The sequence below is a fragment of the Vineibacter terrae genome, from assembly GCF_008039615.1.
GTDB lineage: Bacteria > Pseudomonadota > Alphaproteobacteria > Reyranellales > Reyranellaceae > Vineibacter > Vineibacter terrae.
The window spans coordinates 1-57,280 of sequence record NZ_VDUZ01000046.1 but is presented as its reverse complement, the minus strand read 5'-3'; the positions used below and the strand labels follow the sequence as shown (position 1 = coordinate 57,280).

The window sequence follows — 57,280 nt, the reverse complement described above, 5'->3', positions numbered from 1 at the left end:
AGGCCTCGCGCGCAGTCTCCTCGACGCAGATCTGGGTCACGGTGCCGATGACGAAGAGCGAGACGACGCCCAGCGCCGCCAGCCGCGCGGCCAGCTCGGTGCCGTGGAAGGCACCGTAGCCATGCTTGTCGACCACGGCGTCGGACGCCTCGGGTTGCAGCTCGTCGATGACGGCGGCGCAATCGCGCGGCCCCTCGCAGTCGCCGTAGGACCGCCTATGGCCCTGCCAGCAGCACCTCACCGGCGGCCGGCACTGCGGCGACCAGTGCCACAGCAGCGTCTCGAAAGGCTGCGAGATGAACCGGGTGTAGAGCACCGGCCGGCCGGCGGCGCGGAACGCGGCGATCAGCTTGCGGTGCGCGGCGATCGTGTCGCGCGCTGCCGGCACCTCCAGCGGCGCGCCCACGCGCACGAAGTCGTTCTGCATGTCGACGATGAGCAGCGCCGGATCGCGCCCGCGATCCGCGACCGTCGCCTGCCCGCCGCCCTCTGGCATGGCACACCCTCCCCGTGCGGCCGCCAGTATTCGCCGCGTCCGCCGCCAGCGTCAACGGCGGGGTGTCCTAGGCCAGGAAGTCGACCATCGTCGGGTTGCGCCGGCCGAAGGTCTCCTCGAGGCCCCACCAGCGCCGCGCCACCGTGGCGTAGACGTCGCGGAAATCGACCGTGTGCTTGAGGTCGCCGTCCTGCAGGTCGGCCAGCGACGGGTAGGCGCCGTGCAGGCCGCCCTTCACGGCGCCGCCCATCATGAAGTGCGGCGCCGCCGCGCCGTGGTCGGTGCCGCCGCTGGCGTTGGGCTTCACGCGCCGGCCGAACTCGGAATAGGTCATCACCAGCACGTCCTGCCACAGCCCCGCGGCGATCAGGTTGCGGCGGAACATCGCCAGCCCGTCGCCGAGCTGGGCCAGCAGGCGGTCATGGATCTCGAGCTGGCGGGCATGCGTGTCGAAGCCGCCCAGCGCCACCTTGATCGCGACCACCGGCACCTTGGCAAGCAGGATGCGGGTGGCCAGCGCCAGCTGATGGCTGAACGGATCGGTGGCGAAGGCGTGCGCCGGCGCCGGCGCGCCGCGCATGCGCTCCGCCAGGCCCAGCGACGCGGCATGGATCTCGCCGCGCACCTTCATGACATGGGCCAGCGCCGGATTGGCGGGCGGCGGCGCGTTGCCGTCGCGCAGCGCGCGCGCCTGCTGGATGAAGCTCTCGGCGTCCTGCATCACGATCGTATGCAGGTCCCCGCCGGTGGCCGGCAGCGCGTTGGTGTCGACGACCACGGCGTCGATGGCGCGCCCGGCCGGCCGCTTCACGCCCTCGAAGGCCTGCGCGAGCCAGCCCTCGGTCAGCGTCTGGCTGCTGGCCGACGCCGTGTCCCAGATCTCGATCGAGCGGAAATGCGAGCGGTTGGGATAGGGATAGCCGATGCCCTGCACGATCGCGAGGTCGCGCCCCTGCCAGGACTCGACCAGGCCCTTCAGCGCCGGATGCAGGCCGACGCGCGGCGTGAGCTGCACGATGCGCTCGGGCGCGATCGCCAGCGGCCCGCGCAGCGGCGCATAGTGCGGGTCGGCGAACGGGATCACGGTGTTGAGCCCGTCATTGGCGCCCTTGAGCTCGACCACCACCAGGATGCGGTCCCACCGCGCCGGGCCGCCGGCAGCGGCCGATTCGGCGGCGCTCTGCGCCGCTTTCGCCGCCGGCGTGCCGCTCTGCGCCAGGGCGCCTGGCGTCGCCAGGGCGACGCTCAGCCCGGCCGAGACCTGCAGGAAATCGCGTCGCAACATGGGACACCTCGACGTCTTCGTCTTCGGGGTCAGCCCTATTTCAGCTGATAGCCGGGATCGAGCATCAGCGTCGCCACCACCTCGCCGGCCGGCAGGCCGGCCGCCAGCGGCATCTGCGGCGGCACCGGCAGCAGCGCCTGCTGCAGGGTCGCGGCGTCGAGGCCGGCCAGCGCCGGCCCCAGCCGGGCGGCATTGCCGGCCGAACGCAGGCTGCGCCCTTCGACCGGCGTGCGCTCCGGCGCCATCATGACCTCGTCGCCCATCGCCTCGCGGCGGTCGGCGCGGCGCCCCGGCCTGGGCGGCGCCATCGGCATCGTGCCGCCCATCGGCGCCACGGTCGTGGCCTCCACGAAGCGGCGCAGGATCTGCTGGCGCATCAGCAGGGTGTTGGTGGTGATCCACGCCTCGCCGCCCGGCCAGCCCTTGACGTTGGGCGGATCGAACGGCACCTGGCCGATCGCCTGCAGGGCGCGCACCAGGCGCGTCTTCTCCGGCACCGGCAGGCCCAGCAGGCGGATGGTGCCGACCACCAGCTCGACCGGCGACTTGATGAGGGCGCCGCGATTGGCCGGGTCGCGGAAGGCCGGCGACAGCAGCATCGCGCGCAGCAGCGGCTTCATCTCGTAGCGCGCCTCGCGGAAGATCGCCGCCAGCCGCTTCACCTCGGCCGGGTCGGGCGTCAGCGACACGAGCTCGCGCCACAGCTTGCCCACGATCCACTCCGAGACGCCCGGCTTGTCGAGGATCATCGACAGGATGTCGTCGCCGCCGAAGGCGCCGCTGCGGCCGAAGAAGGTCTTCTCGCCCTTGTCGTGCAGCGCCGGATAGGCGCGGAAGCCGCCGGTGTTGCGATCGATGCCCCAGCCGGTGAAGGCGCGCGCCGCCGCCTTGATGTCGGCCTCGGTGTAGTGCCCCTCGCCCAGGGTGAACAGCTCCAGCAGCTCGCGGGCGAAATTCTCGTTGGGCTGGCCGGCCTTGCTCTGGGCGCCGTCGAGGTACAGCAGCATCGCCGGGTCCTTGGCGACGGCGTGCAGCAGGGTCGCGAAGTTGCCCAGCGCGTGCCGGCGCAACAGCAGGTTCTGGCGGTAGATGGCGGGCGCGAAGCGCACCTTCTGCAGGCTCGACGTGAAATGGTTGTGCCAGAACAGCGTCATGCGCTCGACGAACGGCTGGTCGGTGACCAGCATCTCCTCGATCCACCAGTTGCGTAGCTCGCGCGCCCGCTCCTGGATCGGATTGGCGTTGGCCAGCGGCGGCGGCTTGTCCGGGCCGGGCGGCACCCTGCGCTTCTCGTCGCGCTGCTCGCGGAAGCGCTCGGCCTGCTCGCGCTGCTGCGGCGGCGTCAGGTTGATCCAGCCCGGCGGCGGCGTCAGCGGCTCGGGGCGCCACTTGCCCAGCACCCGCTCGACCGCCGCCGTGTAGTCCACGCCCTGCAGCGCGGCGATATCCGACGGCGTCGGCCCGAAGCCGGTGCGCGATAGCAGGTGGCGCGCTTCATCGGCGCCCATGGCGGCGGCCGCCGCCGGCCGCAGCACCGACGGCGCCAGCACACCGACGCCGGCCAGGGCCAGGGTCCGCGCCGCGCCGCCCAGCAGCGCGCGCCGCTCAAGCATCCGGTCGCAACCGCGGTCCAAGCCCATGAGCTGCCTCCAGGCAGAAGAAGGACTATTGCGGACGCTCGTCAGGCGGGCGGCGCTTGCCCGGCCGCCCCGGGAATGTCCGCGCGATCATCACGTCACGGAACTTCGCGCGCTGCTCCGGGCGCAGCGTGGCGGCCACCTGCTCGGCGGCGTGCAGGCCTTCCTTCTGGATATCCAGCCGCAAGGCCGAGACGCGTTCCAGCAACGGGTCGATGGCCGCGAAGTCGAGCTTGTCCTTGCCCATCTCGGCGGTCAGCTGCTCGCGCAGCTGCGCCAGCTCGCGCACCCGCGGCGCGTTGCGCTGGCGCATCTCGCGGAAGGCCTGGCGGAAGGTGCGCTGCTGGTCGGGATCCAGCCGCAGCTCGTCGGCCCATCTGGCATCGACCCGCTGCTGCCACGGCGCATGGCCGTGCGCCCAGGGCGAGCCGAAATGCTTGGCATACACGAAGCCGCCGACGAAGAAGATGTTGAGGACCAGGGACAGGCCGAGCAGGATCCAGGCCAGGTTCCGGCGGATCATCACTGGCCTCCCTGGTCGACGAAGAAGCCGATCTCGCTTGCGGTCAGCGGCGCCGGAATGAAATCGGCGACCTCGGCGGTATCGCTGGCGAAGGCCTCCTGCACGCCGCCGCCCAGCGAGAAGCCGGTGACGCAGACCACGGCGAACGCGCCGGCCACCACCGCGATCTCGAGCGAGCGGCGCCAGCGCGCCAGCCACGCGAGCGGGCCGGCCGGCGGCCGCGCCTTCTGCTGCTCGACGTCGAAGCCCACCAGGGCCTGCGCCCGCGCCACGAGGCGGTCCGGCGCCGGCACCGCCGCTTCCTGCACCGCGGCCGCGGCATCCAGCGCCAGGTCCAGCATGGCGGGGTCGGCCGCCAGCCGCGCCTCGACCCGGGCAGCGGCGTCGGGCGCCAGCCGACCGTCCAGCCACGCCGCCAGCTCCTCGTCGAACACCGGCGGCAGGCGCGCAGCACGGGTCGCCGGGGCGCCGGCCTTCAGCCGCGCCCACAGCGCCCGGTCTGCGTCTGTCCCTACGGGATCCCTGTCGCTCATGATCCCCTCCTGACCCTCATACGTCGCCGGACCATGCCGCATCCCCGCCCGATTGCGTCAACATTATGCTTCGATGCGAAAATGGTCGCGCAGCCGCAGCATGGCCTTGTGATGCGTGCTGCGCACCGTCTGGGCATCGACCTTGAGGAACGCCGCCGCCTCGGCCACGTCCATGTCGCGGTCGTAGAGCAGCCGCAGCACCAGCGCCTGGCGCTCCGTCAGCAGCCCGGGCGGGATGTTGAGGCGCTCGACATGCCGGTCCTCGAACGCGATGGCGCTTTCCGGCACCTCGTCGAGCGAGGCATGAGCCTGGCGCCGGCGCCGCAGGTGGTCGACGGCGCAGGACCGCGCCACCACCGCCAGCCAGGTGCCCAGCGAGGCGCGCGCCGGATCGTAGGTCTTGAGCAGGCGGCGGTCATCGGCGCACAGGCGCACGAAGACGTCCTGGGCGACGTCGACCGCCTCCTCCACCGGCACGCCATGGGCGGCCACGACCCGCCGCGCCACGGCATGGATCACCGGCGCGGCGGCGGCCACGAACCGATCCCAGTCGCGTTTCCCGCCCGCCACGAGCGCACGCAGGTCTATGTCGTCGAAAGACGCCACCGGGCCTCGAACCGCCCCCAACGGTCAATGGTACGGAGGATGTCGCCGGAACATCCCCCCTATGCCGCAACATCATGATCTTACACGGCTTTTCTGTGGCAGGGTGATATGCTCGGCAGCAGCCGTCCGCTGAGCGTCAAAACACGATCCACAGGAAGCCATTCCCGATGAGCGAGAATTTCAGTCGCCGCCAGCAGGTCACCAAGAAGGCGGTCCACGGGCGCGGCGCGGTCGTGGCCCAGAACACGCTGGCCGCCGAGGTCGGCGCCCGCACCCTGGCGCAGGGCGGCAACGCCATCGACGCCGCCGTGACCACGGCCATGGCGATCGGCTGCGTCGAGCCGTGGATGAGCGGCATCGGCGGCATCGGCTACATGGTGGTGTGGGTCGCCAAGGAGCGGCGTGCCTATGTCGTCGACTACGGCCCCATCGCTGCGCGCGGGCTCGACCTGAAGACCTACGCCTTGACCGGCGGCCAGGCGGCCGGTGACCTGTTCGGCTGGCCGCCGGTGGTCGAGGACCGCAACATCAAGGGCTATCACTCCGTCGCCGTGCCCGGCCAGGTCGACGGCATGGCCACCGCCCTGCAGCGCTTCGGCACCTGGTCCTGGCCGCAGGTGATGGCGCCGGCCATCGATCTCGCCGAGCGCGGCATGCTGTGCGACTGGTACGCCACCCTGATGATCGCCTCGGGCGCCGCCCAGCTGGCCGAGTTCGAGACCTCGCGCGCCACCTACCTGCCCAACGGCTTCCCGCCGGTCGTCGGCTGGGACGGCGCGCCGCCGCGCATCCGGCTGGGGCAGCTCGCCCGGACGCTGAAGCGGCTCAGCGACGCCGGCCCGCGCGACTACTATGAAGGCGAGATCGCGCGCAGGATCATCGCCGACCTCAACGCCGGCGGCTCGCCCATCGGCCGCGACGACCTTGCCGGCTACCATGCCCGTGTCGTCGACCCGGTGTCGTTCGAGCGCAACGGCGCCGTGATCCACACCGTGCCCTACCTGACCGCGGGCCCGACGATGAAGCGCGCCTTCGGCCTGATCGGCGAGCGCACCGTCGGCAACGGGCCACCCGATGCCGACGCCTTCGTCGCCGTCGCCGAGGCCCTGCACGTCGCCTACGAGGAGCGTCTGCGCACCATGGGCGATGCCCACACGCCCTCCTGCACGACGCACTTCAATGCCGTCGACGCCGAAGGCAACATGGTGGCGCTGACCCAGACGCTGCTGTCGCTGTTCGGCTCGCGCGTGATGCTGCCGCAGACCGGCATCCTGATGAACAACGGCATCATGTGGTTCGATCCGGAGCCCGGCCGCCCCAACTCGCTGGCGCCAGGCAAGCGGCCGTTGTGCAACATCTGCGCAACGGTGGTGTCGCGCGGCGGCGAAGGCTGGTTCGCCATCGGCGCGTCCGGCGGACGGCGCATCGTGCCGGCCATCACGCAGCTCACCATGATGCAGGTTGACCGCGGGCTTGACCTCGAGACCGCCTTCCACCTGCCGCGCATCGACGTGTCGGGCACCGGCCCGATCCGCGTGAGCTGGGACCTGCCCGCCGACATCAGGCGCGCGATCGCCGCCCGGCACCCGATCGAGGAGGTGCCGAACGTCGTCTATCCCCTGAACTTCGCCAACCCGAGCTGCATCCGCCGCGACCCGGCCACCGGCACCGTCACCGGCATGAACGAGATCATGTCCCCCTGGGCCGGCGGCGCCGCGGTGTGACACCCCTCGCCCCGCGAGAGCGGGGAGAGGGAGGGGCCCATTGCGCGCAGCGCAATGGGAGGGTGAGGGGTAAGAACGGCCGAATACCGTTCTCATGGCCGCAGACTCGATCGCGCTGCAGCGCTTGCTGTATGGTGATCCAGCTTTCCATCGGCCTTCCGAACAGATTCATCAGGCGGTGCTGCGGTTTGACCACTCGTACCCCTCACCCTCCCATTGCGCTGCGCGCAATGGGCCCCTCCCTCTCCCCGCTGCGCGGGGCGAGGGTTGATGGCATATCCCGCCGCCGCCTTGCCGGGCTCGGCGCCGCCGCGCTCGGCGCCGGCCTCGCCCTGCCGGCGATCGTGCGCGCGCAATCGCAGCCGGCGTTCCGGCTGCCGCTGCTGGTGCCGCTGACCGGCTTCGCGGCGCTGGAGGGCAAGAGCCAGCGCGACGGCGCCCTGCTGGCGGTGCGCGATGTCGGCGTGCGCTTCGTGGTCGACCTCATCGACACCGGCACCAGCCCGGAGGGCGCGGCGACCACCTGGCAGCGCGCCTTCCGCGACTCCTCGACCCGCGATGGCGTGCGCCCGCCGATCGCCGCGATCGGCCCGATCCTGGGCACCCAGATGCTGGCGCTGCTGCCGCTGGCGGCGGAGGCCAAGGTGCCGGTGCTGGCCGTGTCGGGCACCGCGCGCCTGTCCGAGATGGGCAGCCCCTGGTTCTTCCGCTTCTTCCCCAGCGACAGCGCGGTGAAGGTGGCGCATGCCCGGTACGTCGCCGACAAGACCGGCGCCCGCCGGCCAGCGGTGATCTACCAGACCACCGCCTACGGCCAGTCGGGCCGCGAGCAGCTGGCGCGCACGCTCACCGAGCTCGGCCTCAAGCCGGTGCTCGAGGAAGGCGTGGCCACGACGGTGAACGATTTCGCGCCCATGATCGCGCGCGCCCAGGCCGCCCAGGCCGACGTGCTGGTGCTGCACCTGCATTCGCAGTCGACGGCGCTGGCGATCCGCCAGGCGCGCACATCAGCGCCGTCGCTGCCCATCGTGGCCGGCTCGGCGATGGCGCAACCCGCCACGGCGGCCCTGCTGGAGCCGGCCGAGCTGAAGGGCGTCTGCGCCGAGACGGCGGCGATGCCGGCGGCGGCGACCGACAGCGCCGACATGCAACGCTTCGTCGCCGACTATCGCCGCGACTACGGCGCCGATCCCGATGCCTTCGCCGCCGCCCAGTACGACGCCGTGCGCATGCTGGGGCTGCTGGTCGAGGATATCGTCAAGGCCAAGGGCGCCGATGCCGTGACCGGCGAGACGGTGCGCGCCGCGCTGGCGCAGGCCCGCTGGCGCGGCTTGGCGACGGAGTACTTTTCCGACGGCAAGGGCAACATGGCGCACGAGGCCCTGATCGTCTGCTACGACGGCAGCGGCCGCGTGCCCGTGATCAAGCAGAAATACGTGCTGCCGCCGTAGCGGCGTGGACGTCATCCCGGACACTGTCATCCCGAGCGCAGCGAGGGATCTCCCGCGAATGGCGCACCGTGCGTCCTGCCGCAGGAGATCCCTTGCTGCGCTCGGGATGACGGTAAGGCGCTACTGGTGCTGCAGCCTGCGCCACTCGCCTGGCCCGGCATCGCGGTCCCTGGCGAGCGTCGACAGGACCGGGTCGTGGCGATCGGCGCGCAGGAACGCGGCGGCGACGCGCAGCGCCGCGTGGACGAGCCGGTTGCGGTGGCGGAAGAACAGCCAGTTCGGGTTCAGCTTGCTGCCCAGCCGCAGCTTCGGCCCGTAGGCCGCCTGGCCGCTCACGAACAGCTTGATGCCGTGCTCCAGGCAGAAGCGCACATTGGTCATCCAGCTCAGGAAGTACAGGTTGAAGCGCCGTCCCTGCTCGGCGTTCATGCAGAAGAACTTGTCGACCAGCCGCTTCTCGTCGTGCAGCACCAGATTGAAGGCCAGCAGCTCCGGGCCGTGCCAGTAGAGGAAGCAGCTCGCCCCCTCGCCCGCTCCCGACAGCACGCCCGTGAAATAGGCCGGCGGCAGGGTCTCGAACTGCAGGTCGCTGCGGGCCCGCGTGGCGGCATAGAGCTCGACCATGCGCGGCAGCACGTCGTCGACCGACGTGCGGCGCTCCACGACGATGGCGCCGGCGGCCTTCAGCTTGCGCCGCATGTCCTTGCGCGTGGCCGGGCTGAGCGACGCGAGATAGGCCTCGAAGCTGGGATAGGCCAGCTCCAGGCTGGCCATCGGCAGGCCCGGCAGCCGCTGGAATCCGGCCCGGCCGGCCGCTTCCGACAGCTCGGTGCTGATCTCGGGCAGGTCCTTGATGGCGATCAGGCCGGCGCGGCGGTCGCGCGACAATTGCCGCAGCGCCTGCAGCAGCAGGCTCAGCACCTGGCGCCGGCCGGCGGCATCGAGCTGCGGCGCCAGGCCGACGGCGCAGGTCTCGGCCGCGGGCGATCCCAGGCAGGTCATGCGCAGGCGCAGCAGCGACGGCATGATCCGCGCCACGGCCTGGGTGATGCGCTTCCACGGCCCCTGCAGCGTGGCATCGAGGCGGTACGACGTCACGAACGCGGGCGCGAAGCCGAGCACGCGTTCGCCGTCGCGGACCACGGCCCAGAGCAGCTCGAAGCCCTCCAGCCCGGCCGCCTCCACCGCGCGATGATAGGCGTAGCCCTCGATCTCGTCGGGCAGGCAGGCGCGCCACGTCGCGGCCCCGATCGCCGCGACCGAGGTGGCGAAGTCGACCCTGGTCATGTCGGGCAACCGCATATGGCGCCATGAAGGCAAACCACAGAGACACAGAGGCACAGAGGCGACACAGAGAACGAAGGGTTGCGCGCCTTCGGCGCGCGATGGCGTCTTCCTTTGTGTGATCTCTGTACTACTGACCTCAAGAGTCTTCGCAAGCTGCGGTGATTTGAGTAGCCTTCATGGTGAGCACAGGTGAATGCTTCGCATTCACCTGTGCTCACCATGAAGCGCTTCCTCCGTCCTTTGGGTTTGCGGCCAAGGCTGCGCTGTGTCTCTGTGCCTCCGTGGTTTGTCTTCTGACGGTTCGGCCGACAATGCCATATGCGATAGCCCTGCCTGGTCATGGCGCGCGCCCTGCGTCGTCGTCCTCGTCGCCGGCGACCAGCACGACGCCGGTGCAGATCACCGCCACGCCCAGCCAGCGCGTGAGATCGATGCTTTCTCCCAGCAGGACGATCGACGACAGCGGCACCGTCACGTACATCATGGCCGTCATCGGGTACGCCCGGCTGAGGTCGCTGTCGCGCAGCAAGGTGATCCAGGCCAGGAACGACAGGAAGTAGCAGACGAACCCGGCCAGCGCCGCCGGCGATGACAATACCGCCAGCGCCCACGCGCCGATGCCGTCGGCGCCCGCGAGATGATCGCTGCCGATCTTGAGGAGCAGCTGCGAGGCGGTCTCGGCCGCGACCAGCAACCCCCAGCCCAGCCACGGGTTGATGCCGGCGCGCGCGACGGGCATGTCGCTCACGCCGTGCTCCCCAGCGCCATGCCCGCGATCGGCGATGCCGCGGCTGCGGGCAACGGCAACGCGCTGAAGAAGCTGGCCGTCTGCCGCGCCACCTCCTCGCGCTGCTTGTCGATCGTGATCATGTGATAGCAGTCGTCGAGCAGCACCTGCCGCACCGGGCCCGCCAGGCGCCTGGCGAGATAGGCCGCATTGCGCGGCGACGTCATGTCATCGTCCCGCGCCTGCATGATCAGCGCCGGTGTCGTGATGCGCGGCAGGTCGCGCTTGACGTGGCTGATCAGGCGGCGCAGCTCGGCCAGGCTGGGGCCCGGCGTCGCCGCGAAGCCGGCGGCGTCGGCATCGCCGCTCGCCATGCGCGCCACCACGATGTCGCGCAGGCGCGCATCCTTGATGCCGAACGGAAACGACTCCACGAACCGGTAGCGGCGCCCGAACGGCGTCTTGAGGACGAGGGGCAGCAGGAAGTGCAGCCGCGGGATGCTCCAGCCGTCGTAGAACAGCGTCGGCGAGTAGAGCGCGATGCCGCAAACGAGGTCGCGGCATTCGTGGGCCAGGCGCAGCGACAGCAGCGCGCCCATCGACAGGCCGCCCACGAACACCCGGCGCGAGACGCCATGCAGGCTCACCAGCGCTTCCTCGACGCCGCCATACCAGTCGGGCCATCCGGTGCGGATCAGCTCCGCCTCGGTGCCGCAATGGCCGCGCAGCCGCGGCACCGACACGGTGAAGCCGCTGGCATTGAGCCGCCGCGCCACGAACCGCATCTCCTTGGGCGTGCCCGTCAGGCCATGGATCAGCAGCACGGCGTCAGGGCCGCCCTGCAGGTGGATGCCCTCGGTCGCGCCGAGCCTTGCATGCCCCGTCACGAAACGCCTCCCCAGGTCACGATGACGACGCCCAGCGTGATCGTGGCCGTCCCCAGCCACCGGCGCGGGCTGACGGCCTCCCCCAGCACCAGCCAGCCGGCGACCACGACGCCGCAGTAGCTGAGGCTGGCCAGCGGAAAGAGCAGGCTGAGCGGCGCATGCTCCAGCGCGGCCAGCCACAGCACCGCCTCCAGCCCGTAGGCCAGGACCCCGCCCACGATCGCGGGCGACAGCGCGATGGCGCCGAGGAAGCGCCATCCCTGCGCCGTCGGCGCCTGCAGCCGCAGCAGGCCGGTCTTGAACAGCAGCTGCCCGAGCACATCCAGCACCACCGTGGCGCTGAACAGGCAGATCGCCAGCGCGCTCATGACGGCACCGCCGTCAGCAGCGCCAGCAGGACGTCATTGGTGCGGGCGTTCACGGCGACCTCCCGGGGCTCGGCGTCCCGCGGCTGATCGGTCCAGGCTTCAAAGCGCTTGCGCAGGTTGCGGTGCCGCGGCGGCGCGTACTCGCCGCAAACGTCGACGCCCAGCACGCGCCGATGGCCGGCCAGCGTCTCGACCGCCCGCGTCAGCGCCGACAGCGGCATCGCGCCCTGGTCCCAGTTGGTGGTGGCGTCCTGTGGCCGCAGGACGTCCTTGTCGATGGTGATCCAGATCGCCTCGGTGGGGATCCGCGCCGCCAGCTCGTCGACGAAGGCGTTCCAGTCGTCGCCGACGCAGCGCCATTGGATCCGGCCGCCCGCGACCCGGTGCCCCGGGCCGTCGCCGAAGGCGCCCAGGATGCGCGACGGCGCATGCTGCCAGGGATAGAGCTCCAGCCGGCCGGCACTCAGCGCCGCCAGGTTGGCGCCCTTGAGCTGCGGCCAGGCCAGGTCCTCGCTGCACGGGCCGATGGTCACGACGCGTGCGACATGCGGCAGCTCCAGCGCCCGGTTCACCCATGATCCGCAATGCCATCGCGGCGCGAAGCGCACCCAGTCCGGATGGTTGTCGAAATGGATGAGGGTGAACGGCTGCGCCGCTGCCGCCATCAGCGGCACGGTCAGGTGATGGAAATCGCCCGAGCCCAGGAACGTCACGGCCGCGCCCGGCATGCCGCCGGCCGGCGCATCATGGAGCCGCTGGCCGAAGTCCCGCATCGTTGCGGCATCGGTCCACAGCCGCAGCCGCGACCCGAGGTCGGCGGCGTCGATCCAGCCGCCGTCGCGCCGCGCCGCCGCCACGATCGCCGGCTGCAGCGCCAGGCTGCCATCGAGGTCAATGGCCCGCACGCGCATCGCTGTCTCCACGCCGGCGCGGTTGCGTCAGGCCACCTCGGCCAGCCGGCCGATCAGCCGCGCGAACGCCAGGCGGGCCGCGGCAAAATCGGGAACGTCGACGGCCGGCCAGCCCTGCTCACGGGCTTTGCCCAGCAGCGCGCCGCGGGCGAAGAGGAGATCGGCCGACTCGCCGGGGCAGAAATCGGAACGGCCATTGCCGATCAGGAGCGTGCGGTCGTTCCGCCCTGCCAGCGCGGCCGCCCGATCGCATTTGCACACGCCGCTGCCGGCCATGCAGGCGTCGATCGCATGCGGCGCCGCCATGGCGTAGGTCCCGTCGCCGCCGGCAACCAGGTGGTTGGCAAAAACCGTGAGCCCGTCCATGCGGTGGCGCCCGAGGACCCTGTGGATGACGTAGTCCAGGCCGTCGCTGACCACCGCCAGGGGCACGCCGGCATGGCGGCAATCGGACGCGAACGCGGGGAAGTGCGGGTCGATGTCGATCGCATCGAGGAAGGCGTCGAGCTCGGCCTGCGTCGCACGGATCATCGCGACCTGGAGCGTCATGCACCGCCGGGCGCTGATCCGTCCGTGCTTCCACGCTTCCTCGACGAACTGCCAGGCGGGATCCGCGAACTGATCCAGCAACCGATCCGTGACGTCGAACGGCACGATCGTGCCGTCGAAATCACTAACGACCGTCCACATCGGAGGCTACTCCTTGCTGCGCCCGGGCATGGGCGCACACGGCGAATAGCCCTCACGTAGCCCTCACGCGTGATCCGCCCCTGACGGCAACGTGATGCCAACCTGACGATTCTGACGGCACGCCGATATCCAGTCTCAGAGAGCTTGCGTCCCGAAAAATAGGACCGTCATCCCGAGCGCCAGCGAGGGATCTCCTGCGAATGGCGCACCGTGCGTCTTTTGCGGGAGATCCTCGCTGGCGCTCGGGATGACAGTGAAGATGTGTGAATACCGTAGCCCCGCCCCCGCGGGACGAGGGGTAGATGCGGGAGATCCCTCGCTTGCGCCCGGAATGGCCCGCGCGCCATCCAAATGCACACCGACTTCAACAAAAATATTATATATCAATATATTGTGATATGAATTTGACCCTGCATTTGAGGCAGGACCCTCATCCTCTTCGCAGGACGCGACTTGCTACCGCGGGCGCCGGACGCTAGATAGCGTGCGCCTATTCGGGGGAGTATGGCGGGGAAGGCGTCATGGCGTCGAAGCAGAAGACAAAGAGCAAGGCAGGTTCGGCCAGGAAACCGTCGTCGCGGCCCCGGGTGGGCAAGCCGGCGGCCAAGGCCGTGCGTCGCGTGGCGGCAACGCCGTCGGCACCGCGTTCGGCGGTCAACGGCAAGGCGGGCACGACCGCTGCCGCCCGCGACACCGCGCGGCTGCTGCTGGACATCAAGGCGGTCCATTGCCGGCCGGACAACCCGTTCATCTTCACCTCGGGCCGGGCCAGCCCGGTCTATATCGACTGCCGCAAGATCATCTCCTTCCCGGACGCCCGCGCCCGCATCATGGCGCATGCCCACAAGGTGATCGGCAATGCGATCGGCTGGTCCAAGATCGACGTCGTTGCCGGCGGCGAGACGGCCGGCATCCCTTTTGCCGCCTTCATCGCCGCCACGGCGAAGAAGCCGATGATCTATGTGCGCAAGCAGCCCAAGGGCTTCGGGCGCATGGCTCAGATCGAAGGCGAGCTGAAGGCCGGCGACCGCGTGCTCCTGGTCGAGGATCTGGCGACCGACGGCGGCAGCAAGGTGATGTTCATCGATGCGCTGCGCAAGGCCGATGCCAAGGTCACCGACACGTTCGTGATCTTCCACTACGGGATCTTCCAGCAGAGCGTCGACGTGCTGGCGTCGATGGGCGTGAAGCTGCATGCCCTTGCAACATGGTGGGACGTGCTTGACGCCGCCGAGCGCTACAAGCTTTTCGACGAGCGCGGCCTGACCGAGACGCGCGCCTTCCTCAACGCCCCCGACAGCTGGTCGGCGGCGCATGGCGGACGCAACCCGGGCCACAGCGCCAGCCGGCCGACGCCGGCCATCGCCACCAACGGCCGGTAGCGCGATCCCCTTTCATAACCTCGCTGCTCATCTCCTCGTTGCCCGCAAAATAGCCCTTCCGTCATCCCGAGCGCAGCGAGGGATCTCCCGCGAATAGCGCACGGTGCGCCTTGCCGCAGGAGATCCCTCGCTACGCTCGGGATGACAGCAATGGCGATCGGATGACAGCCCGGCCACCTGACGTTTCCGTGGTTTGGCACCGCGGCTTCTGGCGCTACCATGCAGGTTCATGAACCTGCCCGGGAGCGCGTGTGACCATCATCCTCCGTCTTGCCGTTCTGCTGCTGGCCGGCGCCGTCGCTCTCGTCCGCCCTGCCGCGGCCAAGGACGAGCTCGTCATCGGCATGACGCAGTACCCGTCGTCGTTCAATCCCAACATCGGCTCGATGCTGGCCAAGTCGCTGGTCGAGGGCATGACCTTGCGGCCGGTCACGGCCTGGGATCCGGACTGGAAGCTCGTGTGCCTGCTGTGCACCGAGCTGCCGACCATCGAGAACGGCGGCGCCGTGATCGAGGAATACGCGCCGGGCAAGAAGGGCATCGCCGTCACCTACACGCTGCGGCCCGACCTGAAATGGGGCGACGGCACGCCGGTCTCCACCCGCGACGTCGCCTTCACCCTGGAGGTCGGCAAGCACCCGCAGTCCGGGGTCGCCGCCGCCGAGGGCTACCGCCGCATCCTCAAGCTCGACATCAAGGACGAGCGCACCTTCACCTTCCATACCGACCGGGTGACGTTCGACTACAATGCCATGGGGGATTTCCGCCTGCTGCCGGCGCATGTCGAGCGCCCGGTGTTCGAGGCCAATCCCGCCGAGTACCGCAACAGGTCCAGGTTCGAGACCGACACCACCAACGCGGCGCTGTGGTTCGGCCCCTATCGCATCGTCAAGACCGTGCCCGGCGCCTCGGTCGAGCTCGAGCGCAACCCGGCCTGGTCCGGCAAGGCGCCCTACTTCCGGCGCATCGTGTTCCGCATCATCGAGAACACCGCGGCCCTGGAAGCCAACCTGCTCTCGGGGTCGATCGACTACGTCATCGGCGAGCTGGGGCTGTCGCTGGATCAGGCGCTGTCCTTCGAGAAGCGGCACAAGGACCGCTTCGACGTCGTCTACAAGCCCGGCCTGGTCTACGAGCATATCGACATCAACCTGGACAACCCGCTGCTGGCCGACCGGCGCGTCCGCCACGCCCTGATGCTGGGCATCGACCGCGAGGCGATCTCGGCGCGGCTGTTCGAGGGCAAGCAGCCGGTGGCGCACAGCAACGTCAACCCGCTGGACCCGATGTACAGCCCCGGCGCCCGGCACTACGCCTATGACGCCGCCGCCGCGCGCCAGCTGCTCGACGCGGCCGGCTTCGCCGAGATCCGCGGCGGCGTGCGCCAGAACGCCAAGGGCGAGCGCCTGTCGATCGAATTGGCCACCACGGCCGGCAACCGCAACCGCGAGCTGATCCAGCAGGTGCTGCAGAGCCAGTGGAAGCAGATCGGCATCGACGTGCGGCTCAAGGTCGAGCCGCCGCGCGTCTTCTTCGGCGACACGGTCAACAAGCGCGCCTATAGCGGCCTGGCGATGTATGCCTGGGTGTCGGCGCCGCAAAGCGTGCCGCGCACCACCCTGCATTCGCAGGAGATCCCCAGCCAGGCCAACAACTGGAGCGGCCAGAACAGCGGCGGCTACAAGAACCCCGAGATGGATCGCCTGCTCGATGCCATGGAGGTCGAGCTCGACGTCGCCAGGCGCAAGGCGCTGTTCGGCGAGATGCAGCGCATCTACACCGAGGATCTGCCGGTGCTGCCGCTCTACTTCCGCTCCGACGTCTTCGTCCTGCCCAAGGCGCTCAAGGGCGTGCGCCCCACCGGCCATCTCAACGTGTCCACCCTGTGGGTCGAGGACTGGCGCTGGGCGGACCCGAACGAGAAATGACACGCCGCCGCGTGGCCACCTTCGTCATGCACCCGACTACGACCCGGAATCGCGGCTCGATCACACAGCTGTCATCCCGAGCGCCCCTTCGACAGGCTCAGGAGAGGGATCTCCCGCCAATGGCGTACCGTGCGTATTGCGCAGGAGACCCCTCTCCTGAGCCTGTCGAAGGGGCGCTCGGAGCTTGTGATTTTAATCTTCCCCCGGAGGGGGAAGGTGGCGCGAAGCGCCGGAAGGGGGATGTTGCAACGGATTCGATATGGCCATGGAACAGTGAATCGGTTCGAACATCCCCCATCCGCCTCTGGCGTTTCGACTCAAAGCGTCGAAACGTCAATTTGGGGCACCTTCCCCCTCCGGGGCAGGGCGATCGCATATGGCGCCATGAAAGCTGACCACAGAGACACAGCGCAGCCTTTGGCCGCAACCCAAAGGGCGGAGGAAGCGCTTCACGGTGAGCTTGTCGAACCATGAAGCACTCCTCCGCCATTTGGTTGCGGCCAAAGGCTGCGCTGTGTCTCTGTGGTTCGTCTTCTGACGGTTCGGCCGATAGTGCCATATCCGATAACCCTGCCGTCGGATGCTGCGGCTGGCCTCAGGCCCCGACATGGTTTACTTCCTGTTGCTGCTGCACGCGGGATCCGCCCGGCATCCGTTCCACTGCTTCTCCGGTTGGCCGAAGCCATGCCCATCGACGCCGTCACCCTCACCGGCCGCCATGTCGCGCTCGAGCCGCTGGTGGAAGCGCATCGCGAGCTGCTGCGGCCGGCGGCGCAGGATCCGCGCCTTTGGACGTTCACGGCTTCGGCGCTGGGCGCCGCGTTCGATCCCTGGTTCGACGGCGCGCTGCGCCAGGCCGAGGCAGGACACGAACGGCCCTTCATCGTGCGCCTGACACGCGACGGCAGTGTCGTGGGCAGCACGCGCTACATGAGCATCGATGCGCAGCACAAGCGCGTGGAGATCGGCACCACGTGGTACGCCCGCGCGGTGTGGGCCAGCAACGTCAACCCCGAGTGCAAGCTGCTGCTGATGCGCCACGTGTTCGAGGTGCTCAAATGGCACCGGGTCGAGTACAAGACCGACGCGCGCAACCAGCGCAGCCGCGACGCCATCGCCCGCCTGGGCGCGGTCCAGGAAGGCATCTTCCGCCGCCACATGATCATGGCCGACGGCCACGTCCGCGACTCGGTCTACTTCAGCGTCGTCGACAGCGACTGGCCGGCCGTGAAAGCCGCCCTGGAAAAGCGGCTGAAATACTGATGCTCGGGGGAATCCTTCCTCCTCCCCGCGCAGGCAGGGCACTCGCATTTGACCTCGCTGTCATCCCGAGCGCCAGCGAGGGATCTCCTGCGGCAAGGCGCACGGTGCGCAATTCGCGGGAGATCCCTCGCTACGCTCGGGATGACGGTAGGGGCATATGCGAATGCCCTGCCCGCGCAGGCGGGGAGAAGGGACGTTTCCGGACAGCCCTGCCGCGAGCGGGAAAGGTAGTCGAAGCCGACGCTTCCCCGGTCCCGCCTGCGCTGTCACGCGGCCTGGCCCACGCGCTTGGGCCACAGGCCGGCGACCAGGATCGCCACGGCGAGGACGGCAAATCCACCCGACAGCCAGCTGTGAAAGAAGATCATGGGGTCGCCGTCGGAGATCGCCAGCGCCTGGCGCACGGACCGTTCGAAGATCGGCCCCAGCACGTAGGCCAGGATGACGATGCCGAGATCGAAGCCGCTGCGCCGCAAGCCGTAGCCGACAAAGCCGAAGACCACCGCGAGCACGACGTCGGCCGGATTGCCGCTCGACGAATAGACGCCGATGAGGCACACGGCGAGGATCATGGGCGCGAGGAAGGCGCGCGGGACCTCGAGGATGCGCACGAACAGCCCGATCAGCGGCAGGTTCAGGATCAGCAGCATGACGTTGCCGATGTACATGCTGGCGACAACGCCCCAGAACACCTCCGGCTGCCGCTCGAGGATCGTCGGCCCCGGCGTGACGCCGTGGATCATGAAGGCGCCCAGCAGCAGCGCCGTGATGGCGTTGGCGGGAATGCCCATGCACAGCAGCGGCACGAAGGCGCCCGCCGTGCCGGCGTTGTTGGCCGATTCAGGCCCGGCGACGCCTTCGACCGCGCCGTGCCCGAATTCCTCGGGCCGTTTCGACAGCTTGCGCTCGATGGCATAGGACAGGAACGAGGCCAGCACCGCGCCGCCGCCCGGCAGCAGGCCGACGAGGAAGCCCAGCACGGTGCCGCGCCCCACGGGCGCGACCGAGCGGCGCGCTTCTTCCCGCGACGGCATGAAGCCGAGCAGGCGCGAAGGCGGCGGCAGGACCTTCAGGGCGTCGGGATCCTGGCGTGCCATGAACAGCACTTCCGACAGGCCGAACAGGCCGATGGCCAGCGGCACCAGGTTGATGCCGTCGCCCAGCGACAGGAGGTCGAAGGTGAGGCGCTGGGTCATGTTGATCGGATCGCTGCCGATGGTGCCGAGCAGCAGGCCGAAGGCCGCCATCAGCAGGGCGCGTGCGAGCGAGCCGCCCGACATGTAGGTGACCAGCGACAGGCCTGCCAGCATCAGCATCGCATACTCGGCCGGGCCGAACTTCACGACGAGCTGCGCCAGCGGCGGCGACAGAAAGGAGATCCCGATGACCCCGACCGTGCCGGCGACGAACGAGCCGATGCCGGCGACGCCCAGGGCGGCGCCGGCCCGCCCCTTGCGCGCCATCTCGTAGCCGTCGAGGCACGTGACCACCGACGACGCCTCGCCGGGAATGCGCATCAGCACCGACGTCACGGTGCCGCCGTAGGCGACCCCGTAGTAGATGCCCGACAGCATGATGATCGCCGACGTCACGTCCATCTTGAACGTGATCGGCAGCAGAATGGCGATGGTGGTCAGCGGGCCAAGGCCCGGCAATATGCCGACCACCGTGCCAAGCAGCACGCCGACGAAGCAGTAGGCCAGGTTCTCGATCGACAGGGTTACGGCGAAGCCGCCGAGCAGCGCTTCCATGATGAGACAATCCCACTCAGCGGACGAGCGCGTAGAAGGCGCGCTCGATGGCGCTTTCCGGCAGGTCGACCCGCAGCAGCCAGCCGAAGCACACCAGCCCGATGAGGGCGCAAGCCAGGCCATAGCCGATCGCGGCGAACCATGACCGCCCCTCGGCGAAGCGCACGATCAGGATGGCGACGGCGATGACGGTGAGGGCGAAGCCGGCATAGGCTGCGCCCAGTGCCAGCACCACGAACGAGGCGGCGTAGAGCGCGAAGGTGCGACGGCTCCTCGCCGCCACGGCTGCATCGGCCCGGTTGGTGTCTTCGGCGCCGGTGTCTTTGGCGTCGGCGTCTTCGGCGCCGGTGCCGTCGGCGTCCGTGTCGCCGGCTTCCGTTGCACCGGGACGACCCGGTGCAACGAGAACCACCAAGGCCAGCGCGATGCACAGGCCGGCCACGAGCTGCGGGAAGAACCCTGCCCCCGGTCCGTCGAAGCTCCAGCTCTCCAACCGCGTCGCCTGCCAGAAGCCGATCAGCGCCACCGCCAGCAGGCCGAGCGTCGCGGATCGTGCGCCCGTCATCCGGCTCATGCCGCCTTTTTCTTCGACATGCCGGTCTCGCGCAGGATCGGCACGAGCTCGCCTTCGATCTGCTTGAGGAAGGCGGCGTAGTCGGCGCCATTGCGATAGGTGGGCACGATGCCGAGGTTGGATATCTGCGTCTGCACCGCCTTGTCCGCCATGACGTCGGCCAACGCGCTTTCCATGCGCTGCTTGATCGCCGGATCGACGCCCGCCGGGAAGGCATAGCCGAAGGGACCATTGGTGACGGCGTCGAAGCCCAGCTCGCGCAACGTCTTCACATCGGGATAATCGGGCCAGCGTTCCGTCGCCGCCGACGCCAGGAAGCGCAGCTTGCCGGCTTCGATCTGGGGCTTCATCTCGGCGACGGTCTGGATGACGGCATCGACGTGGCCACCGATGGCGGCCGTGACCGACTCCACCCCGCCCTGGAAGACGACCCAGCGGAACTTCGCGCCCGACAGCTTGGCGAGCTGGAACATCGCCACCACGTTCGTGACATTGTTCGAGCTGTAGGTGAGCAGCTTCTGCTTGCCCTGCGCGATCAGCTCCTCGATCGACTTGATCGGCGACTCGGTGCGCACGCCGATGCCGTAGCGCAGCGACGCGACCTGGCCGAGGACGTCGAACGCCTTCCATGGATCGTACTTCACGTCCATCATGTTCGGCACGGTGATATGGCTGGAGATCGCGACCAGCCCCATCGTGTGGCCATCCGGAGTCGCCGCGGCCAGCGTCGACGGACCCAGCGCGCCGGCGCCGCCGACCACGTTCTTCACGATAACGGTCGCGTTGAGGCGCTTCTCCAGGGCCTGGGCGACGATGCGCGCGGTCAGGTCGGTCGAGGCGCCGGGCGCATTGGGATTGATCAGTGTGATCTCGCGGCTCGGCCACTTGCCCGATTGCGACAGGGCCGGTGCGGCATAAGCGGCCGCGGCGAGCGCGCCACCGGCACGAAGCATGGTTCTACGATACATTCTCGCTCTTCCCTCCTGGACATCACCCGTGGATGCGTCGTCTTGATTGATATCGAGCGTGCGGGACCGCACGGCGGCTGGTCAAGCTTGAGGCCTGCGACGTTTCGCACGCTGAGATTGGCCACCCTCCTTTCCCGTGCCGAAGCTTCGACGAGCAAGACTCCACGTCGCCATGCCCTGGATCATCGACCGGAAATCACCCAGAATGATGTGATGGCTGAGATGCGCGATGCGCGCGAGAGGCGGACATCGGCGTGTCGCCTGCTTGGCCAGGGTTACGGTAGCCCCGGGCCCATCCTGTCATCCCGAGCGTAGCGAGGGATCTCCTGCGAATGGCGCACCGTGCGCCTTTCGCAGGAGATCCCTCGCTACGCTCGGGATGACAGTGATTGTTCTTTCAGCGAGAATATAATATACTGGCCATCTGAATGCATGCCATGACGCCGACCACGCGGCCGTGCGGCGCCAGCCAACGGGGATCGACCGATGCGTTTTCGTAGTTTCCGACGTTTGCGTCACGGGTTTCACCGGGCATGATTCGGTAATCCTTTGTTATCGCTCACAATCCACTCGGGCTCCCGCGGCCGGCGCCGGCGCCTTATAGTGCCGGCATGACGCGATACCTCGTCGGCCGGATCGCCGAGATGCTGGTCGTGCTGCTGCTGATGAGCGCGGTGGTCTTCGCCCTGATCGGCCTGATGCCGGGTGACCCGGTGGACCTCATGATCTCCGGTGATCCCAAGATGACCACCGAGGACGCCGCCCGCCTGCGCGCGCTCTACGGGTTGGACCGGCCGATCTGGGACCGCTATCTGAGCTGGCTCGGCGCCGCGCTGGGCGGCGACCTCGGCTACTCCCGCTCCTTCACGCAGCCGGTGCTGGAGGTGCTGCTGCCGCGGCTGGGCGACACCTTGCTGCTGATGGGCCTGGCGCTGCTGATCTCGGCCGCGATCGCCCTGCCGGCCGGCATGTTCGCAGCGCGCCGGCCGCGCTCGGCCGCCGACTACGGCGTGAACCTGCTGTGCTTCGCGGGCATCTCGGTGCCGCCCTTCTGGCTGGCGCTGCTGCTGATCATTCTGTTCGCGGTGCTGCTGGGCTGGCTGCCCGCCAGCGGCGTCGGCGACGGCGTGCTGGAGCGCGCGCGGCACCTGGTGATGCCGCTGGCGGTGCTGGTGCTGACCAATGTCGGGCACTACACGCGCTTCGTGCGCGCCGCCACGATCGAGGTCCTGCGCCAGGACCATATCCGCACGGCGCGCGCCAAGGGACTGTCCGAACGCGACGTGATCCGCCGCCATGCGCTGCGCGGCGCGCTGGCGCCGACGCTGACCGTGCTGGCCCTGTCGTTCGGCGGCCTGTTCTCCGGCGCCCTGATCACCGAGACCATGTTCGCGCGGCCGGGCATGGGCAAGTCGATCTACGACGCCATCATGGGCAACGACTACAACCTCGCCCTGGTCGGCCTGCTGCTGGCCACCGCCGCCACCCTCGTCGGCAGCCTGCTGGCCGATCTCGGCTACGCCTGGCTCGATCCGCGCGTGCGGCTGGGGACCGGCACGTGACGGCGCGGGCCGACATCATCGCGATCGCCGGCGCCCGCACGCCCGCCGGCCGGGCCTGGCAGCGCTTCTGCAGCCACAGGCTGGCGCTGGCGTCGCTGGTGCTGCTGGGGCTGCTGGCGGCGCTGGCGCTGGCGGGCCCCTGGATCGCCCAGTGGCGCGGCATCGATCCCACCCTCACCGATCTGCTGGCCCGCTTCGAGCCGCCCTCGGCGCGCTACTGGCTGGGCACCGACGATGTCGGCCGCGACGTGTTCCAGCGCCTGCTCGACGGCGGGCGGATCTCGCTGCTGGTGGCCGTGGTCGCGGCGCTGCTGTCGGCGCTCATCGGCGCCCTGGTCGGCGTGCTGGCCGGCTTCATCGGCGGACGGCTCGATTCGATCCTGATGCGGCTGACCGACAGCGTCATCGCGCTGCCCCTGCTGCCGCTGCTGATCGTGCTGGCCGCCGTCGACGTGCGCAAGCTGGGCGTGTCGGAGAGCGTCGCCCAGTCCGACCTGCTGTCGCTCTACCGCATCATCATCATCGTGGCGCTGACCGGCTGGACGACGGTGGCGCGCCTGGTGCGGGCCGAGACCCTGTCGCTGAAGGCCCGCGACTTCGTGCGCGCGGCCACCGCGCTCGGCGCCTCGCCGCTGCGCCTGATGCTGCGCCATATCCTGCCCAACGCCGCCTCGCCGATCGTGGTGGCCACCACGCTGTCGGTCGGCAACATCGTGCTCTTCGAATCGGTGCTGAGCTTCCTGGGACTGGGCGTGCAGCCGCCGCATGCCAGCTGGGGCAACATGCTGACCGGCGCCCAGGAGCTGATCTGGAACGCGCCCCTGCTGGCGCTATGGCCGGGCCTGCTGATCTTCATCGCCGTGATCGCCTTCAACTTCGTGGGCGACGGGCTCCAGGACGCGCTCGATCCGCGCGCCGAACGGCGATGACTCAGGCGGCCGTCCCGGCAATGAGCAGAGGAGACTGACATATGCGGCGCTTCGTGGTCGGGCTGCTGGCCGTGATCGGCTTCTTCACGCTGCTGGGCATCGGCGGCTTGATCCTTCTGGCCTCGATGGCCGGCTCCGGGCGGCCGACGCCGCCGGAACGCATCGTGCTGCAGATCGACTGGCGCAAGCTGCCGCAGGAGACCGCCAGCAGCGGCGGGCTCGATCTGAAGCTGTTCGGCCGGCAGCAGCCGAGCCTGTCGCAGACCGTCGCCCTGCTGCAGCACGCCGCCAAGGATTCGCGAGTCGCCGGCCTGGTCGCGACCCTGGGCGACGACGGCCCCGGCATCGCCTCGGTGCAGGAGCTGCGCGATGCCATTGCCGCGTTCCGCGCTTCGGGCAAGTTCGCGATCGCCTTCGCCGAGACCTTCGACGAGGGGGCCGGCGGCCTGCAGAACTACTACCTCGCCACCGCCTTCGATAAGATCTGGGTGCAGCCGACCGGCGATTTCGGGGTCGTCGGCCTGGCCGCCCAGGTGCCGTTCCTGAAGGGGGCGCTGGACCGGGTCGGCGTGCGCTTCGAAGGCGGCCGCCGCCTGGAATACAAGACGGCACCCAACAGCTTCACCGAAGCCGCCATGACGGCGCCGCAGCGCGAGAACCTGCAGCAGCTCATGGACGGCCTGTACGGGCTGGTGACGGCCGACATCGCGACCGCGCGCAAGATCGCCGCGGGCGATGTGCGCAGCCTCATCGACCGCGCCCCGCTCTCGGCCCAGGAGGCGCTGCAGGCCAGGCTGATCGACAAGATCCTGTACGGCGACGAGGCCAAGGTGGAGGCCCTGCTGCAGGCCGGCACGAACGCCGACCTGTTCGCGATCGACGACTACGCCGCGCTCGAGAAGGCGGCGCCCGCGGGCGACACGATCGCCCTGATCGTCGCCTCGGGCACGATCGTCTCGGAGGCCCCCGACGACAACCCGCTGCAGGAAGGCTCCCTGCTCGCCGTCGACCGCATCGTGGCGGCGATCGCGGCGGCGGCGCGCGACAAGGACGTCAAGGCGCTGGTCGTGCGCATCGATTCGCCGGGCGGCGGCTATGTCGCATCCGACACGCTGCGCCGGGCGCTGGAGCGTGCCAAGGCAGGCGGCAAGCCCGTGATCGTCTCGGTCGGCGACGTGGCGGCGTCCGGCGGCTACTTCGCGGCCCTGCCGGCCGACGCGATCGTCGCCCATCCCGGCAGCATCACCGGGTCGATCGGCGTCTTCTCGATCAAGCCCGTGGTGAGCGATCTGCTCGACATGCTGGGCATCAAGGTCGAGACGCTGACGACCGGCGCCAACGCCACCATGAGCTCGCCGCTGCACGGCTTCACGCCGCAGCAGCAGGCCCTGCTCGAGCGCCAGCTCGACCGCATCTATGCCGACTTCACGGCCAAGGTGAGCGCCGCGCGCAAGCTCGAGCCGGCCCGCCTGGATCGCGCCGCGCGCGGCCGCGTCTTCACCGGCACGCAAGCCAAGGCCGCCGGCCTGGTCGACGAGATCGGCGGGCTGACCCGCGCCATCGAGCTGGCCAGGACGCGGGCCGGCATCGACGCTGCGCAGGAGGTGCAGATCCGCCGCTACCCGGCCGAGAAGGAGCCCATCGAGCGGCTGCTCGAGCTGGTGTTTGGCGGCGGCCGCAAGCCGCCCGAGATCATGGCCGCCACGGATGCCGGCGCCACGACGCGGGCGCTGGCGCGGCGACTGAACGCGCTCGGCCTGTACTGGCACGCCGACACCATGCGCCTGCCGCCGCTGCCGCCGCTATGGCGATAGTCAACCACGCCGCGAAAATTAATTGTCATATTCGTGCATGTTCTGGTACTTCAAGCATGCAACTGAATGTCGTCAACCAACCGCAGCGTCGTGCGATGCCGATCGAACCAGGCAGCTTTGTTGAGCTTCGAGGACGTCACTGGCTGGTCGAGTCGTTGAATGGTGAGCCGAACGATCTGCAGACCCTCAGCCTCTCCTGCATTTCCGATGACGCCCAGGGCGAGCGGCTGGAGGTGCTCTGGGACGCGGAGATCGGCAAGGCCGTGCTCGACGAGGACGGCTGGCGGCATGTCGGCCACGGCCTGCCCGATCGCGCCGAGGTCCTGGCGGCGCACCTGCGCGCGATCCGGTGGCGGTCGGCCACGGCCGCCGACCGCGATCTGCTGCAAGCGCCGTTCCGTGCCGGCATCCGGCTCGATGCCTACCAGCTCCTGCCGCTGCGCAAGGCATTGCGGCTGCCGCGGGTCAACTTGCTGATCGCCGATGATGTCGGCCTTGGCAAGACGATCGAGGCCGGGCTCGTCGCGCGCGAGCTGCTGCTGCGGCGGCGCATCGATTTCATTGTCATCGCCGCTCCGCCATCGATGACGGTCCAGTGGCGGGATGAGCTCGAAGCCAAGTTCGGCCTGTCGTTCGACATCATCGACAGGGAACGCATCGGCGAGCTGCGCCGTCTGCGCGGCTTCTCGGTGAACCCGTGGGCGACCGGGTCCCGGTTCATCGTCTCGCACCGCCTGCTGGCCGACGAGGTCTACGCTGCCGGGCTGCGCGATGCGCTGGGCGAGTTTCGCGCCCGGGCCCTGTTCATTCTCGACGAGGCCCACCACGCGGCACCCTCCGCGGGGGTGCGCTACGCCGTCTCCAGCCAGCTCACCAAGGCGGTGCGGGAGCTTGCCGAGCGCTTCGAGCATCGCCTCTTCCTGACGGCGACTCCGCACAACGGTCATTCCAACAGCTTCTCGGCCCTGCTGGAGATGCTCGACCCGCAGCGCTTCACCCGCGGCGTCGAGGTTCGGCCGCGCGACCTCGAGCCCGTCATGGTGCGGCGCCTGAAGGCGGATCTGCGGCGTCTCGGCGAGGCCTTTCCCGAGCGGATCGTCGAGCCGATCCCGATAGCCGGCCTGCCCGAGGATGCCCCCGAGCTGGATCTCGCGCGCCGGCTCGCCGATTATGGCGTGCTGCGCATGAAGCGCATCGCCGGCCTGCCCGCTCACAAGGCTTCGATGGCAAAGCTTGCCTTTGTCGGGCTTCAGCAGCGGCTTCTCTCATCCGTCGCGGCATTCGCGCGGACCTTGAAAGTTCACCGCGCCACCTTGCTACGGGTGATCGAAGGCGAGAACGCTGCCCGGGTTGCGGCTGCGGCGCAGGCCTTCGTGGAAGGGCCGACCAGCGACGACAGCGCCGAGCTCGGCCTGGAGGATCAGATTGCCGAGACCGCCATCGACGCCGACGACGACGCGACAGCCGAAGCGGCCACGGCGCTGGGCGTTGCCGATGCGGCCGCGGATGACCTGCGCGCCGAGTTGGCTGCTGTCGAGGCGATGCTGGCGCTGGCCGAGCGGCACGCCTCCCGACCGGATGCCCGGGTGGATTGGCTGGTGGCCTGGATCAAGGCGAACCTGCTGGCCGGATCGGCATGGAACCGTCGACGCCTCATCGTTTTCACCGAATACGAGGATACGCGGCGCTGGCTGGAGCGCCGCCTGCGCGAGGCCCTGGCCGATACCGACCGCGCCGACGATCGCATCGGCGTCTTCACCGGCGCGACCGGACCGGACCGGCGCGAGGAGGTCAAGCGCGCCTTCAATGCCGACCCCGACATCGAGCCTCTGCGCATCCTGATCTGCACGGACGCGGCGCGGGAAGGCATCAATCTCCAGGCCTGGTGCGCCGACCTCGTGCATCTGGACCTGCCGTGGAATCCCTCGCGCCTTGAGCAGCGCAACGGCCGTATCGACCGCAAGCTCCAGCCTGCGAAGCAGGTCTTCTGCCGCTATTTCCATTACGAGCAGCGCGAAGCCGACATCGTGCTGGAAGCGCTGGTGCGCAAAACGGAAACCATCCGCGAGCAGCTCGGATCCGCCGGCAAGGTGATCGAGGATCGCATCGCGAGGCGCCTGGCCGAGGGCGGGATCGGCCGTGGCCAGGGCGCGGCGATCGCGCGCGCGATATCTCAAGAGAACGATGCGGAGCGCCTGGCGCGTGCCCGCGCCGAGATGGATGACGAGGAGCGCGCCCGGCACGAACGGCTGCTGAAGGAGCAAGACGATTTGCGGCGCGCGCTCGAACGCTCGCGCGAGCGGGTCGGCGTCGATCCGGACGACCTGCAGCGCGTCGCCGCGGCTGCCCTGTCGCGCGTGGGGCTCGCCCTCGACAGCGCACGAGGTGACCCGGTGGGCAAGATCGAGACTTGGCGGCTCGACCCTGCCCATCCCGCTTTTGCCAGGGATGCCGGCTGGGGTGACACTTTCGATGACCTGCGGGTCCGTCCACGCAAGCGGGGCGAGCGCCTCGGCGACTGGCGACGCGATGCGCCCCTGCGCGCGATCGCCTTCGAGCCACCGGTCCTGGCCGATGGCCGTGATGCCACCGATGTGGTGCAAGTGCACCTCGAGCACCGGCTCATCCGGCGGCTGCTGTCACGGTTCCTGAGTCAGGGCTTCCAGTCGAAACTATCGCGCGTGTCTGTCATCGTCGGGCCGGGAGCGCAGCCGCGTGTCGTGCTGATGGGCCGCCTCGCCGTCTACGGCGCCGGCGCCGCACGCCTGCATGAGGAGGTGATCCCCGTCGCCGCGGTCTGGTCGGAGGCGGAGCGTGACCGCAAGCCGCTGCGACCGTTGGGCGACAGTGGCGAGGAAAAGACCCTGAATCAGCTTGAAGACGCGCTGCGCGAGGCCCGGGAAGCGCCGGGCGCCGCTGTCGCGCGCATCCAGGCCCTCGTTGTCCGGGATATTGCCGACCTTGTCCCCACGCTCGAGCGGATTGCCGCCGAGCGGCTCACGGCCGTCGGCGCCCAGCTCTCCAAGCGTGGCGAGGATGAGGCGCGATCCCTGTCCGATCTCCTCGAACGGCAGCGATCGCGGATCGCCAAGGCCGCCAAGGACTTCGATCCGGATCAGTACGCCCTCGATCTCGTGCCGGAAGAGCGGCGCGAGCGCGAGGCGGACCGGCGGCATTGGGAGGCACGCCTGGGCCGCCTGGACCGCGAGCTGCGCGACGAGCCGCGGCGTCTGCGCGACTCATACAAGGTGCGCGCCCATCGCCTGGAGCCGGTCGGGCTCGTCTATCTCTGGCCGGCTTCGGGATAATCGCCATGCCCCTCGACATGAATCGCGATCCTGACCTCGAATGGCTCGATCATGTCCAGCCGGTCGGGCTTGTCGCCGCGCCCGGCCTGCTCAAGGAGCTCGGCCTGTCGCCGCTGCGGCAGACGCCCATCGATACCGGCGCGGTCGCCGAGCTTCTCGATCCGGACACCTCCAAGCCGGCATTGCCCGACCCGTGGCAATTCGCGACCCAGGTGCTGGGCTGGGTGGCGCCCCATGTTGCCGGCGCGCCGGGCGGGCCGGCCATTCCCGCCGAGTTCTTCGTCTCCCTTCCCGAGCACGACACCACGTTAAAGCCGACCTGGGCTGTCGCCGAGCTCGGTGGCGGCGAGCAGCGCTGGCAGCTCCTGGTGCGGATCGAGGCGGTGGGCGTCGACCCGGATGCGCGTGGCGCGCTCAATGGCTGGGAGGCGACGCCGCATCAGCGCTTCGAGCGGCTGTTGCGCGACACTGGCGTGTTCGCCGGCCTGATGGTGACGGACAGGGCCATCAGGCTGATCTATGCGCCGCGCGGCGAGACCTCGGGCTATGTAACCTTTCCGCTCAGGCCGTTGGGCACGGTCGCCGGGCGCCCGATGCTGGGCGGCCTGAAGCTGCTGCTTGATTCCTTCCGCCTGTTCTCCGACGCCGACGACCGCCGCCTGCCGGCCCTGCTCAAGCGCAGCCGCGACGCTCAGGCTTCGGTATCGACGGCGCTGGCGGAACAGGTGCTGGGCGCCTTCCATGAGCTGCTGCGCGGCCTCAACGACGCCGAGCGGCCCGGCATGGACGAGCTGGCGGCAACCCGACCCGATCACCTCTACGAGGGCCTGCTCACGGTCCTGATGCGTCTGGTCTTCATCCTTTATGCCGAGGACCGCGATCTGCTGCCGTCGCGATCCGATGGCAGGGCGCGGGAGATCTACGAGACCAGCTATTCGGTGCGCGGCCTCTATGCCCGGCTGGCGGAGGATGCCGCGCTCAACCCCGACACCATGGACGAACGTCGCGGCGGCTGGGGCCGGCTGCTGGCCCTGTTCCGGCTGATCCATCAGGGCCACGCTAGCGGCTTCGTCCGCGCACGCGGCGGCAAGCTGTTCGATCCCGACGCATTCCCCTTCCTGGAAGGCCGCACAACCCGGGACGCGCCGGCCCGCATCCTGAACGTCTCGGACGGCTGCCTGCTGCGCATCCTCGAAGGGCTGATGACCGTGAAGCTGCGCGGCGCCGAGCGCGTGCGCCTCTCATACCGGACGCTGGATGTCGAGCAGATCGGCTCCGTCTACGAGACGGTGATGGGCTTCACGGTCGAGGCCGCGCCCGGCCGGGTTCTGGCGATCCGGGCCGGCAAGAACAACCGCACGCCGGTCTTCGTCGACCTCGATGATCTACGGGCGAAGAAGGGCAAGGACCGGATCAAGCACCTGAAGGAGACTGCCGGGCGCTCGCTGACAGCGAGCCAAGCCAAACCGGTCGAGAGCGCCGGGACGGTAGATGACCTCGCGGCCGCGCTCGACGGCATCGTCGACCAGCGCGGCTCGCCGCGCCATGAAACCGCGCCCGCCGGCACGCCCATCCTGCAGCCGACGGACGAGCGCCGGCGCACCGGCAGCCACTACACGCCGCGCAGCCTGACGGCACCGATCGTGAAGCACGCGCTGGAGCCGGCTTTTGCACGCCTGGGGCCGGACGCAACCCCGAAGCAGATTCTGGAGCTGAAGGTGTGCGACCCGGCCATGGGCTCGGGCGCCTTCCTGGTTGAGGCCTGCCGCGCGATCGGATCGATGTGCAAAGCTTCATCTGGGTCGTCGGCAACTACAACGAGGAGACGGAAAAGCCCAAGCCCTGATCGCGTCCCCGCAAACAGCCTTTCCTGGCGCCCACAAACCGCGCGCAAGAAAATCTTGCAAGTGTCTGTTTGCAAGATTATATAGACGCGAGAGGCTCAGACATGACCCCCAACCTGATCGGCACGCGGATCAAGGCGCTGCGCGAGGAGCGCGGCCTGTCGCAGGACGACGTCGCCGCCCTTTTCGGCTTCAAGGACCGCCAGACGGTATCGGCGATCGAGACGGGCGAACGGCGCGTCTCGGCGGAAGAGCTTCTCGTGGCCGTCGAGAAGCTCAAGGCCCCGCTCGACTTTTTCACCGATCCCTTCCTCCTGGTGGGCGAAGGCCGGTTTTCGTGGCGACAGACCGGCGTCGGAGCGGAGCGCCTGAGCGCCTATGAGCGCAGCGCCGGGCGCTGGGTGGCCGCCTTCCGCGCGATCGCGCCGCAGGTCGGGCGTGCGGCACCGCTGCTGCGCCGGGCGCTCGGGATTACGCGCCACCACCCGTTCGAGGACGCCATGGCGGCGGGCGAGCGCTTCGCAGCCGAATTCGATCTTGGCGACGTGCCGGCGCTGCGCTTGGCGGACGTCATGGAGCGCGAGCTCGGCATCCTGGTGCTGATGGTCGACGCGTTCCAGGGCATATCGGGCGCGGCCTGCCGCCTGCCCGAGCTGGACGTGGTGCTGATCAACCGGCACGAGGTCGCCGGCCGCCGGCATTTCGACCTCGCCCACGAGCTGTTCCACATCCTCACCTGGGATGTGATGCCGCCGGAGCACGCCGAGGAAGCCCGGGAGACCGGCGGCAACCGCGTGGAGCAGCTTGCCAACAGCTTTGCCTCGGCGGTGCTGATGCCGGCGCCGGTGCTTGAGCGGTTCGGCGGCTGGCCGGAGGGCGACAAAGCACTGATCGCGCGCCTGAAATCCGTGGCCGCCGACCTGCACGTCACGGCCTCGGCGCTGAAATGGCGCCTTGTCGCGCTCGACCGGCTGAAGCCTGCCAGGGCACGCGCGATTCCCGACAGCGCCCTTCGGATGGCGCGCGCGCCGGCCGGTTCGGTTCCGCCGCCCCTCTTCTCGCGATCCTTCATGGAGGTGCTTGCGCTTGCCATCGATGAGGGCCGCGTCTCGGCGCGGCGTGCCGCAGGCCTGCTGGATATGACCCTCGACGATCTTGCGGACCTGTTCATGACGCATGGGGTGAAGTCCCCGATCGAGCTGTGAGGGCCCCGTGGCGCGTCATCGCGGGCCCGTTCTCGTCGATACCAACGTGATCCTGGAGGCGTTCCGCGCCGGGGCCTGGGGTGCGCTGGCCGGCGGCTACAGGGTGGAGACTGTCGAGGATTGCGTGACCGAAACACAGACAGGCTTTCAGCGGCGGCGGCCGGAGCGCCAGATCGATGCCGCCGTGCTGCGTGCATCGCTGGCCGCGGTCCATCCGGTCAGCGATGCAGAACTTGCCGTGGTGGCGGTCCAGGCGCCTGACATCCCTCTCGACGTCGGCGAACGGTCCCTATGGGCGCATGCGCTGACCCGCAGCGATCGCTGGGTGCTGTGCGGGCCCGACAAGGCCAGCCTGCGCTTCGGCGTGCGGCTGGGTTTTCGCGAGCGCCTCGTCGCCCTGGAGACGCTGCTGGATGCCGCCGGGTTTCGGCCCAAGATTGCGCTCCCGCCAGCCTACACGGCGAAGTGGCTGAGCCAGACACTCGGCGCGCTTGTCGTGTCGGAAGGATCGAAAAGACCATGACCCAATCAGTCGAGATCCGCGCCGGCATCGTCGACCTGTTTCGCCGCGATCTGATCGGCCCGGGCCCGCAGGACTCCGATCTTGCGACCGAGCGGCTGAATGAGAGCCCCTCGCGCTGGTACCTGACCGGCTTTCTCGCGCCGGCGGATGATCCGATGGGCCTCGACGGAGCGCCCGACGACGATCCCTCGGCGCAAGAGGAGATGGAGATCGACGTCGAGGAACCGGACACCGATGGTGCCGGCGGCGCGGCCGGCGATGCCGACGAGCCTGAAACCCCGAACACGCGGCGACGCTTCCTGCCCTCGTCCATCGGACTGACGGTGCTGCTCGATCCCGATGTCACCGAGGTCGAGGCCCGTGTGTCGTGGGGAGATTACAGGACTGAACCGCCGCTGCCTGAGGCCATCCTCCTGCCCGAGCCGGAGGAGTCCGTCGAGGAGAGCAAGCCGGAACGCATCGAGCGCCCCGTGGTCGACTGGGTTCGCGCGCCCAGGGAGCAGCGCGTCCGCCTCCGGGTTCACGACGGCCGCAACGCACCCAGCGTCGTGCCGGAAAGCGCCGCCGAACAGGTCCGAGGCGGTGGCCTGGTCCTGGAAACGCACGCGCGCCTCTTCAGCTACGCGACGCCGGACGGCAGAACGGAGCGCGTGCGGGCGCTGACCGTATTTCTCGTCAACCGGCGGGCGAAGGTGCATCGCTACTATGCCGACGTGAGCTACGCGTTCCAGGCACGGCTCGGGCTCGTCTGCGAATCCGGTTTCCGGCCGCGCCATGACCTGTCCGGCTATGGCGCACGGGACTGGGATGTGCGGATCGCCGATCTGCACTATCGCGACGTGCGCGAATGGGCGATCGGCCGCAACGCCGCCGCCGGCTGGGACAGCGCAGCCGACGCGGCCGGGATCGTCACGCACGTGTGGACCGATCCCCTGCCATCGGCGGAAGTTGAACGCGTCGCACCGAACGAAGACGCCGATCTCAAGGCGCGTGTCACGTTCGGCATGGAGACGCTTGCAGCGTTGGCCGAGGGAGACGGCAAGGCGCTGGGTGACGCCCTGAGCGATCTGCCTGCGCTATACGGGCTCTGGATCGACGCGGAGCACGGCAAGCTGCAGCGGTTACCCGTCCGCCGACGCGAGACTGGTGAACGCCTGATCGCCTACATGAACGCCGCGAAGGGCCGGATCGCGGACGGCATTGCCGTCCTGGCCCGCGACGCCCGGGCGCGCATGGCATTCCGTTTCATGAACCTGGCGGTGGCGCGGGCGGCGCGGCGGCGCACCGCTGGCGCGAAGGGCAACCCCGACGCCATGGACGCACCGCAATGGCGGCCGTTCCAGCTCGCCTTCATCCTGCTCAACCTGGCGGGCCTGGCCGATCGCCGCCACGCCGATCGCGAGACCGCCGACCTGCTCTTCTTCCCGACCGGCGGTGGCAAGACGGAAGCCTATCTCGGACTCGCCGCCTTCGTGATCGCGTACCGCCGGCTGATGGGGCCCGGCGTGCTTGGCGCCGGTGTCGCCGTCATCATGCGCTACACCCTGCGCCTGCTCACCCTGGACCAGCTCGCGCGCGCCGCCGGCGTTGTCTGCGCGCTCGAGCTCATGCGCACTGATCCTGCCAACATCGATGACAAGGGACGGCGGCTGCTCGGCGACTGGTACATCGAGATCGGCCTGTGGGTTGGTTCCGACGCCTCTCCAAATCGTCTGGGCGGTCGGGGCGACTCCAATGAGGCGACGGCTGTCGGCCGCGTGCGGCGCTATCGTAACGGACGCGACAAGCGCGCGCCGGCGCCGCTCAAGGCGTGTCCTTGGTGCGGCACGCCCTTTACGGCTTCTTCCTTCGCCTGTATTCCCAACGAGCACACGCCCCGGAATCTTGAAATCCGCTGCGTCAATACGGCCTGCGACTTCAGCCGCAACCGGCCCCTGCCCGTGCTCACGGTCGATGAACCGATCTACCGGCGTCTTCCCGCGTTCCTGATCGCCACCGTCGACAAGTTCGCGAGCCTGCCTTGGGTCGGCGAGACGGGCGCCTTCTTCGGCCATGTCGATCGTTTCCAGGATGGTGTCGGCTTCTACGGCGCGGCCGAGCCGGGCGAGGGTCAGACGCTCGCCAACGGCTTCTCCCTCGATCCGCCGGATCTGATCATCCAGGATGAGCTGCACCTGATCGCAGGCCCGCTCGGCACTGTGGCAGGACTGTATGAGGCGGCCATCGACCAGCTTGCATCCCGGCCAGGGGGCGACAAGCCGGTCCGCCCCAAGATCGTTGCATCGACGGCGACCGTGCGCCGGGCAGCCGATCAGATTCGCGCCCTCTTCGATCGCCCGACGACCAGCATCTTTCCGCCGCCGGGCATCGACCGCACCGACAGCTTCTTCGCGCGCACGGTGCCGGCATCCCGGGACCCGGCCCGGCTCTATCTGGGCATCGCCGCGCAGGGCCGCGGCCCGAAGCTCGTGTTCCTGCGTGCGTTGACGACGCTGGTTGCGGCGGCGCAGGCAGCATACGAAGCACACGCGCCGGCGGAGGCACAAGGCAGCAGCCCAGCCGATCCCTACATGACGGCCCTGTGCTACTTCAACGCGCTGCGGGAGCTGGGCGGCGCGCGCCGGATCGTCGAGGACGAGGTGCGCGATCGCGCCGCGCGCTACGGCACACAGCGCCGACGCGTGCAGCCGGCGGACAGCCCGTTCGCCGATCGCAGCATCAGGGAACCGATGGAGCTTACCTCGCGTGTCTCCACCGACGAGGTGGCCAAGGCCAAGCAGCGGCTGGAAGCGGTCTTCGGCGGAGACGCCGACACCATCGATGTCGCGCTCGCCACCAACATGATCTCGGTCGGGCTCGATATCACGCGGCTCGGGCTCATGGTCGTCCAGGGGCAGCCGAAGACGGCGGCGGAGTACATCCAGGCGACCAGCCGCGTCGGCCGCGATCATCGGCGGCCCGGCCTCGTCGTCGCCGTGCTGAACCTGCACAAGCCGCGCGACCGGATGCACTTCGAGCAGTTCGCGCAATTCCACCGCACCTTCTATCGCGCGGTCGAAGCCACCAGCGTGACGCCATGGGCGGCGCGGGCGCTGGACCGCGCACTGGCAGCCGTCGTGGTCGCCGCGGCACGCCATGTCGATGCGGCCCTGACGCCCGAGGCCGCGGTGGCTCAATTGAAGGACCAGATCGGCACACGCGCCGCCGTGCGTGACGCCATCGTCGCCCGGGCACCGGAGCCGATGGTCGCGGGCGGCCGCTCTGCCCTCGCCGCCCTGATCGACGATCTGCTCGACGCCTGGATCCGCACGGCGGATGAGCAGGCGGCTGGCGGCAACGTCTTCGCCTATGCCAGAAGGAAGAGCCCCCATCGCCTGCTGCATATGCCGCTGGAGCCGGAGATCGCGAACCTGGCCGAGCCCCACAGGCACTTCGTCGCCGGCCGATCCATGCGCGACGTCGAGCCGAGCGTGACACTGAAGGTCAGGGATCCATACGGCAACACCATCGCGCACGCCGAGGACTTGGCATGACGAAGAACGCCCAGCGGCTGAGCCAGGTGATCTCGACCTTCGGGCCGGGCGCGATGGTCGACCTGCCGACGCGATCGGTCGTCGTCGGCGGCCTTGAGCATTGGGATATGCAGGGCAACGCCTTCACGACCATCGCCGAGCCCCGCCTCACGACCCGGCTGGAGCAGCTCCTGGCCGACCAGGGACGCCTGGCGCCGGGGACGCGCCTGTCGCTGCGCACCCCGCCGGTCTCGGCGAATGGCGCCGAGCGCATGCCCCGGGGCGTCACGGCGCCCGTGTTTCCGACCTGGTTCGTCTGCGAGCAGGTCGAGACCGGAACCACGAGCGGCAAGGCGACGCGTCGGCGGCGACTGGTGCGCTGGCAGGACCTGGATACCAGGGGCCGCCGGCGGTTCGTCTTCGACGACGGGCGCAAGAGCGAGGTCACGCCGATCCGCTTCGTCGCCGCCTGCGAGAAAGGACACCTGCAGGACATCGACTGGCGCTGGGTGGTCCACGGTTCCACGCCTTGCCAGGAGCCGATGTGGGTGGAGGAGGAAGGCACCAGCGCCGACCCGGCCGCCACGAGCATCGTGTGCGGCTGTGGCAGCCGCCTCTCGCTTCGGGACGCGTTCCTGCCCGGCCGCCTGGGCAAGTGCCGTGGCGAGCGGCCATGGCTGCTCGATCGCGATCCCGATGGCTGCGGCGACAAGCTGAAGCTGCTGACGCGCACCGCGACAAACACCCATTTCCCGCAGGTCTATACCGTCATATCGCTGCCGACCGAGGACGACGAGCTCACCCGGCTGGTCGAGGAGCTCTCTGCCGACCTGGCGGGCGTTCAATCCGTCGGTGACGTCGCGCAGGCGAAACGGTTCAACCCGAAGGTCTCCGCATCGCTCGGCCCCTACGCCGATGGCGATATCTTCGATCGCCTTCAGCGGATTCGCGACGGCGCCCGGATCGACGCAAGGCGCTCGCCCAAGCTGTCGGAGTTCACCGTCTTCGCGAGCGGCCGGCCGGAGATCGGGCACAACCATCCCACGGCGAAGCTCTACGCCCAGACACTGCCGCGCGACGCCTGGGCCGACCCGGACGCACGCATCGACCTGAGCGCGATCAGGAACGTCGTCGCCGTCCATCGGCTGCGGGAAGTGTCCTGCCTGTATGGCTTCACGCGCTTCGAGGCGGCACCGACAAGCGCCGACGGCGACATCGAGGATATCCAGCTTGCGGTTCGCGGTGCCCCGATCTCGCGGGACGCCGACTGGCTGCCGGCGATCGAGCAGTTCGGGGAAGGCATCTTCATCCACTTCGACGAGTCCGCGATCGCGCGGTGGCTGGAGCGGGAACAGACCCGGCCTCGCCATCAGAAGCTCCTTGCCGGGTATGGCCACTGGCAAAGGCGCTTCTCGCGCAACGCGCCTCAATACCCGGGCACGCCGTACGTGCTGCTGCACAGCATCTCGCACGCGCTGATGGCCGAGATCTGCCTGGATTGCGGCTATCCGGCAAGCTCGTTGAAGGAGCGCGTCTATGCGCTGGGCAGCTCGAGAGCCGGAGGCGATGCCGAGCATTGCGGCATCCTGATCTACACCGCGAGCGCCGGCGCGCAGGGGACGCTGGGTGGCCTCGTGGCAGCAGCGCCGCGGATCGCCTCGATCCTCCACAATGCGCTGGACCGGCTGAGGATCTGCTCCAACGATCCTGTGTGCGCCGACCATGAGCCCGACGACAAGAGCGGCGATCGGGCCACACACGGCGCCGCCTGCCATGGCTGCCTTCTCGTCGCGGAAACCAGTTGCGAGATAAGAAACCTGTTCCTCGATCGGACTCTTCTCATCCCGACGATGGCCGCCGAGGAATCCAGCTTCTTCAGCGCCATCTAGCACCGGCTATCGATGAAAGGTGAGTCGCGACTGTCATCCCGAGCGCAGCGAGGGATCTCCCGCGAATGACGCACCGTGCGTCCCGCGCAGGAGATCCCTCGCTACGCTCGGGATGACGGATGTATCAGCGACCAGTGATTCCAGGCGCCAGACCTCGAGCGCAATCATCTGACTCTTGCTCCTGAGCCCATTTTGCTTGACTTTTTGCGGTCCAATAGTTATTATTCTCGCATCGCCAACAAAGAGAAATCATTCGCGCAGGAGGCTGCATGCAGACTCCCCCTTTTCTCTGCCGTCCGGCTGGGGCCACGCATGGCTGGCGTTTGCACCCAGGGCCTGTAGCCCGTCCTGCGCCAGCCACGGGCGGCGGCTCAATCCGATTTTCTGGTCATTTCCGGCCAGTTTCTGGCCCAGGTTCAGACGCTCCTAAGCCGCTGAAAACGATATCGAATTCAATTTTTGGTATTTCTGGTATTTTTGGCGCAAGGCTTCGATCAATTTTTCGACCGGCAGCCGCAGAGCCATCCCGCGATCAGGAACTCGCGGTTGCCGTCGGCCCCCTCGATGGGGCTGTCGGCGATGCCCAGCACGCGCCAGCCGGGCTGGGCCGCCAGCCAGTCGCTTATGGTGGTGCAGACCTCCTGGTGCAGCGCCGGGTCGCGCACGATGCCGCCCTTGCCGACCCGGCCCTTGCCGACCTCGAACTGCGGCTTGATCAGGGCCACCAGGTGCGCCCCCGCCGCCGCGCGCGCCAGGGCGGCGGGCAGCGCCGTGCGCAGGCCGATGAAGCTCACGTCGCTCACGATCAGGTCGACCGCGTCAGGCACCTGCGCCGCGGTGACGTCGCGGATGTTGGTGCGCTCCAGCACCACCACGCGCGGATCCTGGCGCAGCTTCCATGCCAGCTGGCCATGGCCGACATCGACCGCATAGACCTTGGCGGCGCCCTGCTGCAGCAGCACGTCGGTGAAGCCGCCGGTCGAGGCGCCGACATCGAGCCCGATGCGGCCCGCCACCGGGATCGCGAAGGCCTCAAGCCCACGCGCCAGCTTCAGCCCGCCGCGGGAGACATAGGGATGCGGCTGGCCGCGCACCTCCAGCGGCGTGTCGGCAGCCACCGCCGTGCCCGGCTTGTCGATACGCTGCGCGCCGGCAAAGACCAGGCCGGCCATGACCAGCCGCTGCGCCGCGGCGCGCGACTCGGCCAGCCCGCGCTCGACCAGGGCGATATCGGCCCTGACCTTGGCCGGCGGCTTGGTGCGGGAGGGTCGGTCCTGGGGCATTCACGTTCTGTACACGAGGTGACGACGATGTCGCACCGGTCTCGACGCCGGGCCCGGCCATCGATAGGGTCCCGCACCGCGAAAGGCCAGCCCCCAAAAAGGCCGCAGTCGGCCGGCAGGATCGGAGCTGCGGACAAAAATGAATAAAAGCTCACATTTCTATTTGAGAAGAGCGTCCGATGACGTATTCTTCTTGCCAGGCCGTGTAATGTGACACCGCTTTACTTTCCAGCCCCATGATGATCCGGATCTCTCTTCTTCTGGCCGTTCTGTTCCTCTGGCCGGGCATGGGCGCGCAGGCGCAGCAGCCGGCCGGCGACATCGTGCTGGCGCACGGCGCCGTGCCGCTGTTCCCCTCGCCTTTCCTGCCGCGCAACAAGACGGCCGAGCAGCCGCCGGTGCCGGACAAGCTGGCGGTCACGGTCACCGGCGATTCGCTGGCGGACGGCATCTGGGGCGCGATCTACCGCAAGCTGGTGCGCGACAAGCGCTACGCCATCCGGCGCAACGCCAAGAACTCGACCGGATTCACCACCGAGGGCCTGATCGAGCAGATCGACGACGGCTTCAAGCCGACGCCGGCCGATGCCCTGATCATGATGGTGGGCGCCAACGACCGGCGCAGCTTCTTCGTCGACGGCAAGTCCAAGGCCCTCTTCGCCACGCCGCCGTGGCGCGACTTCTACGGCGATCGCGCCGCCGCCTTCATGGACCACCTCAAGGGCCGCGACGTGCCCGTGTTCTGGATCCTGCTGCCGGTGATGCGCGACGACGCCGCCGCGCGTGACGCCAAGCTGATCAACGACCTGGTGCTCAAGGCGGCGGCCGACCGGCCCTGGGTGCACACGGTCGAGACCTGGTCCTTGACCGCCGATGCCAGCGGCGCCTACCAGGCCTATTTCAAGGACCTCTCGGGCAAGGTGCGCCTGATGCGCGATAACGACGGCGTGCATTTCACACCGCCGGGCTACGAGCTGATCGCCGAATCGGTCCTCAGCCAATTGCGCGAAGCCTCTCCCAAATTCCGTCTTCTGCCGCGATAATGCACGTCGCCGGGGCCCCCTCCCCGGCCTACGAAACGCGTCACAAGAGTTGCCATGCCCCCTCTTCGCACCGCCGCCGCGCTCGCGCTCGCCGGCGTCCTCGCCCTTGTGACGGCCGCCTGCATCGGCCAGACGGCCGCCGAGGACAGCGCCGCCGGCGATCCGCAGCTCGCCGCCAATCCGCCCAACCCCGGCCAGCTCGCCAATTTCCACAAGGCGCTGGCCGATTTGCAGGCCCGGCGCACAAACCGCGTCACCATCGTGCAGATCGGTGATTCGCACACTGCCAATGATCATTTCAGCGGCCGCCTGCGCGACCTCTTCCAGCAGCGCTTCGGCGACGGCGGCCGCGGCATGCTGCCGCCGGGCTCGCCGTTCCCCTACTACCGTCCGTACCAGGTCGAGGCCAGCCAGTCCGGCCAGTGGCAGGTGCTGAGCAGCAACAGCAGCGCCAACGGCGATGCCGGCATCTACGGCCTGTCGGGCTTCGTCACGCGCGGCCGCTCGCCCAGCGACAGCATGTCGCTGATGGCCGGCGAAGGACGCCTGTTCGACCGGGTCGAGGTCGAGGTCATGCGCCAGCCCGGCGGCGGGTCGCTGGACGTGTTCATCGACGGCCGCAGCGCCGGGGTGATCGACACCAAGGGCAGCGTCTATGACCTGGCGCGCCGCAGCTTCGACTCGCCGGGCGCCACCTCGGTCGAGCTGCGGCCGCGCGGCAACGGCAGCGTCGACATCGCCGACTGGGCCGTCTACCGCCGCGGTCCCGGCGTGGTGCTGACCAGCCATGGCTTCAGCGGCGCGCAGGTGAAGCTGCTCGACCGCTGGAACTTCCAGATCGTGACCGAGCAGCTGCGCCATCTGCGGCCGGCCCTGATCATCCTCGCCTTCGGCACCAACGAAGGCTTCGCGCCGCAGGAGCGGCTGGGCGACTACGCGGCCGAATTCCGCAGCCGCCTGCAGGTGCTGCGCCAGGCCGCGCCCGGCGCCTCGATCGTGGTCGTCGGGCCGCCCGACGCCAACCGCCTGCCGTCCTATTGCGGGCGCATCAGGGGCGAGCGGCCCTGCGCGCCGCTGACCCGCGCCGAGGCCGCCAACTACTCGAGCATGCTGGCGGGCGGCGATCGCGGCCTGTGCCGCTGGCACACGCCCGCTGCGGTCGACTACGTGCGCCGCGCGCAGCAGCAGGTCGCGCGCCAGCTCAACGTCTATTTCTGGGACTGGTCGTCGGTCCAGGGCGGCGCCTGCGGCGCCGACCGGTGGGCCCGTCAGGACCTTGGCCATCGCGACCACGTGCACATGAAGCAGGACGGCTACTGGCAGTCGGCGGACGCCCTGTTCGAGAACCTGATGCGCGGCTACCGCGGCCGTTGAGCGGGTCCTACACACTGTCATCCCGAGCGCAGCGAGGGATCTTTCGGAGAGGGCGCAGCGTGCCTCGCAGCCACAAGATTCCTCGCTACGCTCGGAATGACGCAAGCTGCGCTCGGGATGACAGTCGGGGCGCTTGGGCATGATCTTCCCGACGCTCAACTTCCTGCTGTTCTACGTCGTGGTCTGGCCCACCGCCTGGCTCCTGGCGCGGGCCAGGCAGCACGTCCTGCACAAGCTCGCGATCATCGCCGCGAGCTACTTCTTCTATGCCTTCTGGAACTGGAAGCTGGCGTTCCTGCTGTTCGCCAGCGTGCTGCTGAACTACGCCGCCGGGCGCCTGATCGACCGCTGGCGCGGCACCGCCGCCGGCCTGTGGACGGTGCGGCTGGCGGTGGCGGCCAACCTCGCGCTGCTGGGCTTCTTCAAATACTATGGCTGGTTCATCGAGTCGCTCGACGACCTGCTGCGCTCGCTGTCGATGGCGCGCGAGCTGCCGTACCTGGAGATCGTGCTGCCGATCGGCATCTCGTTCTTCACCTTCCAGGGCATCTCCTACATCGTCGACCTGCACCGCCGCGACCTCGACCGCAGCCGGCCGCTGATCGACGTGATGTTCTTCATCTCGTTCTTCCCGCATCTGGTGGCCGGGCCGATCGTGCGCGCCGCCAGCTTCCTGCCGCAGCTCGAGACGCCACCCAACCCCAACCGGGTGTTCGTCGGCCTGGGCGTGATGCTGGTCATCTGGGGCGTCTTCAAGAAGGCGATCGTCGCCAACTACCTGGCGGTGCTGCTGGTCGACCCGGTGTTCCTGGCGCCGTCGAACTACGGCGCCGTCGACCTGCTGTTCGCCGTCTACGGCTACGCGATCCAGATCTACTGCGACTTCAGCGCCTACAGCGACATCGCCATCGGCGTCGCCGCCCTGCTCGGCTATCGCTTCCAGCGCAACTTCAACCAGCCCTACCGCGCCGAGTCGCTGCAGGACTTCTGGCGCCGCTGGCACATGTCGCTCTCGAGCTGGCTGCGCGACTATCTCTACATCCCGCTGGGCGGCAACCGCGGCGGCGCGGTGAAGACCTATCGCAACCTGCTGCTGACCATGGTGCTGGGCGGCGTCTGGCACGGCGCCGCCTGGAAGTTCGTGCTGTGGGGCGCCCTGCATGGCGGCGTGCTGGCCCTGGAGCGCTTCATCTACCGCGGGCATGATCCCGCTGCCCGCATCGGCCGGCCGCTATGGACGCGCGTGGTCTCGGTGCTGGTGATCTTCCACTTCGTCTGCCTGTGCTGGATCTTCTTCCGGGCCGAGGATCTGGCGCGCGCGATGGAGCTGCTGGGCGGGCTCGCGAACTGGTCCCAGCCGGTGGAGCTGCTGAACCTGTTCCTGCTGGCCTTGATCGCCTTCGGCATGGCGATCCAGTTCACGCCCGACGATACCCTGCAGCGCCTCGACCGCCTCTACCACCGCCTGCCCATCTGGGGTGTGGGCGTGGCCTGCGGCGTCGCCCTGCTGCTGATCGAAGCCGTCGGCGGCGATGGCGCCGCCCCCTTCATCTACTTCCAGTTCTGACGGAGGCTGCGATGGAAAGCCTGGGCACGCACGACCTGGAAGCCGGCATGCGGCCATCGCGCGCGAGCGCGTTCATACCGGTCATGGCCATCACTGTCGCCCTGCTGTTCGTCTTCAACTCGGCCGGGCTGGTGCGCTGGACCCAGAACCTGCCGCCCGGCCAGCTCGGCACGGCCCTGTCGGATGCCGCCAATGTCTGGCACGACGCCATGACCTGGGCCGGGCCGGCACGCCTGTTCGAGGTGCTGAAGGAGACGATCGGCGTCGAGCTGCGCTAGGCCGGCGCCGGCGCGAGCACGGTGCGGCGGCCGCTGCGGGCGGCGAAGCGCCATACCAGCAGGACCGCGACCAGGGTCAGGCCGAAGGCGAGGCCGGCCCAGACGCCTTCACCCTTCCACGTCGTGAACAGGCCCAGCCAGACCGCCGCCGGGAAGGCGGCGAGCCAGTAGCCGCCGGCGGCCAGCAGCATCGGCACGGTGGTATCGTGCAGGCCGCGCAGGCTGCCATTGGCGACGGCCTGGGCGCCGTCGACGACCTGGAACAGCGCCGCCCATGACAGGTAGGCCACGGCCAGGGCGTAAATCGGCGAGGCCGGCGACGGCACGAACACGGCGATCAGCCAGCCGCCCGCCAGCCAGAACATCAGGCCGGCGCAGGCCATGAAGCCGACACCCAAGGCGATAGCGATCCAGCCGGCGCGGCGCACGCCCGCCATGTCGTGGGCGCCGGCCGCCAGGCCGACGCGCACCGTCGCCGCCTGCGCGATGCCCATCGGCACCATGAAGGTGATGGCAGCCCACTGCAGCGCCACCTGGTGCGCCGCCACCTCGCTGGCGCCCAGCCGGCCCATCAGCAGGGCGGCGGCCGAGAACAGGCCGACCTCGGAGCCGAAGGTCAGCGCGATCGGCGCCGAGACGCGGCTGTAGTGGATCAGGCGCGACGCGGTGCTGCGCCACCAGCCCTGCGCCAGCCGGTAGGCCGCGAACTGGGTGTCGAAGCGGATGTAGAGGCCGAGCGCCACGAGGATCGCGATGTTGACCGTGCTCGAGCCGATGGCGGCGCCGAGCAGCTCCAGGCGCGGCAGGCCCAGGGCGCCGAAGACCAGGCCGTAGTTGAGCACCGCGTTGAGCAGCACGGCGATCGCCATCAGCACCATGGCCGGCCGCGGCCGCTCCAGCGCCGCGATGAAGCCGCGCAGTACGGCGAACCAGATCACCGAAAGGAAGCCGATGCTGAGGATGCGCAGGAACGGCACGGTCTGCGCCACCAGCTCCGGCGCCTGGCCGGACCACAGCAGCAGCGGGCCGCTGAACCACAGCGCCACCATCGCCACGGCCGATCCGATGCCGGTCACGATCAGGCCGTCATGCACGGCACGCCGCACCTTCTCGCGATCGGCACGATCGCGACCCAGCGCTTGCGCCGCCAGCGCCGGCGTGCCCATCGCCAGCCCCATGCACATGACCATGAAGAAGCCGTAGATCGACACGGCAAGCGCGCTCGCCGCCAGGGCGCGCTCCGACAGCCGCGCCAGCAGCAGCACGTCGGTGGTGTGGATCGCCATCTGCGCGAGCTGGGTGCCGACGATCGGCAATGCCAGGGCGACAGTGGCGCGCGCTTCCTTCAGAATCATGGGGGCGCTGTCATAGCGGCTCGCGCCCGGCACAACCAGCGCGTTCTGCGCCGATCGCGAGCAAGCGTGCCGCGCGTACGGATATGACCCGCACGCCGGTTCTTCAATCGCGGATGTGTCCGCTCCGAGGTCTTCTACGTAAGGAAAAGACCCCGGCGGAAGAGCGCTGCCGTCAGGCCCGCGCCGGGGCGTCGGCGACGCCGGTGCTCTTGCCCAGCGCCTGCAGCGCCGTGGCCACGATGTGCCGGGCATTGAGCCCTGCCCACTCATACTGACGGGCAGGCGCGGCATGGTCGATGAAGCGGTCCGGCAGGGTCATCGGACGGATCTTCAGGCCATGGTCGAAGGCGCCCGCGGTCGCCAGATGCTGCATCACCTGGGCGGCGAAGCCGCCGATGGCGCCCTCCTCGATCGTGATCAGCACCTCGTGCTCGCGCGCCAGCCGATCGACCAGCGCCGTGTCCAGCGGCTTGGCAAAGCGCGCATCGGCCACGGTGGTCGACAGGCCCTTGGCAGCCAGCTCGTCGGCCGCCTTCAGGCACTCCTGCAGGCGCGTCCCGAAGCTCAGGAGCGCGATCTTGCTGCCCTCGCGCACGATGCGGCCCTTGCCGATCTCCAGCGGCGTGCCCTTCGCCGGCAGCTCGATGCCGACACCCTCGCCGCGCGGGTAGCGGAAGGCCGAGGGGCGGTCGTCGATCGCCGCCGACGTCGCCACCATGTGCATTAGCTCGAGCTCGTCCGACGCCGCCATCACGACAAAGTCGGGCAGGCAGCACAGATAGGTGATGTCGTAGCTGCCGGCATGCGTGGCGCCATCGGCGCCGACCAGCCCGGCGCGGTCCATCGCGAAGCGCACCGGGAGCTTCTGGATCGCCACGTCGTGGACGACCTGATCGTAGGCCCGCTGCAGGAACGTCGAGTAGATCGCCGCGAACGGCTTGTAGCCCTCGCAGGTCAGGCCGGCGGCGAAGGTCACGGCATGCTGCTCGGCGATGCCGACATCGAAGGACCGCTGCGGGAAGCGCTTGGCGAACAGGTCGAGTCCCGTGCCGCTGGGCATCGCGGCCGTGATCGCCACGATCTTGGGGTCGGCTTCGGCCTCGCTGATCAGCGCCTTGGCGAAGACGGACTGGTAGTTCGGCGCGTTGCTCGCCGCCTTGGCCTGCTTGCCGGTGATGACGTCGAACTTGACCACGCCATGATACTTGTCGGCGCTGGCCTCGGCCGGTGGATAGCCCTTGCCCTTGCGGGTGACGGCATGGATCAGGATCGGCATGTCGACCTCGCTGTCGCGCGCGTTGCGCAGCACCGGCAGCAGGTGGTCGATGTTGTGGCCGTCGACCGGGCCGACATAGTAGAAGCCCAGCTCCTCGAACAGGGTGCCGCCCTGCACGAAGCCGCGCGCGAACTCCTCGGCGCGGCGGGCCGCGTTCTCGAGCGGCCGCGGCAGCGTCTCGGCAAAGGCCTTGCCGAGCTGGCGCAGCGAGAGATATGGCCGCGACGAGATCAGGCGCGACAGGTGCGCCGAGAGCGCGCCCGTCGGCGGCGCGATCGACATGTCGTTGTCGTTGAGGATCACGATCAGTCGGCTGCGCAGATGGCCGGCGTTGTTCATCGCCTCGTAGGCCATGCCGGCGCTCAGCGCGCCATCGCCGATCACGGCCACGACGTTGCGCCGCTTGCCGTCGAGATCGCGCGCCACGGCCATCCCGAGCCCGGCGGAGATCGATGTCGAGGAATGCGCCGCGCCGAAGGCGTCGTACTCGCTCTCGCTGCGACGCGTGAAGCCGGACAGTCCGCCTTCCGAGCGCAGCGTGCGGATGCGGTCACGGCGGCCGGTCAGGATCTTATGGGGATAAGCCTGATGGCCGACATCCCAGAGCAGCCGATCGTCGGGCGTGTTGAAGACGTAGTGCAGCGCCACGGTCAGCTCGACGACCCCCAGCCCGGCGCCGAGATGGCCGCCGGTGACCGATACGGCCGAAATCGTCTCCTGCCGCAATTCGTCGGCAAGTTGACGAAGCTGGTCCGGCCGCAGCCGGCGGAGCTCGGCCGGCACCGTCACCGTGTCAAGCAACGGCGTGGGTGGACGGATAGGGTCGTTGGGGTTGGCCATGCTGCCTCTTGTTGCGCCGATCAACGCCGACGCTCGACGACGTACCGCGCCGCTTGTATCAACAGTTCAGCCTTGTCGCCAAACATGTCAAGATGGCGACCTGCCTGGTCGGCCAAAAGCGACGCCTGGTCGCGGGCGCGCTCGAGGCCGAGCAATGAGACGAATGTCGCCTTGCCAGTGATGACATCCTTGCCGGACGTCTTGCCCGTTTCCTCGCATGTGCCGCCGACATCGAGCAGATCATCGGTGATCTGGAACGCCAGCCCGACGTCGTGGGCATAGGCGACCAACGCGTGCCGCGCCGGCTCCGACGCCTTGGCCAGGGTCGCGCCGGCGCTGCAGGCGAAGGAAATCAAGGCACCGGTCTTCAGGCGCTGCAGGCGTGTGACCTGCCCCATCGAGAGGTTCTTGCCCGCCGCCTCGATGTCGGCCACCTGGCCCGCCACCATGCCGTGCGGACCGATGGCCTGGGCCAGGCCGGCGACCAGCTGGATCCGCACCGCCGGATCGCCATGCGTGTCCTCGTGCGCCAGCACCTCGAAGGCCAGCGCCTGCAGCGCATCGCCGGCGAGGATCGCCGTGGCCTCGTCGAAACGCTTGTGGCAGCTCGGCTGGCCGCGCCGTATATCGTCGTTGTCCATCGCCGGCAGATCGTCGTGGATCAGCGAATAGGCATGGACAAACTCGACTGCCGCCGCCACGCGCTGCGCCGCCTGGGCCGAGACCCCGAACAGCGTCGCGCTCGCCATCACGAAGAACGCGCGCAGCCGCCTGCCACCCCCCAGCGTCGAATAGCGCATCGCTTCGAACAGCTTCGCTTCCGGGTCGTCGCCACGCGGCAGCAGACGATCCATCGTCCGCTCCACCGTCAACGCGGTAAAGTCGAGAGCGGATTGGATGTCGGGCGTATCGATCAACGGCATCGGTGTTGCAGCTCGGGTCGGCTGATCGGGAGAATGGACTGCCCTTGCCGTATTTGCATAGCGGCAAGCTGCGGCAAGGCGATGGCGCTTGTGTGCGAAAACCGTGCGCACCACCGGCCTGCCCCACCCGTCAGCCCATGCCGGCGCTCTCGGTGGCAACGCCACCACCCGCCACGAGCACGATCTTCTCCACCTTGGCCTTCGCTTCGGCCAGACGGGCCTCGCAATGCCGTTTCAGCAGCGCACCGCGCTCGTAGCAGGCGATCGCCTCGTCGAGCTTGACCTGTCCGCGCTCGAGCTGCTGCACGATGGCCTCCAGCTCGCGCAGCGCGTCCTCGAACGAGAGGGCTGCGACGTCCGCCGGCAACGTGTCCTTGCTCTCAGCCATGCGCCTTCCTTCCCACCAACATCACGCTGCCATCAAGGCCTTGACGTGCGCCGCCGTCGAGCGCGCCAGCGCCGTCAGGTTGTAGCCGCCTTCAAGCGCCGAGACGAGCCGGCCGCCGGCGCAGTCCCTCGCGACGCCCAGCAGCTCGTCGGTCACCCAGGCGTAGTCGGCCTCGCCCAGCTGCAGCTCGGCCAGCGGATCGTCACGATGCGCGTCAAAGCCGGCCGAGATGATCACCAGCTCCGGCCTGAACGCCCGCAACGCCGGCAGCACGTCGTCGTTCATGGCGGCCCGGAAGTCGTCCGAGCCGGCGCGCGGCGGCAGCGGAACGTTGACCACGTTGGGATGGCGCGGGTCGTTGCCCATGCCGGTGCCCGGATAGAGCGGGCTCTGGTGCGTCGAGGCATAGAACAGGCGCGGGTCGGCCAGGGCCTGGGTCTCGGTGCCGTTGCCGTGGTGCACATCGAAATCGACGATCGCCACCCGCGACAGGCCGTGCGCCCGCATCGCATGGCGGGCGCCCACCGCGACATTGTTGAACAGGCAGAAGCCCATGGCGCGGTCGGGCTCGGCGTGGTGGCCCGGCGGACGCACGGCGCAGAAGGCGTTGGCAACGGTGCCGGCCATCACGGCATCGACCGCGGCGAGCACGGCGCCGGCGGCACGCAGCGCCGCCTCGCGACTGCCGGGCGACACCAGCGTGTCGCCGTCCAGCATGTTCAGCCCTTCGGCCGGGATCGCATCGAGCACGGACTGAACATGACGCGCCGGGTGCGCCAGCATCAGATCCTCGACGCTGGCCAGCGGCGCCTCCTGACGCTGCAACGCAGCGAATTCCGCGCCCTCCAGCGTCGCCAGGATCGCCTGCAGGCGCGCCGGCCGCTCCGGATGACCTGGACCGGTGTCATGCTGGAGGCATGCCGGGTGTGTGATGAGCAGCGTCACCATAATGATCTGGTCATAGCGAGCGCACCCGCGGAAAGGAAGCGTGGCGTCGCATACATAACCACTTCAGCGGATTCGGCGTGATTTCTCATCTGCACATACAGAGCAATTATATTGCGCCCCTTACGCTTGTGCATAGCAGAAGATTATTCCTGACATGTTGCGCCGCCGCAATGACCGTGGCAGATACCCCTCGCTTCGCGAAACAACGTTCCGTAGGAAACCCCATGAGCCAGCAGATCGTCGGCGCCCGACGCGCCCCCGTCCCTGTTCCCCCCACCAGCCCGGTTGCGCGCATGCCCAAGGCGATCGCCCCCGCGGCGCACACACCGGCTCTGGAAGAGGATGGCAGCAAGGACCGTCAGTTCGTGACCGCGCTGGCCCGTGGCCTGGACATCCTGCGCGCCTTCCATGCCGGTGACGGCATGCTGGGCAACCAGGAGATCGCCGCCCGCACCGGCCTGCCCAAGCCCACCGTGGCGCGGCTCACCCATACGCTGACAGAGCTGGGCTATCTGATCTACATGCGCCGCTTCCGGAAGTACGAGCTGGGCCCCTCGGTGCTGGCGCTGGGCTACGCCTCGCTGGCCAACATGGATGTGCGCCACGTGGCGCGCGGGCCGATGCAGCAGATGGCTCAGGCGCTGAACTGCTCGGTGGCGCTGGGCGGCCGCGACCGCCATTCGATGATCTGGCTGGAGTCGCATCGCGGCCCATCCGCCGTCGGCGTCACCTTCGACGTCGGCTCGCGCATGCCGATCGCCTCGACGGCGATGGGGCGGGCCTATCTCGCCGTGCTGCCCGAGCCGGAGAAGAGCCGCCTGCTCGACTCGATCCGCCGCCGCTGGCGCGATGACTGGACCAAGACCAAGGCGGACATCGACAAGGCCGAGAAGGAGATCGCCGAGCGCGGCTTCTGCCTCTCCTGGGCCGACTGGGTGCCCGAGCTGTGCGGCGTCGGCGCGCCGCTGCGCAGCCCGGACGGCGAAACGTTCTTCGGCTTCGGCGTCTCGGCGCCGATCTACCAGGTATCGCGCGAGCGCCTCGAGCAGGAATGGGGACCACGGCTGGTGCGGCTGGCCCGCGAGGTGCGCAACGGCCTTGCCGGCCGCGCGTCCACGCCCAACGGCCCCCGCGCGGTCGGCCGCGGCTGATTGCGCGCACCACCAGCGCGGCGCCACGCCGCGCTGGCCTGCCGGGCCCGTCAGCCCACCTGTCCTTTTCGCACTCCCGGCTTGACCCGGCGCGCAGCGCGGCCGGACGTCATCGCCCCCGTTGGCGCGGGGCGCGTGGCGGTGTTCGCCCGATGCAGCTCGACGGCGGCCGCCACCGCCTTGTGGTCCCGCGCCACCAGTGCGGCGATGATCTGATCGTGCTCGCGGATCGTCCTATGGCGTGCCTCGGGCAGCGCCAGCTTCCCGGCGATATACACGTCAGTCATCGACCACAAGCGCTCCACTTCGCGCAGGATCAGCTGGTAGTGCGTCAGCCCGAACACCTTGAAGTGGAACTGGCGGTTGAGCGGGATCATGTCGGTCCAGTCGGGCCGATCCGCGAGCGCTGCCATCTGGCGGTTCAGCGCCCGAAGCTGGCTGATCTCGTCCTTTGACGGCCAGTCCATGGCCTTGACGAGCTCGCCCTCGAGCAGGTCCAGCATGCAGAAGAGCTGGTGAAGCTCCTCCGGCACGCGCTTGGCGACGAAGTAGCCGCGATTGTGGTGATGCTCCAGCATCCCCTGGTCGGCCAGGATCGTGAGCGCCTCGCGCAATGGGACCCGGCTGACGCCGAACTCCTCTGCCATCTCCTCCTGACGGATCTGTTCGCCCGGCAGCAGCAGCCCTCGCGCGATCCGTCCCCGCAGCTCCCGCTGCACCCGCTCGACAGCGCCGCCGTTTTGAACCGCTTCACGAGACTTCATCAGAGCCGTCCATCGCACCGCACGCGCATATTAGCACCAGTCGGCGGTCAATTCACACCGCAGCCTCAATCCGAAGCTGCATGTTGCGCCGCCGGCGCGCGGCCACCGGTTGCCGCCGCCGCGCCGGAGTCCGCATCGGCAAGCGGACGGCCGGCAACGGTGGTGCTCAGGCGCTGCACGAGGCGCACCAGCCGAGGGCCCCATTTCGTTTCGATGGCACGTCGGGTGAGCACGCTGTCGGGCGCGGTCATGTTGAAGGCCAGGATGTGCCGGCCGTCGGGGTGCAGGTAAGGAACGCCGACGGCATTCGATCCCGGGGACAACGCGCCCAGGGATATGCAGTAGCCATGCTTCCAGACATCGGCGATCGCCTGCTGGATGTTGCGCAGGATCTCGGCCGCCTGCTTCGGATAGGCCGCCTCGATCTTGCGCAAGGTCTCGGCGCGCTCGGCCAGGTTCATCGCCGCGATGCAGGACCATCCCATCGCCGTGAAGGCGATCGGCACACGGAACCCGACGGATGCGCGCCTTGCATGGGGGTGGTCGCCGAGCGCCGATTCGATGAAGACGACGTTCAGGCCATCAAGGATGCTGAGGCCGACGACGCAGTTCGATTCGCGCGCCAGCTCCTCCATGAACGGGCGGGCATGGGTGTGGACCTGCAGCTTCGACAGCAAAGAATAGCTCAGCGCCAGCACACGGGGGCCGATCTCATACTTGCCGATCCTGTCGTCATAGTTGAGATAGCCGAGCTCGGTCAGCGTGGCGGTGATCCGCGAAACCGTCGGCTTGGGGATGCCGGTCCGATGCGCGATCTCGGCGTTGCCCAGGAACTGGTCCCCGACCGTGAAGGCCGTCAGGATATCGAGGCCGCGGGCCGCCGACCGGTTGAACTCGGTGCGCTCGACCGGCGCGGACCGGCTGCCGCCGGCGCCGTCGTCGCCCTGTCGTCTCAACTGCCTGCGTGCCAAAGCCCGTCTCCCGCGGGGATCCATGCCGCAGCAGATTACGCGACAACGTCACCGATAGGAACAAACTCCCCGCCAAACGGATAGGGCTGTGGCATATGGCGCACGGGCGCGGCGCGGATCCTCTACCCGGCTGCCTCGCGCCGCATGTTCACCCGGCCGACCTGTCCTGCGGGCGACAGCCCGGCGTACCCTTCGACCCGGTCGAGATCGATGATCACCGCGACGCCCAGCTCGGCGAAGTCGTGGTCGCGCTCGACGTTGTGCGCCGCCTCATAGACCTGCCGCCGCTCGCGCGCGCCGGCTGCGACCCAGGCCCGGCCCTGGAACTGGTATGTCGCCTTCTTGTCCTCGTCGCGATACATCAGGGCGACCTTGGGATTGCGCGCGATCGACCGGACCAGGCCGCCACCATCGTTACGCACCCAGATCGCAAGCTGCACGTCGCTGAACACCTGCGTCGATCCGCGAAACGACACCACCGGCTGGCCGGTTTCATCCACGTAAGCCAGGAGCATCGGATGCCGCGCCGCCAGGGCGTCGTTCACCAGCGCCTTCAGCTCGGGTGTCAGGCGCAGCGCCGTGGCCGGCGCCGGCCGCGCCGGCAGGATGGATTGCTGCTGGATGCCCGCGACCAGCCCGTCCCGGAAGCGCAGCAGCAGGATGTAGCCGGCCTGCGGCGCCGAGTCAGGCATCCTGGCCGTGATCCGCACCGCCTCACCATGGCGGACCGCATCCGTCCACGCCGCTTCCCTGTAGACATGACCGGTGTCCTTGCCGGTCAGCCGCTGCAGCACCGCATCGCGGCCGCTCAACGTGACGTTGAGCGCCATGAAGGTCGCGTCCGCGGCCAGCAGCGCCGGCAGGTCGCGGCCGCCCGTCGTCAGCGACTGGCCAAACTGCTTGGCCAATCCGATCTCGTCCGTCATGGTTCCTCCAAAGCCTTGCAAGTTCACTTGATAGTATTCAAAATTGAATGCAATTCTAGATGACCTGAAAGCGCAGCTCGACAAGGTGGAACATGATCATCGATTGCCACGGTCACTACACGACGGCGCCGCGCGAGCTGGACGCCTTCCGCAAGCAGCAGGTCGACGCCGCCGCCAGCGGCGCGCACGGCCCGGCCCGCACGGCCCTGCGGATCAGCGACGACCAGATTCGTGAAAGCATCGAGACCGGCCAGCTCAAGCTGCAGCGCGAGCGCGGCACGCAGCTCACGATCTTCTCGCCGCGGGCCGCCGGCATGGGGCACCACATCGGCAACGAAGCCATCAGCCTGGAATGGTCGCAGGCCTGCAATGAGCTGATCCATCGCGTCTGCAGCCTCTACCCCCAGAACTTCGTCGGTGTCTGCCAGCTGCCGCAATCGCCGGGTGTCACCCCCGCCAACTGCGTCGCCGAGCTGGAACGGTGCGTCAATGAGTTCGGGTTCATCGGCTGCAATCTGAACCCCGATCCGTCGGGCGGACACTGGAACGGACCGCCGCTGAGCGACCACGCCTGGTATCCGCTGTACGAGAAGATGGTCGAGCTCGACGTGCCGGCGATGATCCATGTCAGCATGTCGTGCAACCCGCATTTCCACACCACCGGTGCGCACTACATCAACGGCGACACCACCGCCTTCATGCAGTTCATCACATCGGACCTGTTCAAGGACTTCCCGACCCTGAAGTTCATCATCCCGCACGGTGGCGGCGCCATCCCCTACCATTGGGGCCGCTACCGCGGCCTGGCGCAGGACATGAAGCGGCCCCCCCTGTCCGAGCTGCTGAAGAACGTCTATTTCGACACCTGCGTCTATCATCAGGCCGGGATCGATCTGCTGACGCGGGTCATTCCAGCCGACAACATCCTGTTCGCCTCCGAGATGATCGGCGCCGTCCGCGGCATCGATCCCGAGACCGGGCACCATTTCGACGACACCAAGCGCTACATCGACGCGACGCCGAACCTCAGCGCCGCGGATCGCCAGAAGATCTTCGAGGGCAACGCCCACAGGGTTTATGGCCGGCTGTCGAAGAAGCTTGCGGCCACGCCGGGCCGCTGACCCTGCAGGGGTGCGTCGCCATCGACGCACCCCCGACGCCGAGGATGCTCAGACGCCCGCATCCTCCACCTTGTCGACATAGGTCAGGCCGAGCGCCTTCAGCTTCTCGCGCATGCCGCCAAGATCGAGGCTGAGCGCGCCTTCGGCCAGCTTCTTGCGCGACCCGGCCTCCTTCGCCTCACGCGCCCGGCCCGCCTCCAGCACACCAGCGGCGGCAGCGACCGGCACCACGACGACACCATCGTCGTCAGCCACGATCACGTCGCCGGCATGCACGAGCATGCCGGCGCACACGACGGGCAGGTTCACGTTGCCCAGGGTCGCCTTCACGGTGCCCTTGGCGGAAACCGCGCGTGACCAGACCGGAAACTTCATCTCGGTCAGATGCCGCACGTCGCGGACGCCGGCATCGATCACCAGCCCGCGCACGCCGCGTGCCACCAGCGCGGTCGCCAGCAGCTCGCCGAACATGCCGTCCTCGTTCTCCGAGCTGACGCCCACCACCATGATGTCACCGGGCTGGCATTGCTCGACGGCCACGTGGATGGTCCAGTTGTCGCCGGGATGGACCAGCACGGTCACGGCCGAGCCTGCGATCGCCGCGCCCGGATAGATCGGCCGCAGATAGGGCCGCATCAATCCATTGCGTCCGAACGCCTCGTGCGCCGTCGACACGCCAAGCGCGCCGAGCCCATCGATCACATCCTTCCCCGCACGGGCGAACGATCGCACCACTGTCGGTTTCATCATGCTCCTCCCCGTTGCCGATCACAGGATCAGCGGCACATCGGCCGCCGACGGCTGGTCCGGATTGACGCGCCGCGCCGGCGCGCTGAGAGCCTTCCAATCGGCGCCGGCAGGATAGCGCAGCGATGCCGACCGCACCCTGTCGAGCTCGACGTTGTCGACATTGGCCGGCACCTTGCCCTCGTCACGCAGCCGCGTCGCCGCGTTGATGAGCTGCCGCCGCACTGCCACGATCATGGCATCCGATGATCCCAGATGCTCCTTGGTGCGATCGTAGATGGCCTCGCCGCGCTCATTCGTCATCAGCTCCGTCATGGCGCGGTCCTGCAGATTGCCGACGAAAGGGATGCCGCAGAACATCGTCTCGGCCTGGGCCTTGAGGTCCCGGCCGTAGTCGTTGCGCTTGTTGGCCTTGGTCAGGAAGTAGGTGCGCGGATCGTTGGTGCGCTCCACGAAGCCGCCGACCTCGTCGAACATGGTGCCATGCGCGTTCATCGCCTCGTTCGAAAGGCGCTGGGTGGGATGCCCGGTCTGCGATATCAGCATCGCGTGCTCGTCGTCGACGGGCACGAAGGAGCGCAGGTTCACCGTGCCGTCGCCGACCGTGATCATGGTGTGGAACGGGAAGATGTACTGATTGATCCGGTGCCATTCGTCACCGTCCTTCAGCACGCGGCGCGCGGAATAGAACACGCCGTAGTCGGTCGGCGCGACGTCGAGCACCGGCGGCCGGCCGGTCGGGTTCCAGAAGCCGCGAATGCCCTTCTCCGGCTTCGGGCTCTCCTCGGTCAGACGCCGGTGCACCCAATCCAGATGCGCCGAATCGAGATCGCCCTCCATGTTCTGCAGCCAGTTCGCCTCCTCCATCATGATCCGCGGGTGGCCGACATGATCGGCCGGAAGCGTGTTGATCTCGAAGGCGGGGAACGGCGGCGGCTCCTTGCGCGGACCCATGTACACCCACACCATGTGGTTCACCTCGTGGCAGGGATAGGCTCGGGCCTTGATGTTGGCGCAGAAGCGCTCCCGCCGCTCCGGCTGCTCGGAGGGCGCATCGAGGCAGGCGCCCGTGATGTCGAACTTCCATCCGTGATAGGAGCAGCGCAGACCGCCGTCCTCGTTGCGACCGAAGTAGAGGCTGGCGCCGCGGTGCGGGCAGTATTCCTCGAGCGCGCCCATGCGGCCCTTGCTGTCGCGGAACATCACGAGATTCTCGCCCAGCAGACGCATGCGCTTGGGCAGGCGGTCGGGCCCGGAAAACTCGTTCGACGGCAGGGCCGGCACCCAGTACTGCCGCATCAGATTGCCCATCGGCGTTCCCGGCCCGACCCGGCAGATCAGCTCGTTGTTTTCCTTCGATAGCATCCGTCTCTCTCCCTGGCTGCCAATTGAGGTTGCTGAAGAAAGGCTCGGCTGGAGCCGCCGGCGGAGCCGGCTTGACGTCATTCCAAAAACGGAATTATATTCCGTTAATTGACAAACTGTATACCCTGCCCTGAACGCCCGCCATCATTTTTTGATGCGGGCGGACCGGGCCGGTTGAACGGAAGGCGACGCCCCTGTGAGCAATCGAATTGAAGTCCGCGTCACCACGATCACATGGGAGACGGACGCCATCCGCCGCCTCGAGATGCGGGCGCTCGGCGGCGCACTGCCGCCGTTCACAGCCGGCGCCCATATCGACGTGCACCTGCCGACCGGCCTGAGCCGCAGCTATTCCCTGCTGAACGCGCCCGAGGAGCGTCATCGCTACGTGATCGGCGTCGCCCGCGAACCGGACAGCCGCGGCGGCTCGCGCTATCTGCATGAAAGCGTGCTGCCGGGCGAGCGGCTGGTCATCTCCGCGCCGCGCAACCTCTTCGCCCTCGACGAGGCGGCGGCGCACTCGGTGCTGATCGCAGGCGGCATCGGCGTGACGCCGATGCTGTCGATGGCCAAGCGCCTCGACCGGCTGGGGAAGTCCTGGCAACTGCACTATTGCTGCCGCACGCGCAGCATGGCTGCCTTCCTGGACGACATCGCAGCCCATGGCGACCGGGTCGACCTGCGCGTCGACGACGAGCACGCCGGCTTCCTCGACATCGCCGCGCTGATCCGCTCGACCGCCGATGCGCATTTCTACTGCTGCGGCCCCAAGCCGATGCTGGCCGCCTTCAACAGCGCCGTCGCCGCGACCGGGCTGCCACCCGCGCGCGCTCATGTCGAATACTTCCAACCCGTGGACGACGGCCCGCCGCCGGGCGGCTTCCTGATCGAGCTGGCCCGGAGCGGCCGGGTCCTGACAGTTCCGCCCGGGAAATCCATTCTCGAGACCGTGCAGGCGGCAGGCATAGCGGCAACCTCTTCCTGCGAAGCCGGGATCTGCGGCGAGTGCCAGGTGACGGTGCTTGGCGGCACCCCCGACCACCGCGACCTGGTGCTCAGCGACGCCGAGCGGGCAGCGAACACCGCGATGATGATCTGCTGCTCGGGCGCCAAGTCGGAGAAGCTGGTGCTCGACCTGTGATCCGCAAAGCGGCGCGCGCATGGGCATATCGCGCGACGCCGCGCTTCCGCCCCACCTGTCATCCCGAGCGCAGCGAGGGATCTCCTGCGGCAAGACACACGGTGCGCTATTCGCAGGAGATCCCTGTACCAGTTGAAGCGCAAGAGGCCCGGTCTAGAGTGACCGGGTCGGGCCGCCTGCCGGGAGCCACCCATTGATCCAGTGCCCAGAGCACCAAGCGAGGATCCGTGCCCCGGCAGAGT

At 68.8% G+C, this 57,280-nt stretch carries 47 protein-coding genes (1 of these 47 cut by a window edge); 21 read left to right on the top strand and 26 right to left on the bottom strand.

The window, feature by feature from the left end:
• The 6 genes from FHP25_RS31080 to FHP25_RS31055 all read right to left on the bottom strand — a co-directional run.
• A protein-coding gene (locus tag FHP25_RS31080) for a cysteine hydrolase family protein (RefSeq protein ID WP_147850875.1) crosses the window boundary here: on the bottom strand, positions 1 to 496 show its 5' portion. Its footprint begins 158 nt before the window's first position; the window shows 496 of its 654 coding nt (coding positions 1–496); it begins with the start codon at positions 494 to 496; its stop codon lies beyond the left edge, outside the window.
• 67 nt (positions 497 to 563) lie between these two features.
• Complete coding sequence (locus FHP25_RS31075) at positions 564 to 1,781, bottom strand: DUF1501 domain-containing protein (RefSeq protein ID WP_147850874.1); 1,218 nt, start codon at positions 1,779 to 1,781, stop codon at positions 564 to 566.
• A gap of 35 nt (positions 1,782 to 1,816) precedes the next feature.
• A complete protein-coding gene (locus tag FHP25_RS31070) occupies positions 1,817 to 3,421 on the bottom strand; it encodes a DUF1800 domain-containing protein (RefSeq protein ID WP_147850873.1) in 1,605 nt (534 codons plus the stop codon).
• 25 nt (positions 3,422 to 3,446) lie between these two features.
• Positions 3,447 to 3,941, bottom strand: a complete 495-nt coding sequence (locus FHP25_RS31065; RefSeq protein WP_147850872.1) for a Spy/CpxP family protein refolding chaperone — start codon at positions 3,939 to 3,941, stop codon at positions 3,447 to 3,449.
• Positions 3,941 to 4,474: a hypothetical protein gene (locus FHP25_RS31060; RefSeq protein ID WP_147850871.1), complete on the bottom strand. Its 534-nt coding sequence runs from the start codon at positions 4,472 to 4,474 to the stop codon at positions 3,941 to 3,943. Before FHP25_RS31060 ends, FHP25_RS31065 begins: the two co-directional genes overlap by 1 nt.
• Positions 4,475 to 4,537: 63 nt before the next feature.
• The gene (locus FHP25_RS31055) at positions 4,538 to 5,080 is read right to left on the bottom strand and encodes an RNA polymerase sigma factor (protein WP_178133913.1); all 543 of its coding nucleotides are present in this window, start codon (positions 5,078 to 5,080) and stop codon (positions 4,538 to 4,540) included.
• A 167-nt stretch (positions 5,081 to 5,247) separates the two neighbouring features.
• Between FHP25_RS31055 and FHP25_RS31050 the strand changes: the two genes are divergently transcribed.
• Together FHP25_RS31050 and FHP25_RS31045 are read left to right on the top strand one after the other, a co-directional pair.
• Positions 5,248 to 6,804 carry a gamma-glutamyltransferase family protein gene (locus FHP25_RS31050; RefSeq protein WP_147850869.1) on the top strand — a complete coding sequence of 519 codons (1,557 nt, stop codon included), beginning with the start codon at positions 5,248 to 5,250 and terminating at the stop codon, positions 6,802 to 6,804.
• A gap of 230 nt (positions 6,805 to 7,034) precedes the next feature.
• Positions 7,035 to 8,255: an ABC transporter substrate-binding protein gene (locus FHP25_RS31045; RefSeq protein ID WP_147850868.1), complete on the top strand. Its 1,221-nt coding sequence runs from the start codon at positions 7,035 to 7,037 to the stop codon at positions 8,253 to 8,255.
• Between the two features lie 120 nt (positions 8,256 to 8,375).
• On the opposite strand, the gene FHP25_RS31040 is transcribed toward FHP25_RS31045, so the two are convergent.
• From FHP25_RS31040 to FHP25_RS31015, 6 genes are all read right to left on the bottom strand, one after another.
• On the bottom strand, positions 8,376 to 9,542 hold the full coding sequence (locus tag FHP25_RS31040) for a GNAT family N-acetyltransferase (RefSeq protein ID WP_147850867.1): 1,167 nt from the start codon (positions 9,540 to 9,542) through the stop codon (positions 8,376 to 8,378).
• A 337-nt stretch (positions 9,543 to 9,879) separates the two neighbouring features.
• Entirely contained in the window at positions 9,880 to 10,281 is a 402-nt protein-coding gene (locus FHP25_RS31035) for an EamA family transporter (RefSeq protein WP_231712546.1), read from the bottom strand.
• Between the two features lie 5 nt (positions 10,282 to 10,286).
• Positions 10,287 to 11,156, bottom strand: a complete 870-nt coding sequence (locus FHP25_RS31030; RefSeq protein ID WP_218578734.1) for an alpha/beta hydrolase — start codon at positions 11,154 to 11,156, stop codon at positions 10,287 to 10,289.
• Entirely contained in the window at positions 11,153 to 11,524 is a 372-nt protein-coding gene (locus tag FHP25_RS31025; protein ID WP_147850865.1) for an EamA family transporter, read from the bottom strand. Before FHP25_RS31025 ends, FHP25_RS31030 begins: the two co-directional genes overlap by 4 nt.
• Positions 11,521 to 12,435, bottom strand: a complete 915-nt coding sequence (locus FHP25_RS31020) for an arginase family protein (RefSeq protein ID WP_218578733.1) — start codon at positions 12,433 to 12,435, stop codon at positions 11,521 to 11,523. The genes FHP25_RS31025 and FHP25_RS31020 overlap by 4 nt, the downstream gene beginning before the upstream one ends.
• A 27-nt stretch (positions 12,436 to 12,462) precedes the next feature.
• On the bottom strand, positions 12,463 to 13,125 hold the full coding sequence (locus tag FHP25_RS31015; protein ID WP_147850864.1) for an MtnX-like HAD-IB family phosphatase: 663 nt from the start codon (positions 13,123 to 13,125) through the stop codon (positions 12,463 to 12,465).
• Between the two features lie 521 nt (positions 13,126 to 13,646).
• On the opposite strand from FHP25_RS31015, the gene FHP25_RS31010 reads away from it, so the two are divergent.
• The 3 genes from FHP25_RS31010 to FHP25_RS31000 all read left to right on the top strand — a co-directional run bounded on the left by FHP25_RS31010 (position 13,647) and on the right by FHP25_RS31000 (position 17,698).
• On the top strand, positions 13,647 to 14,507 hold the full coding sequence (locus FHP25_RS31010) for an orotate phosphoribosyltransferase (RefSeq protein ID WP_218578732.1): 861 nt from the start codon (positions 13,647 to 13,649) through the stop codon (positions 14,505 to 14,507).
• 251 nt (positions 14,508 to 14,758) lie between these two features.
• Positions 14,759 to 16,435, top strand: a complete 1,677-nt coding sequence (locus tag FHP25_RS31005) for a peptide ABC transporter substrate-binding protein (protein ID WP_231712545.1) — start codon at positions 14,759 to 14,761, stop codon at positions 16,433 to 16,435.
• A gap of 684 nt (positions 16,436 to 17,119) precedes the next feature.
• Positions 17,120 to 17,698 carry a GNAT family N-acetyltransferase gene (locus FHP25_RS31000; RefSeq protein WP_147850863.1) on the top strand — a complete coding sequence of 193 codons (579 nt, stop codon included), beginning with the start codon at positions 17,120 to 17,122 and terminating at the stop codon, positions 17,696 to 17,698.
• Positions 17,699 to 17,964: 266 nt separating this feature from the next.
• Here the strand turns inward: FHP25_RS31000 and FHP25_RS30995 are convergent, their stop codons facing one another.
• The 3 genes from FHP25_RS30995 to FHP25_RS30985 are packed head-to-tail and all read right to left on the bottom strand — an operon-like array spanning position 17,965 to position 20,991.
• On the bottom strand, positions 17,965 to 19,449 hold the full coding sequence (locus FHP25_RS30995; RefSeq protein ID WP_147850862.1) for a tripartite tricarboxylate transporter permease: 1,485 nt from the start codon (positions 19,447 to 19,449) through the stop codon (positions 17,965 to 17,967).
• Positions 19,450 to 19,465: 16 nt separating this feature from the next.
• Entirely contained in the window at positions 19,466 to 20,023 is a 558-nt protein-coding gene (locus FHP25_RS30990) for a tripartite tricarboxylate transporter TctB family protein (RefSeq protein WP_147850861.1), read from the bottom strand.
• A complete protein-coding gene (locus FHP25_RS30985; protein ID WP_147850860.1) occupies positions 20,020 to 20,991 on the bottom strand; it encodes a tripartite tricarboxylate transporter substrate binding protein in 972 nt (323 codons plus the stop codon). The genes FHP25_RS30990 and FHP25_RS30985 overlap by 4 nt, the downstream gene beginning before the upstream one ends.
• Before the next feature lie 611 nt (positions 20,992 to 21,602).
• On the opposite strand from FHP25_RS30985, the gene FHP25_RS30980 reads away from it, so the two are divergent.
• The 9 genes from FHP25_RS30980 to drmB all read left to right on the top strand — a co-directional run bounded on the left by FHP25_RS30980 (position 21,603) and on the right by drmB (position 37,577).
• Positions 21,603 to 22,553, top strand: coding sequence for an ABC transporter permease (locus tag FHP25_RS30980; protein WP_147850859.1), 951 nt, complete (start codon positions 21,603 to 21,605; stop codon positions 22,551 to 22,553).
• Positions 22,550 to 23,482 carry an ABC transporter permease gene (locus FHP25_RS30975; protein ID WP_231712544.1) on the top strand — a complete coding sequence of 311 codons (933 nt, stop codon included), beginning with the start codon at positions 22,550 to 22,552 and terminating at the stop codon, positions 23,480 to 23,482. The genes FHP25_RS30980 and FHP25_RS30975 overlap by 4 nt, the downstream gene beginning before the upstream one ends.
• Positions 23,483 to 23,523: 41 nt before the next feature.
• Positions 23,524 to 25,296 carry a signal peptide peptidase SppA gene (sppA, locus tag FHP25_RS30970; RefSeq protein WP_147850858.1) on the top strand — a complete coding sequence of 591 codons (1,773 nt, stop codon included), beginning with the start codon at positions 23,524 to 23,526 and terminating at the stop codon, positions 25,294 to 25,296.
• Between the two features lie 95 nt (positions 25,297 to 25,391).
• Positions 25,392 to 28,604 (top strand): DISARM system SNF2-like helicase DrmD, encoded by a 3,213-nt coding sequence (drmD, locus tag FHP25_RS30965; protein ID WP_147850857.1) that lies wholly within the window; start codon positions 25,392 to 25,394, stop codon positions 28,602 to 28,604.
• A gap of 5 nt (positions 28,605 to 28,609) precedes the next feature.
• On the top strand, positions 28,610 to 30,535 hold the full coding sequence (locus FHP25_RS30960; protein ID WP_178133912.1) for an N-6 DNA methylase: 1,926 nt from the start codon (positions 28,610 to 28,612) through the stop codon (positions 30,533 to 30,535).
• Positions 30,536 to 30,552: 17 nt separating this feature from the next.
• Complete coding sequence (locus FHP25_RS30955; protein ID WP_147850856.1) at positions 30,553 to 31,653, top strand: helix-turn-helix domain-containing protein; 1,101 nt, start codon at positions 30,553 to 30,555, stop codon at positions 31,651 to 31,653.
• A 7-nt stretch (positions 31,654 to 31,660) separates the two neighbouring features.
• Positions 31,661 to 32,176 carry a hypothetical protein gene (locus FHP25_RS30950; RefSeq protein ID WP_147850855.1) on the top strand — a complete coding sequence of 172 codons (516 nt, stop codon included), beginning with the start codon at positions 31,661 to 31,663 and terminating at the stop codon, positions 32,174 to 32,176.
• Complete coding sequence (drmA, locus tag FHP25_RS30945; protein WP_218578731.1) at positions 32,119 to 35,709, top strand: DISARM system helicase DrmA; 3,591 nt, start codon at positions 32,119 to 32,121, stop codon at positions 35,707 to 35,709. Before FHP25_RS30950 ends, drmA begins: the two co-directional genes overlap by 58 nt.
• The gene (gene drmB / locus FHP25_RS30940; protein WP_147850854.1) at positions 35,706 to 37,577 is read left to right on the top strand and encodes a DUF1998 domain-containing protein; all 1,872 of its coding nucleotides are present in this window, start codon (positions 35,706 to 35,708) and stop codon (positions 37,575 to 37,577) included. The genes drmA and drmB overlap by 4 nt, the downstream gene beginning before the upstream one ends.
• Positions 37,578 to 38,071: 494 nt before the next feature.
• Here drmB and FHP25_RS30935 read toward each other — a convergent pair whose 3' ends face one another.
• Complete coding sequence (locus FHP25_RS30935; protein WP_147850853.1) at positions 38,072 to 38,860, bottom strand: TlyA family RNA methyltransferase; 789 nt, start codon at positions 38,858 to 38,860, stop codon at positions 38,072 to 38,074.
• 236 nt (positions 38,861 to 39,096) lie between these two features.
• Between FHP25_RS30935 and FHP25_RS30930 the strand changes: the two genes are divergently transcribed.
• The 4 genes from FHP25_RS30930 to FHP25_RS30915 all read left to right on the top strand — a co-directional run bounded on the left by FHP25_RS30930 (position 39,097) and on the right by FHP25_RS30915 (position 43,122).
• The gene (locus tag FHP25_RS30930) at positions 39,097 to 39,903 is read left to right on the top strand and encodes a DUF459 domain-containing protein (protein ID WP_147850852.1); all 807 of its coding nucleotides are present in this window, start codon (positions 39,097 to 39,099) and stop codon (positions 39,901 to 39,903) included.
• A 54-nt stretch (positions 39,904 to 39,957) separates the two neighbouring features.
• Positions 39,958 to 41,277 carry a GDSL-type esterase/lipase family protein gene (locus tag FHP25_RS30925; protein WP_147850851.1) on the top strand — a complete coding sequence of 440 codons (1,320 nt, stop codon included), beginning with the start codon at positions 39,958 to 39,960 and terminating at the stop codon, positions 41,275 to 41,277.
• A 139-nt stretch (positions 41,278 to 41,416) separates the two neighbouring features.
• Positions 41,417 to 42,844, top strand: coding sequence for an MBOAT family O-acyltransferase (locus FHP25_RS30920; protein WP_147850850.1), 1,428 nt, complete (start codon positions 41,417 to 41,419; stop codon positions 42,842 to 42,844).
• An 11-nt stretch (positions 42,845 to 42,855) separates the two neighbouring features.
• A complete protein-coding gene (locus tag FHP25_RS30915; protein WP_147850849.1) occupies positions 42,856 to 43,122 on the top strand; it encodes a hypothetical protein in 267 nt (88 codons plus the stop codon).
• Here FHP25_RS30915 and FHP25_RS30910 read toward each other — a convergent pair.
• From FHP25_RS30910 to FHP25_RS30890, 5 genes are all read right to left on the bottom strand, one after another.
• Positions 43,119 to 44,477, bottom strand: a complete 1,359-nt coding sequence (locus FHP25_RS30910; protein ID WP_178133911.1) for an MATE family efflux transporter — start codon at positions 44,475 to 44,477, stop codon at positions 43,119 to 43,121. The genes FHP25_RS30915 and FHP25_RS30910 overlap by 4 nt on opposite strands.
• A gap of 172 nt (positions 44,478 to 44,649) precedes the next feature.
• The gene (dxs, locus tag FHP25_RS30905; RefSeq protein ID WP_147850847.1) at positions 44,650 to 46,593 is read right to left on the bottom strand and encodes a 1-deoxy-D-xylulose-5-phosphate synthase; all 1,944 of its coding nucleotides are present in this window, start codon (positions 46,591 to 46,593) and stop codon (positions 44,650 to 44,652) included.
• Between the two features lie 20 nt (positions 46,594 to 46,613).
• Complete coding sequence (locus tag FHP25_RS30900; RefSeq protein ID WP_147850846.1) at positions 46,614 to 47,516, bottom strand: polyprenyl synthetase family protein; 903 nt, start codon at positions 47,514 to 47,516, stop codon at positions 46,614 to 46,616.
• Between the two features lie 130 nt (positions 47,517 to 47,646).
• Positions 47,647 to 47,904 carry an exodeoxyribonuclease VII small subunit gene (locus FHP25_RS30895; protein WP_147850845.1) on the bottom strand — a complete coding sequence of 86 codons (258 nt, stop codon included), beginning with the start codon at positions 47,902 to 47,904 and terminating at the stop codon, positions 47,647 to 47,649.
• Between the two features lie 21 nt (positions 47,905 to 47,925).
• Entirely contained in the window at positions 47,926 to 48,852 is a 927-nt protein-coding gene (locus FHP25_RS30890) for a histone deacetylase family protein (protein ID WP_178133910.1), read from the bottom strand.
• A 224-nt stretch (positions 48,853 to 49,076) separates the two neighbouring features.
• Between FHP25_RS30890 and FHP25_RS30885 the strand changes: the two genes are divergently transcribed.
• On the top strand, positions 49,077 to 50,003 hold the full coding sequence (locus tag FHP25_RS30885; protein ID WP_231712542.1) for an IclR family transcriptional regulator: 927 nt from the start codon (positions 49,077 to 49,079) through the stop codon (positions 50,001 to 50,003).
• Positions 50,004 to 50,053: 50 nt separating this feature from the next.
• Here the strand turns inward: FHP25_RS30885 and FHP25_RS30880 are convergent, their stop codons facing one another.
• The 3 genes from FHP25_RS30880 to FHP25_RS30870 all read right to left on the bottom strand — a co-directional run bounded on the left by FHP25_RS30880 (position 50,054) and on the right by FHP25_RS30870 (position 52,664).
• Complete coding sequence (locus FHP25_RS30880; RefSeq protein WP_147850843.1) at positions 50,054 to 50,767, bottom strand: GntR family transcriptional regulator; 714 nt, start codon at positions 50,765 to 50,767, stop codon at positions 50,054 to 50,056.
• A 65-nt stretch (positions 50,768 to 50,832) separates the two neighbouring features.
• Positions 50,833 to 51,738, bottom strand: a complete 906-nt coding sequence (locus FHP25_RS30875) for an IclR family transcriptional regulator (RefSeq protein ID WP_178133909.1) — start codon at positions 51,736 to 51,738, stop codon at positions 50,833 to 50,835.
• Between the two features lie 122 nt (positions 51,739 to 51,860).
• Positions 51,861 to 52,664, bottom strand: coding sequence for a pyridoxamine 5'-phosphate oxidase family protein (locus FHP25_RS30870; RefSeq protein WP_147850841.1), 804 nt, complete (start codon positions 52,662 to 52,664; stop codon positions 51,861 to 51,863).
• Positions 52,665 to 52,756: 92 nt separating this feature from the next.
• Here FHP25_RS30870 and FHP25_RS30865 point away from each other — a divergent pair, with 92 nt between their 5' ends.
• Positions 52,757 to 53,785, top strand: a complete 1,029-nt coding sequence (locus FHP25_RS30865) for an amidohydrolase family protein (RefSeq protein ID WP_147850840.1) — start codon at positions 52,757 to 52,759, stop codon at positions 53,783 to 53,785.
• A gap of 48 nt (positions 53,786 to 53,833) precedes the next feature.
• Here FHP25_RS30865 and FHP25_RS30860 read toward each other — a convergent pair whose 3' ends face one another.
• Both FHP25_RS30860 and FHP25_RS30855 read right to left on the bottom strand, forming a co-directional pair.
• Complete coding sequence (locus tag FHP25_RS30860) at positions 53,834 to 54,532, bottom strand: 4-carboxy-4-hydroxy-2-oxoadipate aldolase/oxaloacetate decarboxylase (protein WP_147850839.1); 699 nt, start codon at positions 54,530 to 54,532, stop codon at positions 53,834 to 53,836.
• A gap of 21 nt (positions 54,533 to 54,553) precedes the next feature.
• Positions 54,554 to 55,897, bottom strand: a complete 1,344-nt coding sequence (locus FHP25_RS30855; protein WP_178133908.1) for a Rieske 2Fe-2S domain-containing protein — start codon at positions 55,895 to 55,897, stop codon at positions 54,554 to 54,556.
• Between the two features lie 196 nt (positions 55,898 to 56,093).
• On the opposite strand from FHP25_RS30855, the gene FHP25_RS30850 reads away from it, so the two are divergent.
• Positions 56,094 to 57,038 carry a PDR/VanB family oxidoreductase gene (locus tag FHP25_RS30850; protein WP_231712541.1) on the top strand — a complete coding sequence of 315 codons (945 nt, stop codon included), beginning with the start codon at positions 56,094 to 56,096 and terminating at the stop codon, positions 57,036 to 57,038.
• The last annotated feature ends 242 nt before the right edge of the window (positions 57,039 to 57,280 follow it).

What these genes read in the sequence shown, in the direction of transcription:
- FHP25_RS31075 (WP_147850874.1), bottom strand. Translation starts at nt 1,781, where the DNA reads ATGTTGCGACGCGATTTCCTGCAGGTCTCGGCCGGGCTGAGCGTCGCC.
- FHP25_RS31070 (WP_147850873.1), bottom strand. Translation starts at nt 3,421, where the DNA reads ATGGGCTTGGACCGCGGTTGCGACCGGATGCTTGAGCGGCGCGCGCTG.
- FHP25_RS31065 (WP_147850872.1), bottom strand. Translation starts at nt 3,941, where the DNA reads ATGATCCGCCGGAACCTGGCCTGGATCCTGCTCGGCCTGTCCCTGGTC.
- FHP25_RS31060 (WP_147850871.1), bottom strand. Translation starts at nt 4,474, where the DNA reads ATGAGCGACAGGGATCCCGTAGGGACAGACGCAGACCGGGCGCTGTGG.
- FHP25_RS31050 (WP_147850869.1), top strand. Translation starts at nt 5,248, where the DNA reads ATGAGCGAGAATTTCAGTCGCCGCCAGCAGGTCACCAAGAAGGCGGTC.
- FHP25_RS31045 (WP_147850868.1), top strand. Translation starts at nt 7,035, where the DNA reads ATGGGCCCCTCCCTCTCCCCGCTGCGCGGGGCGAGGGTTGATGGCATA.
- FHP25_RS31040 (WP_147850867.1), bottom strand. Translation starts at nt 9,542, where the DNA reads ATGACCAGGGTCGACTTCGCCACCTCGGTCGCGGCGATCGGGGCCGCG.
- FHP25_RS31035 (WP_231712546.1), bottom strand. Translation starts at nt 10,281, where the DNA reads ATGCCCGTCGCGCGCGCCGGCATCAACCCGTGGCTGGGCTGGGGGTTG.
- FHP25_RS31025 (WP_147850865.1), bottom strand. Translation starts at nt 11,524, where the DNA reads ATGAGCGCGCTGGCGATCTGCCTGTTCAGCGCCACGGTGGTGCTGGAT.
- FHP25_RS31020 (WP_218578733.1), bottom strand. Translation starts at nt 12,435, where the DNA reads ATGCGCGTGCGGGCCATTGACCTCGATGGCAGCCTGGCGCTGCAGCCG.
- FHP25_RS31015 (WP_147850864.1), bottom strand. Translation starts at nt 13,125, where the DNA reads ATGTGGACGGTCGTTAGTGATTTCGACGGCACGATCGTGCCGTTCGAC.
- FHP25_RS31010 (WP_218578732.1), top strand. Translation starts at nt 13,647, where the DNA reads ATGGCGTCGAAGCAGAAGACAAAGAGCAAGGCAGGTTCGGCCAGGAAA.
- FHP25_RS31000 (WP_147850863.1), top strand. Translation starts at nt 17,120, where the DNA reads ATGCCCATCGACGCCGTCACCCTCACCGGCCGCCATGTCGCGCTCGAG.
- FHP25_RS30995 (WP_147850862.1), bottom strand. Translation starts at nt 19,449, where the DNA reads ATGGAAGCGCTGCTCGGCGGCTTCGCCGTAACCCTGTCGATCGAGAAC.
- FHP25_RS30990 (WP_147850861.1), bottom strand. Translation starts at nt 20,023, where the DNA reads ATGAGCCGGATGACGGGCGCACGATCCGCGACGCTCGGCCTGCTGGCG.
- FHP25_RS30985 (WP_147850860.1), bottom strand. Translation starts at nt 20,991, where the DNA reads ATGTATCGTAGAACCATGCTTCGTGCCGGTGGCGCGCTCGCCGCGGCC.
- FHP25_RS30980 (WP_147850859.1), top strand. Translation starts at nt 21,603, where the DNA reads ATGACGCGATACCTCGTCGGCCGGATCGCCGAGATGCTGGTCGTGCTG.
- sppA (WP_147850858.1), top strand. Translation starts at nt 23,524, where the DNA reads ATGCGGCGCTTCGTGGTCGGGCTGCTGGCCGTGATCGGCTTCTTCACG.
- drmD (WP_147850857.1), top strand. Translation starts at nt 25,392, where the DNA reads ATGCCGATCGAACCAGGCAGCTTTGTTGAGCTTCGAGGACGTCACTGG.
- FHP25_RS30960 (WP_178133912.1), top strand. Translation starts at nt 28,610, where the DNA reads ATGCCCCTCGACATGAATCGCGATCCTGACCTCGAATGGCTCGATCAT.
- FHP25_RS30955 (WP_147850856.1), top strand. Translation starts at nt 30,553, where the DNA reads ATGACCCCCAACCTGATCGGCACGCGGATCAAGGCGCTGCGCGAGGAG.
- drmB (WP_147850854.1), top strand. Translation starts at nt 35,706, where the DNA reads ATGACGAAGAACGCCCAGCGGCTGAGCCAGGTGATCTCGACCTTCGGG.
- FHP25_RS30935 (WP_147850853.1), bottom strand. Translation starts at nt 38,860, where the DNA reads ATGCCCCAGGACCGACCCTCCCGCACCAAGCCGCCGGCCAAGGTCAGG.
- FHP25_RS30930 (WP_147850852.1), top strand. Translation starts at nt 39,097, where the DNA reads ATGATGATCCGGATCTCTCTTCTTCTGGCCGTTCTGTTCCTCTGGCCG.
- FHP25_RS30925 (WP_147850851.1), top strand. Translation starts at nt 39,958, where the DNA reads ATGCCCCCTCTTCGCACCGCCGCCGCGCTCGCGCTCGCCGGCGTCCTC.
- FHP25_RS30920 (WP_147850850.1), top strand. Translation starts at nt 41,417, where the DNA reads ATGATCTTCCCGACGCTCAACTTCCTGCTGTTCTACGTCGTGGTCTGG.
- FHP25_RS30915 (WP_147850849.1), top strand. Translation starts at nt 42,856, where the DNA reads ATGGAAAGCCTGGGCACGCACGACCTGGAAGCCGGCATGCGGCCATCG.
- FHP25_RS30910 (WP_178133911.1), bottom strand. Translation starts at nt 44,477, where the DNA reads ATGATTCTGAAGGAAGCGCGCGCCACTGTCGCCCTGGCATTGCCGATC.
- dxs (WP_147850847.1), bottom strand. Translation starts at nt 46,593, where the DNA reads ATGGCCAACCCCAACGACCCTATCCGTCCACCCACGCCGTTGCTTGAC.
- FHP25_RS30900 (WP_147850846.1), bottom strand. Translation starts at nt 47,516, where the DNA reads ATGCCGTTGATCGATACGCCCGACATCCAATCCGCTCTCGACTTTACC.
- FHP25_RS30895 (WP_147850845.1), bottom strand. Translation starts at nt 47,904, where the DNA reads ATGGCTGAGAGCAAGGACACGTTGCCGGCGGACGTCGCAGCCCTCTCG.
- FHP25_RS30890 (WP_178133910.1), bottom strand. Translation starts at nt 48,852, where the DNA reads ATGGTGACGCTGCTCATCACACACCCGGCATGCCTCCAGCATGACACC.
- FHP25_RS30885 (WP_231712542.1), top strand. Translation starts at nt 49,077, where the DNA reads ATGAGCCAGCAGATCGTCGGCGCCCGACGCGCCCCCGTCCCTGTTCCC.
- FHP25_RS30880 (WP_147850843.1), bottom strand. Translation starts at nt 50,767, where the DNA reads ATGAAGTCTCGTGAAGCGGTTCAAAACGGCGGCGCTGTCGAGCGGGTG.
- FHP25_RS30870 (WP_147850841.1), bottom strand. Translation starts at nt 52,664, where the DNA reads ATGACGGACGAGATCGGATTGGCCAAGCAGTTTGGCCAGTCGCTGACG.
- FHP25_RS30865 (WP_147850840.1), top strand. Translation starts at nt 52,757, where the DNA reads ATGATCATCGATTGCCACGGTCACTACACGACGGCGCCGCGCGAGCTG.
- FHP25_RS30860 (WP_147850839.1), bottom strand. Translation starts at nt 54,532, where the DNA reads ATGAAACCGACAGTGGTGCGATCGTTCGCCCGTGCGGGGAAGGATGTG.
- FHP25_RS30855 (WP_178133908.1), bottom strand. Translation starts at nt 55,897, where the DNA reads ATGCTATCGAAGGAAAACAACGAGCTGATCTGCCGGGTCGGGCCGGGA.